Raw genomic sequence first — 54,200 nt, forward strand, 5'->3', positions numbered from 1 at the left:
ATGCCCAATCTATATTGGATTGGAGTTTTTATGAACATCAAGAGCCTTCTTCTCGGCTCCGCTGCGGCCCTCGCAGCAGTATCCGGCGCTCATGCAGCCGACGCTATCGTTGCCGCTGAGCCTGAGCCGCTCGAATATGTTCGCATCTGCGACGCGTACGGTGCTGGCTACTTCTTCATCCCGGGCACCGAAACCTGCCTCAAGATCGGCGGCTATGTCCGCACCGAAGGCAAGTGGTACAATGCTTACAACCCGGCTGACCGTTACGGCACGCTGTGGCACACCCGTGCTCACCTCACGCTCGACACCGCTTCCGACACCGAATACGGCCCGCTGAAGACGGCTACCGTCCTGCGTTGGGACTGGCAGGATGGCGGTTCGACCACCACCAAGCTGATCGCAGCCAACATCAGCCTCGCCGGTTTCACCGTCGGTAAGCTCGACTCGGCCTACAACCTGTACATTGGCTATGCCGGCGGCGTCATCAACGACGACGTGGTCTATGACGGCCCGTACGAACTCAACCAGTTGACCTACAACTACGATGCAGGCAACGGCTTCACGGCTGTGATCTCGCTCGAAGACAGCAACTCGGGCTTCACCACGAACAGCTCTGGCGCCACCGTTCCTGTAACTGGCGTTGACGGCACGAACAGCTCGGATCATTACGCTCCGGACGTTGTCGCCGGTGTTGGCTACAAGGCTGGCAACTTCGGCTTCAAGATCGTTGGCGGTTATGACTCCATCGTTGAAGAAGGCGCTATCAAGGCTCGCGTCGACGGCGACTTCGGCGTCTTCAAGGCCTTCTTGATGGGCGGCTGGAACACCGACGGTGACAAGCTGAACAAGTACGCAAGCTCGAACGGTGCTGGCCCGGCCAAGACCATCGGCTGGGGTGACTGGGCTGTCTGGGGCGGCGTGACCGTTCCGATCAACGACAAGCTGCAGGCAAACGCTCAGGTTGCCTACACCGACTCGAAGATCTTCGCAGCGACCGCGAACGTCAAGTTCAACCCGGTCAAGAACCTGCAGATCACGCCGGAAGTATCCTACACCAACTGGGACTCCATCAATCAGGACCAGTGGGCTGGCGTTCTGCGCTTCCAGCGTACTTTCTAAGACCTCGTTTTTCGAGATCTGATTAGACTTGACCCCTGATCGGATGGGGACTGGTCCTGCTTCCAGCGAAGCGGGGCCAGTCTTTCTGGTCTGGGGTTCGTCTTTTTTCTATGCCGCCAAATTGGGCGCCGGATCGAGCGCCAGTGATCAGTCTTGATGACGATCATTTCCCAGCCATCAACGGCATCGACAATGCATATTTTTTGTCGTAGAGACACTGCATGTCGTTCACCTACGCAAACGCCTCGCGATTTTATTCGTACCGCTGCTCTCAGCGGAGGCGGGCCTGTGCGTAGATAAAACTGACGCAATAAAAGACCCGAACAGCCGCTAGTCTACCTGGCGGCTTTTTTTGTCGCCACGGTATGACCCCAAAAGGAACCGATACCGTGTTGAATTCCACTGATGATCTGCGAATTGTCGAGATTACCGCGCTTACGCCGCCCGCTCGCATTATAAACGAGATCCCGCGAGACACAGCGGTCACATCGACCGTGACGGGCGCACGTAGCGCCGTGCACAACATCCTGCACAACAACGATGATCGATTGATCGTCGTGATAGGCCCCTGCTCCATCCACGACCCTGTCGCGGCGCGAGACTACGCGGCCCGGCTGAAGGAACAGCGCGACCGCTTCGCCGGCGACCTTGAAATCATCATGCGGGTCTATTTCGAAAAGCCGCGCACCACGGTCGGCTGGAAAGGCCTCATCAACGATCCGCATCTTGACGGAAGCTACCGCATCGAAGAGGGATTGCGCCTTGCCAGGCAACTCCTCGCCGACGTCAACGAGATCGGGCTGCCGGCCGGCTGCGAATTCCTCGACACAATCACACCGCAATACATCGCCGACCTCGTGAGTTGGGGTGCGATCGGCGCGAGGACAACCGAGAGCCAGGTGCATCGCGAACTGGCCTCCGGCCTCTCCTGCCCGATCGGCTTCAAGAACGGGACGAACGGCGATACGAGGATCGCACTCGATGCGATTCTGGCGGCATCGCAACCACATCATTTCCCCGCCGTCACCAAGGACGGCCTTGCCGCCATCGCCTCGACACGCGGCAACGACGACGGCCACATCATCCTGCGCGGCGGCAAGCAGCCCAACTATGATGCGGCCAGCGTGCAGGCCGTATCGGAACAGGCGTCCAAGCTTGGGCTCGATCCGCAGATCATCATCGATGCCAGCCACGCCAATAGCAGCAAGAATCCGGAGAACCAGCCGGCTGTGGTCAGCGCCGTTGCCGAACAGGTATCGGCCGGCGACCGCCGCATCAAGGGCATGATGATGGAAAGCAATATCGTCGGCGGCCGCCAGGACCTCGTTCCCGGCAAGGCGCTGGTCTATGGCCAGAGCATCACCGACGGCTGCATCGACTGGCCGACCTCCGTCCGTACGCTGGAGGAATTGGCTCGGGCTGTCCAGGCAAGACGGCGGGTGTCTCGCCAATAGTACGATCATGGATCGTTCACAGGCCAGACCCTGTGAACGATCACACTACTTCTTCCTCGCCTGGATCAGGATTTGCTGCGGCTGACAATCAGCCGCAGCAAATCCTCAAACGCCGGCTGTTTCCGCAGATGACCGTGTTTGGCATCCCAGGTGCCGTCTTTGAGATCGCGGCTGAGATCGGCAACGAAGCGGTCGCCGACGGAGGGATCGACGAAGCTCCAGGCCGAGTTAGCAAGGCGGGCGCCCGGCTCCAGCAGGCGCTCCGGGCGCCCGTAATAGGCCTCGCTGAAACCATCGGTGCAATTCAACGGGATCGGAACGGGAATGACCTCTGCATTGCCGCCCAGCCCATCGCTGATGGCTGCCATCTGCGGATAGCGGCGCGCTTCCACCGTGATCGTCTCAGGCGCATAGTCAACCAGCCAGCACCGGTCCAACTCCTTCGGATCGCAGGTGAGGATCAGCACGGGACCCCGAGTCACCCGCCGCATCTCCGCAAGCCCGCCTGCAAGATCGGACCACTGATGCACGGTGAAGGTCGCCATGCTCGCGTCGAAACTGTCATCCGCGAAAGGCAGCTTTTCGGCTGTAGCGTCGATGGCGACGGGCAGATGCGCCGGCCGTTGTGCCCGCATCGACGCCGATGGCTCGACCGCCGTGATCTCGCGATCAACGGGCTCATAGGAGCCGGCACCCGCGCCGACATTGAGAACGCTGCGGGCATCACCCAATGCAGCGCGGATGAATTCGGCAATCTGCGGGTCGGGCTGACGGTAGCTCGTATAGTTCGTGCCGATCACGCCGTAATTTGCGTCGCCGGCGCTACCGTCTGTGTGTCTCTTGGTCATCGGGGTCTTCATCCTCTTCACCTAGTGGCATGGGGAAGCGTCGTTGCCCGGTTCAGGCACAGCTCTGCCTGCGCTGGAAACGCTCCTGCATCCCACCCTTCATTGTTCCCTCAACGGGAAATCTTCTGTTTGCAGCGGGAGAAAACATCATGGAGTGCAGGAAGAAAATCGATATGATCGAACAAGTACTGTTCGGAAAACTCACATGGCGCGCCGCATCCCTTCCCTCAACGCATTGCGTGCTTTCGAAGCCGCCGGCCGGCACGGGCGGATGACCTTGGCGGCCGATGAGCTGAACGTGACGCACAGCGCCGTCAGTCGCCAGATCCAGCATCTCGAGGATGTGCTGGGCGTGCCGCTGTTCGAAGGACCGAAGAACAGGCTGCGGTTGACGGAGGCGGGCTTGACCCTGCTGTCGGGCCTGACCTCCGCCTTCGATCAGATCGACATGTCGGTGCGCTCGGTCGCCGATGCGGAAGACGGATCGCTCGATGTCTCCTGCCCCGGCACCTTTACCATGCGCTGGCTAATCCCGCGGCTTTATCGCTTCCAGGCGGAATACCCCAATATCGAAGTCCGGCTAACGGCATCTTCCCGCCCGGTCGATTTTACGCGCGATGGCTTCGATGTCGCGATCCGCGTCGGCGCAGCACCCTGGCCGGAGGGTGCGGAGGTGATCGCGCTGTTTCCCGAACAGACAGGTCCGGTTCTCTCCCCTTCGCTCGCAAGAACCGTCGCGAAGAATTTCGCCGGCGTTCCGCAGCTTCATACCAGAACGCGGCTTCGCGCCTGGGGCGACTGGCTGTCGCGGTCAGGCGCACCGGTGGAAGCCGGAGCGCGGGTGGAATACGAACACTTCTATTTCATGCTGGAGGCTGCAAGTGCTGGCCTCGGCGTCTGCGTAGCGCCTTGGCCCTATGTGACCGACGATATCCGTTTCGGTCGTCTGATCGCCCCGCTGGGCTTCCTCGACAGTGGCCATCACTACGTCGCGCTGCGGCGCGCCCGGCGAAACCGGAAATCCACACTGTTCTGCGAATGGCTGCAGAAGGAAGCGCAGGCGTTCTCAACTTCGCATCCGGCCCCGAAAGACTAGACCCGCAGATAATGGGCGAGGCTTACATAATGCTTTCTAGGCCCGCGCACATGCCACATTTCGGCCCAGGCATCCGGTCCGCGAAAGAAAAGGCGGCCCCGATAAAGATCCGGGCCACATTGATGGACAATGCGCTGCGATGCAGCTTTGCCTATATGGATGAATTCGCTGAGGTCAGGGAAATAGACGGTCAGACGCTCCGCCTCCCAGCCTAGCCTGTAGGTGCGGCTGCTTCTGAGCGTTCCATGATCACTCATGGTGTCGCCACGTTCCTCGAACTGGGCAGGCGTCAGCAACGCCTGCCCTTCGAAGGTTATGAGGGTCGCGTTGAGGCGGTCGATGATCCGCCGCTTCACGTCCCATGTGCCGAGATAGCGTTCCAGCCGCTTGGCTGCGGCGGCTTGCATCATTCAGGACGCCGCGCGCTGCGCCGTATCGGCTTGCCTTACCGGAAGCTTCCAGCCCGGCCGGACGAAATGGCAGGTGTAGCCGTTCGGGATACGCTCGAGATAATCCTGATGCTCCGGTTCGGCTTCCCAGAAGTCGCTTGCCGGCACCACTTCGGTGACGACCTTGCCCGGCCAGAGACCGGAAGCGTCGACATCGGCGATCGTGTCGAGGGCGACCCGCTTTTGCTCATCGCTGGTGTAGAAGATCGCCGAACGGTAGCTCGTGCCGACATCGTTGCCCTGGCGGTTGCGCGTGCTCGGATCATGGATCTGGAAGAAGAATTCCAGCAGATCGCGATAGCTGATCTTCTCGGGATCGAAGACAATTTCGATCGCTTCCGCATGGGTGCCGTGGTTGCGATAAGTCGCGTTGCGAACCTCACCGCCGGTATAGCCGACGCGGGTCGAGATGACGCCCTTGTAGCGGCGGATGAGGTCCTGCATGCCCCAGAAACAACCGCCGGCGAGAACTGCATGTTCCGTAGTCATCGGATATCCTCCACTTGGTCGAGATAGGCGCCATAGCCTTCGGCTTCCATGCGATCACGATGCACGAAGCGAAGCGAGGCGGAGTTGATGCAGTAACGCAGGCCGCCGCGATCGCGCGGCCCGTCGGGGAAAACATGGCCCAGATGGCTGTCGCCGTGCAACGAGCGAACTTCAGTGCGCAACATGCCATGCGACAGATCGGTGAGCTCGTTGACGTTGGCGGTCTCGATCGGCTTGGTGAAGCTCGGCCAGCCGCAGCCGGAATCGAACTTGTCGGAAGAGGCAAACAGCGGCTCGCCCGACACGATGTCGACGTAGATGCCCGGCTGCTTGTTGTCGAGATGCTCGCCCGTGAAGGGCCGTTCCGTGCCGCTTTGCTGCGTCACCCGATACTGTTCGGGAGAAAGCTTCGCGACGGCCTCGGAGGTCTTGCTGTAATTTCGCATTCTTGTTCTCCTTGCTCTTGGACGCATACCTCAAGCTTCACCAGCTATTACGGGAGAATGCTGGACATCGTTACAGAGGTTAAGCTCAATAAGCATCGCGGGAGTGGTTGCGACGGAAATATAGGTATGGGGCAGCCGATTTGCCATATCGCACAGGGCGACATGATGCATCGCGCAGCGACAGGCAGTCACTCATCCCAGTCGCAGGCGGCGGTGTAAATTGCCGAGAGCGCCTCGATGCCGGCCTGGTCGTCCTTGTCGAAACGGCCGGGAAGCGGGCTGTCGAGATCGATGACGCCGAAGACAAGACCATCCCGGAACAAGGGCACCACCAGTTCCGAGCGCGAGGCGGCGTCGCAGGCGATGTGGCCTGGGAAAGCGTGCACATCCTCGACCAGGATCGATTGTTCCTTCTCGATCGCCGTGCCGCAGACGCCACGTCCGACAGCGATGCGGACGCAAGCGGGCTTGCCCTGGAACGGGCCGAGCACCAGCTCGTCATCCGACTGCAGGAAATAGAAGCCGGCCCAGTTGAGGTCCGGCAGCATCTGGAAGATCAGCGCCGATGTATTGGCGGCGTTGGCGATCGGATCGGCCTCACCGTCGAGCAAGGCCTGCAACTGGCCGGCGAGCTCACGATAGAATTCGGGCTTGCTGGAGGATTGAATCGTCTGTTGCGCGAACATCAACTATCGCCTTTCGGTTGGGTCATTCCGGACGGATTGCCGTCAATCCTTGTCATCGGGCGGGCATGGCCAGGAACCAGGCGCCCTCAATCCCGGAGGCAGTATGGTCGCCTGGTCGCCGCAGGCCAAATTGACCTGAGTCTGGACCAGACCGGTTGCCGCCGACAGGTCTATCCCCTCGATACGGGTCAGATACAGGAAGGCGCCACCAAAGGTAACTGGCCCCTGGATGGTCACGCCGTTCAAGGTGGCGCGGGAAAGATTGGCGAAGGAGAAATTGACGCCTGTCAGCACCGCCTTGTCGAAATCGGCGCGGCCGAGTTCGGCCTTCTGAAAATCGACATTCGCAAGCTGCGCGCCACTGAATTCAGCCCGCTGCAGCTCGGCATTGGCAAAGGTGGCGCCATTGGCGACGACATTGCTGAAATCCGAGCGATAGGCTTCGATCTTGGCAAAATTCGTCCCCTCGGCGCGCGCGTTCTTCAGCCAGGTACGCACCAGCGTTGCCTTTTCCAGATTGGCCGAGGTGAGATTGGCATTGCTGAGATCGGTGCTGTCAAAATGGGCGCCGGCAAGATTGGCTCCATGCAGATCGCTGCCCGGCAGCATGATGTTGGTCTTGCTGCATGAGCTCCAGTCTATTCCGGGTGCCGCGACCACATTGTCGCAATCGCCGGCGAAGGCGGATTGCCCGGCGCCCGAAGCAAGCAGGAGCGCCGCTGCCGAGATGCCTGCGAAACGACCAAGGGCGGCACCGCTAATATTCCGGCCCTGCCGGATTTCCGCTCCAGCCTGCCAGACCAGTCTTTCAAAAAGGCTGCTCATCTCGTCGCTCCGCTTTCCGCAACCATTGACCCATCCTCGACATCGAGTCGGATGCGCTCATCTTTCCCTTGTATATGGTGCTGCGAGCGACAAAAAGAGCCCATGCGTTAAAAGGATATTGCGAAGCGGATGAACGGTTTGACGCCCGGGGCATGATAGGATGCCGATATGCGTCCAGCAACCGGAAGCGGGTCAAATTTTCGGGAAAAGATCGGAAGTTTAGAGCTGGTCGGAGTGGAGTGATTCGAACACTCGACCCCCACGTCCCGAACGTGGTGCGCTACCAGACTGCGCTACACTCCGTGACCAGCGGCGCTTCTATAGACCAGCCATTTTTGATGTACAAGCACCAAATTCAAAAAAACGGCTCGTTTCTTGACGAAAAGATTACAGAGGCAATTGCCTGGAAAATCGGCAGAAAAAACAGGCAGTGAACCGAGCGAAGTGCATAAGACGCAACACATTCGGCAAAATCCCACTTGTACACGCGGATGGGAATTTTCTTTTGCCGGCTTTGGCGCTAAAGCCCTTAGCGGGACAGGCGGAAATGTCGTGGGACAGCGGCGTTTCCGCAACCGAATGCGAGACAGAAGCTCAAGGACGATACGATGAATATCCGCATGATCACCGCGGCGGGACTGTTGCTGGCGCTGGCCGGCTGCGCCAGCACGACCACGACACCAATTCTCCCGGCGCTTGTAAGCAACCCGGTTCAGGACCGCTGGGAAGGCCAGTCGGCCGGGCGCTTCTTCGCCGCCTACGGCCCGCCGCTCTCCGACCGCGACGACGGCGGCAACCGCGTCTACACCTGGCGGGGCGGCTACAAGACGGTCACCATCGCGACCAAGGACGGGAAAAAGGGCGGCAAGCGCTATCTGAGCTGCAAGGCCGATATCGTCACCAGCCAGAGCTACGTCATCCGCTCGGTCCGCATCCTCGGCGACCAGCCCGGCACCAGCGGCTCCTCCTATTGCGCCGAACTGCTGGCACCGCCGCCTGAAAAGGCGAGCTAAGTCTCGCACACTATCGGGGACCAAGATTTTGCAGGCGGCTCGAAAGGGTCGCCTGTCTTGTTATCGGGACAGGTTCAGCCTTCCGATGTCCATAGGTCGGAACAGGCTTTCGCCGGCCCGGTATCGGCTCCGGGCACGAAAGCCTTGTCGATGGCGTAGAGCTTGGCAAAGCGCGCGTCGGCGGCAAGCCGCAGGCCGGGCGGAATGGTGTCGCCGCCATATTGGTCGGGCATATCGGCGTTGACGACAAGGACGAAGTCGAAGCGCTGCCGCCAATTGGCGAGATAGGGCGCGAGGGCGCTGAACACCTTCAGTTCGGCCGGGCAATTCAGCAGGCCGATGGAAAAGAGATTGCCCTCCGGTACGGCAATATCTTTCCACGGCGCCAGCACGGTCAACGGTTGCTTGCCCGCCGCGGTAAAGATCGTCGGCACGAAGGCATGTGCGTAGGGAACCGCGAGCGTCGGCAGATGCCGGAACGTATCCTCATTCCAAGCATAATAGCGCTGAGCGAGCCCGACCGGCATATGTCTTGGCTTATGGGTCATCGGCAAGATGGCCGAGCCCTCCGGAACGGCGGCAAGGACGGTGCGGACATCGGCGACATCAGCCTGCCCATGCCACCAGTTGACCCCGATCCAGGCCGTCCTGCCGAGCGCCACACCGGCAAGCACGGCGGCCAGGATGAAAGCCTGCCGGCGCGGCAGCCGGGGCAGCGGGCAGACCATGGCCATTGCCGCCAGCGCCGCCATGATCGGGAAGCGCCAGCTGATCCAGCCGGTGCCCAGCATGGCGCGCGGAGAGATGCAGGCGAGGATCAGCAGACCGGCGGCGGTGACGGCAAGGCCGGCATGCAGCTTCAATCGGCCCGTGCGCGCCGCATTGGTGCAGACCAGCACCAGCGGGACCAGCAACAACATGTCCACAAAGCCCGTATAGGTCCAGATCGTCGACATGAGGTTCGCCAGTATCAGGCCCGGCCCGTTGTTCCACATCGCTCCCAGACCGATATCGTTGCCGGCAGGCAGCACCGGCGCGTAGAGAAACAGGCAGATCGCCGACAGCGTGCAGGCGAGCATCGCCACCACCAGCCTGAGGCACAGGCGGATAAAAGCACGCGGAGACTTCAGGGCGGCGGTCGTCGGCGAAAACTCCAGGCCGCAGACGAGCGCCATATAGAAGCCGAGCGAGAAGATGTGCATGACGGTCAGCAACAGGCCGGCGACGGCACGCCAGGCAAACAGCACCGCCCGGCTCTTGCGCTGCAACGCATGATCGACCGTCGCGAAGAACAGCGCCATGCCGAGGCCGATCTGGAAATTGATGAAGCCGCCGATCAGCGTCGCGCACCAGGCGAAATAAAGGATGGCGATCTGCCAATAATAGGAACCGCCGAACAGGCGGCGATGCAGGGCGATGGCGCCGAGGGGTGGCAGCACGATCGCCAGGAACAAGAGGCTCCGCGCCAGGAGCGGCACGCCGACCAACGGCCCTAGCCAATAGGCCGCGAGATCGATGCCGACATTGGTGAAGGTGCGGTTCCAGTCGAGCGCATAGATCCGGTTAAATGGCGGCTCGGCTATGCCGCCGGCGAGCAGCCACATGCGGGCATAGTGGTTCGGAAAGTCCAGGATCGGCGGAAACTGGAAAGCGGCGACGAAGATGGCGACGAGAACGACGAAGGCGGTAATGGCGAAGCCCGGACGCTGCCGGACGATCACGCTATCCGGAACGGCCGCGACTTCGACCGGGATCGCCGGCTCTACCGGAGACAGGTTTGCGGATGAATGCGGCATCAGCGAACCGCCCTCGCCCGGCTGCTATCCGCTTCCGCCTCTCCTTCATCCATGAGGAGACGTTCAAGCTCGCGGCGCTTGCCGGCCGCGTTCAGTTCGGCGAAGTCGCCGGTGATTTCGATGGACCGCCCCCCCTGCGCCAGGCTCTCGATCATGAACATCGGCCGCCGTTTGTTTTCCTGCACCAGCCGGCCGATATATTCGCCGATGATGCCGATGCAGATCAGCTGGATGGCGCTGAAGGCGGTGATCGCGGCCATGATGCTGGACCAGCCGACGATCGTCTCGCCCTCGATCCAGCGCACCACCGTATAGATCAAAAGCAGGATGGCGCAGGCGGCCGAGACCATGCCGAGCCATGTGCTGATGCGCAGCGGCACGGTGGAGAAACTGGTGATGGCGTCGATGGCGAAATTGACCATCTTGCGCAGCGGATATTTGGTCGTGCCGGCAAAGCGGGCGTCGCGCTCATAGGGCAGCGCCACCTGCCGCCCGCCGATCCAGCTCACCATGCCGCGAATGAAGCGGTCGCGCTCCGGCATCGACAACAGGATATCGACGACACGCCGGCGCATCAGGCGAAAGTCCCCGACATCGCGCGGGATCGCCACCGAAGCGAGCCGCGACAGGAGCCGGTAGAAGAGCGACGCGGAGGCAAGCTTGAACCAGCTCTCCCCTTCCCGCCGCACCCGCTGCCCGTAAACCACATCCGCGCCGCGATCCATGATCGGCATCATCATCAGAAGCAGCTCCGGCGGATCCTGCAGATCGGCGTCGATCAGCAGCACACGCTCGCCCCTCGTGGCGGCAAGCCCGGCGGTGGCGGCAAGCTGATGACCATGATTGCGCATCAAGCGAACACCGAGCACCTGCGGCACCTCGCGGCCGAGCGCCGCGATGATCTCCCAGGTCCCATCCGTGGAACCATCATCCACCAGCACGATCTCGAAGGCATCCCCGACAATCCCCCGCGCCGTCGCGACGGCACGCCGGCAAAACTCGCGAAGCCCCTCTTCCTCGTTGTGGCAAGGGGCGACGATGGAAAGGAGTGGTGGGGAGTTGCGGTTCATGGCTGCCTGCATCGGAACGGTGGTGCCGACCAGATTGCAGGAGAAAGGTCAAACAAGGTTTAAGGGTGGTGGGGGAATGTCAGCATAGCGAATGCGGGAGCAAGACATACTGTAGATATGGCGACAATAATGTGGATTCATATCGCGATATTATAATTATTTCATGTTAGACAATCGGCCGCCGGAGATCGACGCATCTACAAATGTACTCCGATACGTTTCGCAATTTCGCTTACTTTTTCCGAACAGGTTACTATAAAATCGAGCGGATTCTGGTCTGTCCCGGCAAGCTCCGCTTCCACAGCAGCAATGAACTCAAATTTTACAGGTTCCTTTTTTCCCGTTTTTTGATTCCATGCATCGCCATCAAAATTTACGACGCCATTGTTGAAGGTGAAGTTGCGTATGTGGAGATCCTGGCCTCTTCCAATGCCAATGCCCCCGCCAATCTTACCCGGTTTGATTTCTGGGAATGAATCATGGCGGATCGACGCCAAATCGTACAATAATTTCCACCAGCCTTTTTCTCCTACGAGATAAGGCTGAATAGATTCTAACTTCTCATGTAATTCCGAATTACTTTTCTCCAGATTTTCAAGCCTGTATTTCTTCATCCGGTTAATAAATTTTTCCTTAGAATAATCGCATGGGAAGTATATATTAGGCTTACTATTCTTGTTTTCGACAAATTTTGTCCAGATTGCATTCATTATTTTGTCCATGGAAAGGACCAAAGAATTTATAATTTCGCCGATTTCGATTTCGCAATCTTGCCGATCAACGGCGTTATGTAGATCAAGCTTACGCTTCTTAAGTTCACGTGACCTACGGACGCAGCCATCGATAGCACGTTGGATTGAAAGCTTGTTTGCCATTTAGATCCACATGCTGCCAAGATGATTCGCTTCCACATTTTAAGCTTCGGCAAATCTCAGACAAATGCTTAATAGGTCCATGCGGATCACCCATGAGACTATGGCTTGAATATTTTGAATCTATTTCACTGATTTTGACAATGGCTGGGGCGCCTGGATTCGAACCAGGGATGGCGGTACCAAAAACCACTGCCTTACCGCTTGGCTACGCCCCACCAGAGTGAGATGGCGACTATTCGCGCCAAATCACCGCCTGATTAGCAAAGGTCGCATCCGCTCACAATCATTAAGTTATAGGTGAGCGCATATTTTTATACGCTTCCCAAGTGGCTATGCTAGGTCTTGTCATCCCCAAATCCCCATCAGGAGATCCAATGAGCCAGTATCGTGCCCGCCCGCCCGCTGTCCCCACCGTGCTTGTCGACGATGATGTCGTGCGGATTACCCGCTGGGATTTCGAGCCGGGCGCCGATACCGGCCACCATGTCCATGGTCTCGGCTATGTCGTGGTGCCGATGACCGACTGCCAGTTCCTGCTCGAGGAGCCGAACGGAGAGAGGCGCGTCGACATTGCCAAGGGCGCGGCCTACCGGCGGGAAGCCGGTGTCGAGCATAATGTGGTCAATGCCGGCTCCGAGCCGATGTCCTTCATAGAGGTCGAATACAAGCAATTATGAGCACACCCGAATTCGAGCTTGCCTTCGAGGCCGCCTATGGCCGCGCCGTGCCCGTCGCGCCCGGCATCGAGCGGATGACGGTTAATAACCCGAGCGCGTTTACCTTCCATGGCACGAACAGCTATATCGTCGGCGGCTCGTCCGTGGCGGTCATCGATCCCGGGCCGGAGAATGACGCGCATTTCGCCGCGCTGCTGGCGGCCCTGAAGGGGCGCGAGGTCACGCATATCTTCCTCAGCCACACCCATCGCGACCACTCGCCGCTCGCCAGGCGACTGAAGGAGGCGACGGGCGCGCTGACGGTCGGCCAGGGGCCGCATCAGGCTGCACGGCCGCTGCATGAGGGCGAGGTCAATCCTTTTGCTGAGAGTTCGGACATGGATTTCCGGCCGGATATCGCGCTTGGTGACGGCGAAAGCGTCTCGGGGGACGGTTGGCAGCTGACCGCGATTCTGACGCCCGGCCACACGGCCAACCACGCCTGTTTCGCACTGGAGGGCAGCGGCATCGTCTTTTCCGCCGACCATGTCATGGCCTGGGCAACAACGATCGTAGCACCACCCGATGGCTCCATGGCCGACTACATGGCCTCGCTCGAGCGGCTGCTTGCCCGCGACGACCGCCTGTTTTTCCCCGGCCATGGCGGCCCGGTGAAGGAGCCCGCCTCCTTCATGCGTGGGCTCAGGACCCACAGGCGCATGCGCGAGCGCGCAGTGCTCGAGCGCATCAAGGCCGGCGACCGGCTAATCCCCGACATGGTGAAGGCCATCTACCGCGACACGGACCCGCGCCTGCATGGCGCGGCCGCCCTATCGGTGCTGGCGCATCTGGAGGATCTGGTGGAAAAGGGCCAGGTGCTGACGGAGGGGCCGCCGACGCTGCTCGGGGCTTACAGGCCCGCCTAAATCAGGTCAGCTTCCGGCTATCCCCAGGAGCTCGGCGTCCAGCGCCTTCAAATAGCTTTCGGCGATATCGGCGCTGATGCCGAGATCATCCTGACCGTAGCGCGATGCGACGCGGATATCGACCAGCGTCGTCTCCGCCTCCTCGCGCAGGCGGATCAGCACATCGAAAGGCAGGCCGAAAATGCGAGTGCGGGTCTGCCCCTGCAGGATGACATCGGTGTTCTGGCGGATGAGATCCGCCACGCCGTCGCGATAGGGGCGCGGCGTCGGCACCGGAATGATATCGGGCATATCCGTGACGGCGCTGTCATCCGCCGTTGGGCTCGGGCGTTGCCGGGGCGTGCGGCGGCGCGGTCTTTGATCGCCGTTCGGATCGACCAAATCGGTGCCTTCAACCTTGACGATGGTGATGTGATTATCACCAGCGACCTTGCGCACGGCTTCGAGCACACGGTCGGAGGCCCCCTCGTAGCGGCGGCTGGTGAGCGCCGGATAGGCGTCATTCTGCGCCTCGCGATCCCCCGACGTCACAAGCCGCCTTGCCGGCAGCCAGAGTTGCTTTGCCTCCGGCGTCGCCAGCCATTCCGGAGCGTCGGTGACATCGGTGGATACGTCATAGATCGCCGGCCGGCTCCAATAGCGCTCGACGCCGACGCCGACGATCGCCAGCGGCAGCGCCGCATAGATCAGCGCTTTGACGGCCGAAACGCCGCCGAGCGCCGCAATCCGCCAGAGCTGCGTGAGGCCGACGACCGCAAGCAGCACGGCAAGAGCCGCGAAACCCGCCGAAACCAGCAGCAGCAGGACGAAATAGGGTGTTTCCAGCGGCCCAAACCGATGGCCGATCAAGATTACCCCGCACAGCACCAGCGCAAAGGAAGCAATCAGGTGCGCGGCGCGGGCGGCATGCGAAACGGGACGGTCGAAACGAATGGTCATCAAGGGCTCGTCGGCGCGTCAGATCGGAAAGCGGGTGAACCGAATCCCTGGGGCTTACCCATGTTTAGAGCAAGAAATGGCGAAAATAAATCGAATGTCGCGGCACGGATAAACAAGCCTCGACGGCAAGCCGATTGGGTGTCGCCTAGCACAAAAGCGTGAGTACTTGCTTAAATTCCGAAAAAAGGCCATGATTTTCGTGTTTTACCGTGGCTATGAAAGGACTTGAGGAGATGGGAACGAAGAAATCGCCCGACATCGCCGCCAAGCCATCGCCTGCATCGACCGGCGCGGCCGCTGATGCCAGCGAGCCTGCCCTGCCGCTCGAACTGCTGGAACTTGAGCTTTCGCTCGATGGTTTTTCCGGTGGGGAAGCGGGATTTTGCGAAGCGGTGCGAACCGCCGCCAGAGCTGTGGGCGGCGAACTCCTGTTCGACCTTCCGGCCACCGGATTGATATCGGAATACCGCCGGCTCGCCGTTCTGTGGATCCCGGAGGGCGGAGAGAAGATGCGTATCATCTTCGCGGCGCTCGACCTGGACGGTGCGGAAATTCGCGTGCTGGAGCCCGATGAGGAAACCGAGCATCTGCTCAGCTTCACCGACGCCTTCGTCGATCTGCTGCAACGCCTGCCGCAAAGGCTGGACGACGCGGCCTGAACGGCCTATCTCTTTGTTTTTACGCAATTCCGGACGGAAAACCGCAGCACACTTTTCCTGGAATTGCTTTCGCCGGGCGACGGGCCTTTCGCACCCTGCCGAGCGGCATTATGATCTCAGCCTGCATATATCAATCCAGGACATCAGGCCATGCGTATTTCTCCGGCACTCCTCCTCATCGCCACAGGCTTACTCCTGTCCGGTTGCCAGACGGCGGAAGAGATCCGAGCGGCGGACCAGTCGAGATGCAGCGGCTACGGCTTCAGGCCCGGCACGCAGAATTACGCGAATTGCCTGATGAACCAGGATCTCAGCCGCCGCGCCGACCAGCGCGCCTTCATGGAAAGCAACGACGATTTCTTCTGGGGGCCGCCCTACGTCATCGGGCCGCGCTATTATCATCATCGCGGCTACTGGCGGCGCTAATCGTCGCGCCGCCTATGGCATAAGCGTCAAGCCCTTGCCCTGATGGCCGCCTGCGCCGCCGCGAGCCTGGCGATCGGCACGCGGAAGGGCGAGCAGGACACATAATCCAGCCCGATCTCCTCACAGAAATGGATCGATGCGGGATCGCCGCCGTGCTCGCCGCAGATGCCGAGCTTCATGTCGTTGCGGGTGCGGCGGCCGCGCTCGGTGGCAATGCGGATCAGCTCTCCCACGCCATCGAAATCCAGCGAGATGAAGGGATCATGCTCGATGATGCCCTTGCGCTGATAGGTCGGGATGAAAGCGGCGGCATCGTCGCGCGACATGCCGAAGGTGGTCTGCGTCAGGTCGTTGGTGCCGAAGGAGAAGAATTCGGCGGCTTCAGCGATGATATGCGCGCGAAGGGCGGCGCGCGGCAGTTCGATCATCGTGCCGACGAGATAATCGATCTTCATCCGGGCTTCGGTCATGACAGCGCCGGCCACCTCATCGATCCGCGCCTTGACGTAATCGAGCTCGGAGCGCAGGCCGACCAGCGGCACCATGATCTCCGGAACAACCGCCGCCCCCGTCTCCTTCGCGGCGGAGACCGCCGCCTCGAAGATGGCACGGGCCTGCATCTCGACGATTTCGGGATAGGAAATCGCCAACCGGCAACCGCGATGGCCGAGCATGGGGTTGAACTCATGCAGCGCATCGACCCGCTGGCGCAGGATGGCCGGCTCCATGCCCATGATACCGGCGACCTCGGCGATCTCCTCATCCGTCTTCGGCAGGAACTCGTGTAGCGGCGGATCGAGCAGGCGGATGGTGACCGGCAGGCCGTGCATGATGGTGAACAGGGCGGTGAAATCAAGCCGCTGCATCGGTAGCAGCTTGGCAAGCGCGGCGCGGCGGCCCTCCTCGCCTTCCGCGAGGATCATCTCGCGCATCACATGAATGCGGTCGCCTTCGAAGAACATATGCTCCGTGCGGCAAAGGCCGATGCCCTCGGCACCGAAGGCACGGGCGGCGCGAGCATCGGCCGGCGTATCGGCATTGGTGCGCACCGTCATGCGGCGCGAACGGTCAGCCCACTCCATGATGCGGCCAAAATCCCCAGAGAGTTCCGGCTGGATCATCGGCACTTCGCCCTTCAGCACCTGGCCGGCGGAACCGTCGATGGTGATGATGTCACCCTTCTTCAGGGTAATGCCAATGCCGATCAGCTTTTCGTTGCGCAGGTCGAGGCGCATGGTGCCGGCGCCGACGACGCAGGGCAGACCCATGCCGCGGGCGACGACCGCCGCATGGCTGGTCATACCGCCGCGCGTGGTGAGGATCCCCTCGGCGGCATGCATGCCGTGAATATCCTCCGGACTGGTCTCGATACGCACGAGGATGACCTTGCGGCCCTCCTCCTCGGCAACGATCGCTTCCTCTGCGGTAAAGACGATTTCGCCGGTAGCAGCCCCTGGAGACGCCGGAAGGCCGGAGCCGATGACCTCGCGATGAACGCGCGGATCGATGGTCGGGTGCAGAAGCTGGTCGAGGGTCGAGGGCTCGATGCGCGAGACGGCTTCGTCCTCGGTGATCACGCCCTCGTCAACCATGTCGACCGCCACCTTCATCGCCGCCTTGGTGGTGCGCTTGCCGGCGCGGGTCTGCAACATCCAGAGCTTGCCGCGCTCGATGGTGAACTCCAGATCCTGCATGTCGCGGTAATGCGTTTCAAGCTGGGTACAGATGCGGCGGAATTCGGCAAAAGCCTCCGGCATCAGCTTTTCCATCGACGGCCGGTCATAGCCGGAGGCGATGCGGGCGGCCTCGGTGATGCTCTGCGGCGTGCGAATGCCGGCGACGACATCCTCGCCTTGCGCATTGACGAGGAATTCGCCGTAAAGTTCCTTCTCGCCGGTCGAGGGATTGCGGGTGAAGGCGACGCCGGTCGCCGACGAATTGCCGAGATTGCCAAAGACCATGGCCTGGATATTGACCGCGGTGCCCCAGGCTTCGGGAATATTGTGCAGATGGCGATAGGTGACGGCGCGCGGGTTCATCCAGCTGGAAAAGACAGCGCTGACCGCACCCCAAAGCTGCACTTCCGGCTCCTGCGGGAAGGCCTCGCCAAGCTCCTCTTCGATGACGGTCTTGTAGAGCGAGACCACATGCTGCCATTCGACGGCGGAAAGATCGGTATCGAATTCATGGCCGAGGCGAGCCTTCTCGTCCTCCAGGATCTCCTCGAAAACCTCGTTGTCGAGACCCATGACGACATCGGCATACATCTGGATGAAGCGGCGGTAGCTGTCCCAAGCAAAGCGGGCATCGCCGGCATCGTGTCCGAGCGCCTGCACCGTGGCGTCGTTGAGGCCGAGATTGAGGACGGTATCCATCATGCCAGGCATGGAGGCGCGTCCGCCGGAGCGCACGGAAACGAGCAGCGGCTGCGCGGTGTCGCCGAACTTGCGCCCGGTGATCGCTTCCATCTGCTTCAGCCCCTGCATGACCTGCGGCTTCAGATCATCCGAAACGCTGCGGCCGTTCTTGTAATAGAAAGCGCAAGCCTCGCTGACGATCGTCAGGCCGGGCGGAACCGGCAGGCCAAGACTGCACATTTCGGCAAGATTGGCACCCTTCCCCCCGAGCCGCTCATAATCCTTAGCGCGACCCTCGGCCTTGCCATCGCCGAATGTATAAACCCACTTGGTCATTTTCCCCCGCCCAACTCCTAAAGTTGAACTTAATTCATTGAGACGGAAAAGAAAATCGACAAATGCGGCAAATTGTTGCGCTGCACAATAAATATGGGTTGCAGGCTGTTTTATTCGCACTTCCTCAAGGATCCGATAGGATTAAATCCTACTCTGTGCTAGAAAAACGCGATAAGGAGTTCGCTATGAGAACGACCCAAGCCCTTAGCATCACACTTCCGTTGGAAATGGCGCAGATGGTGAAAAGCAAGGTTTCGTCCGGCGAATATGCCAGCGAAAGCGAAGTGATCCGTGATGGTCTGCGTGCGCTCGCCGCGCGCGACGCCGCTGTCGAAAAATGGCTGCGCGAAGAGGTCGTGCCAACCATCCAGGCACATGACGCCGACCCCGGTCGCGGCCTCTCCGTCGAGGAGACCCGGAAACAGCTCCATGCACATATGGATGCGCGAAGCGGACAAAAGACCTCTCGCGCATGAAATATACGGTCGTTTTCGACGTCGATGCACGGGTCGATCTGGCTGAACTTTATGAATATCTGCTGCCCGAAGCGGGCGAACGCATCGCCCGCGACTATATCGATCGCCTGATTGACTACTGCGCCGCGTTCGAGACTTTTCCGGAGCGCGGCATGCGCCATGAGGACATCAGCCCTGGCCTTCGCACGGTGGGATATCGCCATAGGGCGACCATCGCCTTTCGAATCAAGGACGATACCGTCACCATCATGCGAATATTCCACGGCGGAAGAGAGATACGATTGACCACCGAGGAGTAGGTTTCAAAGCCGCTAAGCCCCCGGCTCCCGCCGCGCCAATATCTTGTCGATCCGCATGCCGTCGAGATCGATGATCTCGAAATGCCAGCCGTCGAACGTGAAGCTTTCGCCCACGTCCGGCAGATGGCCCAGATGATAGAGCGCGAAACCGGCAAGCGTGTGGAAGTTGCTGTCTTCCGAGCGATCGCGCAGGCCTAGTCGCTCGAAAGCGTCGTAGGCCGGCATCATGCCTTCCATCAGCAGCGAACCATCGGCACGCTCGACGACATCCGGGCTCTCGTTTTCCATGTCCGGCAGGTCGCCGGCAATGGCTTCCAAGAGGTCTGTCTGGGTGACGATCCCCTCCAGGCTGCCATATTCATCGATGACCATGGCAAGGCGCACGGGTGCGCGCTTGAAGCTTTCCAGCACCTTGAAGACAGCCGTTGCTTCATGGACGATCAGCGGCTGGCGAATGACCGCCATCGGATCGAGCGGCTTGCCGTTCAGAAGCTGATCGAGGAGATCCTTCTTCAACACCATGCCGATCGGCTCGTCGATCGATCCGCGACTGACGAGAAGCTGTTCGAAACGGCTTTCCCGGATGGTTTTTTGTATCTCCTCGGGCGTGTCGTCAGCATCGATCCAATCGATTTCCAGCCGCGGCGTCATGATATCGGAAACGTCCCGGTCGCCGATGTTGAAAACGCGCTCGACCAGTTCCTGCTGCGCCTGCTCCAACAGGCCGGCCTCTTGGCTTTGGGCAACCAGAAGCTTGATTTCCGCCGGCGAATGCAGCGAGCCTTCGCCGGTGCCCGGCCGCAGGCCGAAAAGCCGCAGAACTAGATTACCGAGGCCGTTCAGCACAGTGATCGCCGGGCGAAGCAGGAAGAGGAAGAGGCCGAGCGGCCGCACGACACTCAAGGCCGTGCCTTCGCTGCGCTGCAATGCCAGGCTCTTCGGCGCAAGCTCACCCAGCACGATATGCAGGGCGGTGATGATGATGAAGGAAATCGCAACCGCGACGGCATGCGATCCGGCAGCGGCCCAGGAGCCGGGCAGAAAAGCGAGAAGCGGCTCGAGGAGATGGGCGAGTGCGGGTTCACCGACCCAGCCAAGCGCAAGCGAGGAGATGGTGATGCCAAGCTGCGTGGCCGCGAGATTGGCGTCGAGATTGTCGACCGCCTTTTGCAGCGCCTTGGAGTTCATCCGCCCTTCGGCGACAAGCTCTGTCACGCGGCTACGTCGCACGGAGACGAGAGAAAACTCGGCGGCGACGAAAAATCCATTGGCTGCCACAAGAAACAATACAGCGAGTATTCCGAGGAAATCGAAAATACTGCCATCAGACCCAGACATGCTTCCCTTCCGGGCGGTTCAGCGCCACGTATTATTGATCGAAAACAAAACTATCACGCTTTGTAGCTGTACGGCAGCCGAAGCGGCAATTTCTTGTCGATATGGAAACAGTTTTCTCTCTTTCCAGTCGGGAGAATGCGCTCAGGCTATTTCTCGCAGCCGCTCGGCGGTCTGCAGGTCGACGGAGACAAGCTGGGAAACGCCCTGCTCGGCCATGGTGACGCCGAAAAGGCGATCCATGCGCGCCATGGTGATGGGATTGTGGGTGATGACCACAAAGCGCGTCTCGGTCGAGGCGGACATCTCATCCATCAGATTGCAATAGCGCTCGACATTGTGGTCGTCGAGCGGCGCGTCCACTTCGTCCAACACGCAGATCGGCGCGGGATTGGTGAGGAAGACGGCGAAGATCAGCGCCATGGCCGTCAACGCCTGCTCGCCGCCGGAGAGCAGCGTCATGGTCTGAGGCTTCTTACCCGGTGGGCGGGCTAGGATTTCGAGGCCTGCTTCCAGCGGATCGTCAGATTCGATCAGTTGCAGTTCGGCCGTGCCGCCGCCGAAAAGATGGGTGAACAGCCGCTGGAATTGTGCGTTGACGACATCGAAAGCAGCGATCAGCCGTTCGCGGCCCTCGCGGTTGAGGCTCTGGATCGCGCCGCGCAACTTTCGGATGGCGTCGATGACGTCATCGCGCTCTTTGATCAGGGCCTGCAGCCGCTCGGTCAGCTCCTTGCTTTCCTCCTCGGCCCGCAGGTTGACGGCGCCCAGGCGCTCGCGCTCGATCCTGAACCGCTCCAGCTCACGCTCGACCTCGCGAGGATCGGGAATAGCCTGCATCACCGCCAGCCCGGCGAGCCGCAACGCCTCGTGCGGCTCGACATTGAGCGCCTGGCGGATACGCAGTTCGCTCTCCTGCCGGCGCTCGCGAGCCGACACCAGCCGCTCCTCGACACGCCCACGCTTTTCACGGCTTTCCGCCAGTTCGGACAGGGCTGTCGTGGCTTGCCGGTCGGCGTCGCGCTGCACGATTTCCGCTTCAGCCAGACGGTCGGCCGCGACACGACGGGCCTCCTCGGCCTTTTGCAGCTCATTCATCAGCGTGCGGCGCTTGTCGTCGAATTCATCCGGGGCAAGGTCAAGCTCGGCTGCTTCCTCGCGCGCCTCTTCCTCGCGATCACGCAAGGTCTGGATATGCTCCTCGGCACTGGCGGCACGCTGGTGCCAGCCGTCGCGCTCCTGCTGGATCGCCAGGATGCGGCGCTGCCGGGCCTCGTTTTCCCGGTTCAATCCCTCATGACGGGCGCGGGCCTCGGCGAGCACACCGCGATCGGTGGCAACCTCTGCCTGCTGGTCGCGTAATTTGATGTCGATCGTCGTCAAATCCGGCGCATCTTCCAACTCGATGCGGGCATTTTCATCCTGCACCATCACCTCTTCCATCTGCGCCTGCAGCTGGCTGACAGCCTCGGTGATGATATCCCGGCGCCGGATCAGATCGCCGGAGGCGCGTTCAGCCGCAACCAGCGCCTCACGGGCTTCCGCGAGATGGCGGGCCGCGAGACGACTGGCATCACGAGCGACGGCCAGGCGGCCTTCCTCTGTGCGGATAGCCTCGCCGGCCACTGCCAGACGCTCTTCGGCCTCAAGCAGGACATCGCGTGCGAGTTCGGCCTCGGCCTCAAGCTCGGCAAGGCGATTTTTCTGCGCCAGCCGCAGGGCGGCGGCACTTGGCGCATCCGCCCCGGTCACATGGCCGTCCCAGCGATAGACGGCCCCTTCCCTGGTCACGAGCCGCTGTCCCGGCTTCAACGCCGGCATGAGACGTAGGGCATCTCCGGCGGCGACAAGGCCGATCTGGCGCAAACGACGCGTCAGGGCAGCCGGCGCGCCCACATGGGAAATCAGCGGCTTCACGCCTTCCGGCAAGGCGGGATCGGCAGTGCCGCTGCCATTGTCCGACCAATACGCGGGTGCCTGCGGATCCAGTGGCGATTCCAGATCGTCACCGAGCGCTGCGCCAATCGCGGTCTCAAAGCCGCGATCGACACGCAGCTCCTCGGCAACCGGCGCGAAGGTGCCGGAGGCGGCGCCCGCTGCCAGCATTTTGGAGATCGTGCGCGCTTCCGTTTCCAGGGCATTCAGCCGCGAGCGGGCCTGATCGGCCGGTGCGCGCGACAAAGCTTCAGTCTCGCGGGCCTTGGCAAGGGCCGTCTCGACGAGCTGGATTGCCGCCTCGGCGTCGGCAACGACACCTTCGGCGGTTTCGACCATATCGCGCTTTTCGCCGGGATCCGGCAGGACGGCCATCTTCTCATCGATGGCGGAAAGCTCGCGGTTCGCCTCGTCCATCTGACGCTCCAGGCGCATCTTGCGATCGGCAAGATCGCGAATGGCACGCTCGAGCTGGTTGCGTGCGGCAGCGGCCTCGGCGCGTTCCGCCGTCAGCGCGGTGAAGATGCTCTCGCTATCGGCAAGCTTGGAAGCGGCCTCCTCGAAAGCCTCGCGCGTCTCCTCGGCAAGCCGGCCGGAATCGGCGAGGATCTCGGCAATATCAGCCTCCTCGGCGTCGAGCTTGGCCAAAATCGCAGCGTTATCGGCAACAAGACGCTCTTCGCGACGGATATCCTCGGCGAGTTGCGCCAGCCGGCGGGTCAACTCGTCGCGACGGCGCAGGATACGGTTGGCATCCTCTTCCAATTGGTTGCGGGCAAACTGCAGTCGTTGCAGGGCGGCGGCGGCTTTCGCCTCGTCGTCACGCAGTTCCGGCAGCTTAAAGCTGGCAATGCCCTGCGCCTTCGCCGCTTCCATCTGCAACTGTGCCTTTTCGGCGACCAGGACGGTTGCCTGGTTGAGGCCGCTGTCAGCCTCCGCTTCCGCCTCCTTGGCCTGCACCCAATGGATATGCAGGAGCATGGCCTCGCGGGCGCGGATGTCGGCGGACAGCATCTTGAAACGGTTGGCCTGACGGGCCTGACGCTTCAGGCTCTCTATCTGGCTTTCGAGCTGCGAGGTCACATCATCAAGACGCTCAAGATTACCTTCTGCAGCGCGCAGGCGCAGCTCGGCCTCGTGACGACGCGAATGCAGGCCGGAAATGCCGGCCGCCTCTTCCAGAAGCTGGCGACGGGCCTGGGGCTTGGCCTGGATCAACTCGCCGATACGCCCCTGGCCGACCATGGACGGCGAACGCGCGCCGGTCGAGGCATCGGCAAACAGCAGCTGCACATCCTTGGCACGAGCTTCCTTGCCGTTGATGCGATAGAGCGAGCCCTGCTCGCGCTCGATGCGGCGGGTGACCTGGATTTCGTCGCTGTCGTTGAAGGCGGCGGGTGCCGTGCGATCGCTATTGTCGAGATAGAGGCCGACTTCCGCGGTGTTGCGTGCCGGCCGGTTGCCCGAACCGGAGAAGATGACGTCATCCATGCCGGAGGCGCGCATGTTCTTGTAGGAATTCTCGCCCATCACCCAGCGTAGCGCTTCGACAAGGTTCGACTTGCCACAGCCGTTCGGGCCGACGACGCCGGTCAAGCCGCGCTCGATGACGAATTCCGCTGGTTCCACGAAGGATTTGAAGCCGACGAGACGAAGCCTGTTGAACTTCATGGGCTGATCTCCACCCACCCCTTGAGGGGGAGGGTCGGACCAAAGGTCCGGGGTGGGGTGATCATTTGCTCACCCCAAAAATCACCCCCGCCCGCGCGTATCGCGCGACCTCCCCCATCAAGGGGGAGGTAATAAAAAGCGGGCGCGCAGGTTTCCCCGCCGCCCGCCATTTGCAAAATGCGCGGATCAGAGAAGGCTGTCGATAAGCTTCGACATGGCACCAACCGACATGTCTCCTGCGTAACGCTTGCCATTGATCAGGAAGGTCGGCGTCGCGTTGACGCCGAAGTCCTTGGCTGCACGTTCCCTAACTGAGTTGACATCATCCAGAAGCTTCTGGTTCGTCAAGCACTTCGTAAAGCTATCCTCAGTAAAACCTGCAAGTTTCGACATTTGCAGCAGTGCGGCACGGCCATCGACGTCAGGCGAGGCCCAGGCGATCTGCTGCTTGAACAGCATTTCGACCATCGGCATGTACTGTTCCTGCGGCGCGCAACGGGCCAGCATAAAGGCGGCAGCGGCGCGCGGATCGAACGGGAATTCGCGGATGATGAAGCGTACCTTGCCGGTATCGACGTATTTCTGCTTGATCGTCTCGAAGGTGTTGACGGCGAAATGCGCGCAGTGCGGGCAGGTCAGCGACATGTATTCGACGATCTTGACCGGGGCGTCTTCCTTGCCGAGCGCGATTTCCGGCAGCGAGCCGGGCTTCAGCACTTCATTCATGTCGACACTGCCATCGGCCGACGGAATTGCGTCTTCCGGCGAGGAGCCCGCAGCAGTGGTCTCCTGCGCGCCACCGACCGTCGTGGCGTTGGCGGCGGATGCCGTGTCGGCAATGGCAGCGAAGGCCACGGAGAGGGCTGCAACGGCGCTGCCGCCCAGCAGGTGGCGTTTGGTCAAGAGCATGTCGGACATCGGCATAGAGTCACCTGTCGTTAAGGAGGTCTGTGAATGGTCCATTGCGATATAACGGCTGATTGCCGCTAACAAGGCACGGTTGACCAACTTTCTTCAAAGAATTGTGACCTGGAGAAGACGAAGAGGTTAAATTATCGTCAGAATTGCATGGGGATGGGCGGTTGGAGCGGTTTATCTTCCCCGCTTCCAAACCATGGCCGTGCCCAGCCTCTGGATTGCAGCCCGCAGCTTGTCGTCCTCGATACCGTCCATCATCCCTTCCAGCTTGCGGGCCGCCTCGCCCTTCAGCGGTGGCGGGGTGCGGGAGCGCCGTGAGGCGACCGAGACGGGCTTCTGGACGATGCGGATCTGGCTGACGGCGTGGAAGCCGAAGAAGCCGTTGATGCGCTGGATGAGTTCGCCCTGGGCATGGGTCAGGAACAAGGCGCGGGCGCCCTCGCAGGCAATGGTCAGCACGCCGGGCTGATAGCGGCCATCCTCGCCCGACCCTACGCGCTTGGCCCAGGCGATCTTTTCCGGCCGTGTGCATTCAGCGAAATCCTCGCCGGCGATCTCGTCCCAGGATCCGAGCAGCGCCGTATTGATGCCCGCACGCTTTGCCAGCACCGGATCGATGATGCCGTTGGTCAACTCGGAAATCTGCTTTTCGCGTTTTCGGGGATAACTCATATGAATAGCGGTCCGGAACCTCGTTTGACCGTCCGGGACCTTGATCGCCCGGCGCAGCTTGGCCAAGTATAGAGCACTTCCCCTCGATGCGGCAAATCATGACGATGACATCTCAATTCCCGACGGCCGCATCCCTGCTTGCCTGGTACGACCGCCATCACCGCGACCTACCCTGGCGGATCTCGCCGCCGATGGCTGCGCGGGGGATCCGGCCCGATCCCTATCATATCTGGCTGTCGGAGGTGATGCTGCAGCAGACCACCGTGCCGGCGGTCAAAGCCTATTTCGCCAAATTCCTTGAGCGCTGGCCGACGGTCGGCGATCTCGCGGCGGCACCGACTGATGACGTTATGGCCGCCTGGGCGGGCCTTGGCTATTACGCCCGCGCCCGCAACCTGAAAAAATGCGCGGAAGCCGTGGCGGCGGAGCATGGCGGGCGCTTTCCCGACACAGAGGACGGGCTGCGCGCCTTGCCGGGGATCGGCGATTACACAGCCGCCGCGGTTGCGGCCATCGCTTTCAATCGGCAAGCGGCCGTCATGGACGGCAATGTCGAGCGGGTCATCTCCAGGCTCCATGCCATCTCGACGCCGTTGCCTGCCGGTAAACCGGCGATGAAGCAAAAGGTGGCACTGCTGACGCCTGCCGACCGCCCCGGCGATTTCGCGCAGGCGATGATGGATCTCGGCGCCACGATCTGTACGCCGAAGCGACCGGCCTGTGCACTCTGTCCTTTCAACAATGCCTGCGAGGCGCTGGCCTCGCATGATCCGGAGCATTTTCCGGTGAAGGCGGCGAAGAAGGATAAGCCGGTGCGGCAGGGCTCTGCTTTCGTCGCGGTGAATGCCGACGGCGAAATCTATCTGCGCCGGCGCATTGCAAGCGGCCTGCTCGGCGGCATGACCGAAGTTCCGACCACCGGGTGGACGGCGCGGATCGACGGCGAAACCGGCACCGCTGCCGCCCCCTTCCCGGCCGATTGGCAGGCTGCGGGGACCGTGACGCATGTCTTCACCCACTTCGAACTGCGGCTGTCCATCTATCGCGCTCAAGTGGCATCGAGCAGCAACCGCAATGACGGATGGTGGGAACCGGTTACAAATCTTGAAGCGCAGGCCTTGCCCACAGTCATGAAAAAAGCAATCACCCAGGCTATTCCCAATGCCTTCACAAAAGTTGGGGCATTCATCAAAGCCAGCGCCTAACCATCAGGGAATCATTCATGACGACGGAAATCCGGCACATTGTCTTCGATATCGGCAAGGTTCTCATTCATTACGATCCAAGCATTCCCTATAGCCGCATCATTCCCGACGAGGCCGAGCGCGACTGGTTCCTGGCCAATGTCTGCACGCATGAATGGAACATCGAGCAAGATCGCGGCCGGACCTGGGAAGAGGCAGAGGCGCTGCTGATTGCCGAGCATCCGGAGCGCGAAGAACAGATCCGCGCCTTCCGCAGGCATTGGCACGAGATGGTGCCGCATGCCTATGACGACAGCATCGCCATCTTCGAAGGACTGATCGCCGAGGGCCGTGACGTCACCATGCTGACCAACTTCGCCTCCGACACGTTTCGCGAGGCACAGGCGCGCTTCGATTTCCTCAACAAGCCACGCGGCGTCACCGTGTCCGGCGATATCGGCCTGATCAAGCCGGATGTCGCGATCTATGAAACCCATGTGAAGAGCTTCGGGCTCGACCCTGCGTCGACCATCTTCATTGACGATTCCATCGCCAACGTCGAAGGCGCGAAGGCAGCCGGCTGGCATGCAGTTCATTTCACCGGCGCCGAGAAGCTGCGCAGCGATCTCGCCGCCTACGGCATTAAGGTTTGAGCCCATGATTTTCGACCCGGCAGAACGCATCACCCTGTTTCACGACGCCATCAACAGGCTCGACTACGAGACGATCGAGAATTTCTTCGCGGAAAACGCCACCTATGTCTCGAACGGCGTCGGCAGCCTTGCCGGCCGCGAAGCGATCATGGAGGCCTTCCGCGGCTATTTCGACACCTATCCCGATCAGACAGCCTCCAATTCATTGGTGGAAACGCTGACGCCGCTGTCTGGCCGTTCCGTCTGGTCCGTACGGGCGACAAACAGCAAGACCGGCAAGCCGCTCATCCGCGAGGGGGAGGAGACGATCACCTTCGACGAGGATGGCCATGTCGTCCGGGTCGATGTGACGGATTATCAGGAATTCTAGGCCACGAAGCCCAAAAGATGACGCCCAGGGTTTTGGCCCTGGGCGTTTCGCCTTCCTCCCTAACTGGAGGTACAAGACAGAGAAAGGCGAGTGTGCGGGATGGGTAGCCGTGCGATCCCTGGAACCGTGGGGCGGTTTTGCAGCGGGATCGCGGCCGTCAGTTGAGTGAAATTACCCCACCTTCCCCATATCATTGCGGATGATCGCCCGGAGATCGTCGATCGGGCGCAGGGACTGCCCGTCGTCGAAGTGCCAGAATGTCCATCCGTTGCATGCATCAAGGCCCTGGACTTTCGCGCCAAGGCGATGAATGGAGCCGGCCTCGCCGCCGGCAGCGACTGTGCCGTCGGCGCGAACGATGGCGCTATGGCGGCGCCGTGCATCCGTCAGCACCTGGCCGGGCTTGATCAGACCGCTTTCGACGAGCACGTTGAAGGCAACGCGAGCCTCGGCCTTCTTGCCGGTCATCACCGTCAGCTCCGCCTTGCCGAGCGGCTCGACGGAGGCAATGCGGGCGCTGGCCGCATCGATATAGTCCTGCTCGCGTTCGATACCGACGAAGTGGCGGCCGAGACGCTTGGCGACGGCACCGGTGGTACCGGAGCCGAAGAAGGGATCGAGAATGATGTCGCCGGGCTTGGACGAGGCCATGATGACGCGTGCCAGCAGGGCTTCCGGCTTCTGTGTCGGATGCACCTTCTTGCCGTCGTCGCCCTTCAGACGCTCGCCGCCATTGCAGATCGGGAACAGCCAGTCCGAGCGCATCTGCACATCGTCATTGGCGGCCTTCATGGCGTCGTAGTTGAAGGTGTAGCCCTTTACCTTGGCGCTGGGGCTCGCCCAGATCATCGTCTCATGGGCGTTCTGGAAACGACGGCCCTTGAAATTCGGCATCGGGTTGGTCTTGCGCCAGACGATGTCGTTGAGGATCCAGAAGTTCAGATCCTGCATCGTCGCGCCGACGCGGAAGATGTTGTGATAGGAGCCGATGACCCAGATGGTGCCGGTCGGCTTCAGTACGCGGCGGCAGGCAAGCAGCCATGCGCGGGTGAAGGCATCATAGGCTTCGAAGGAAGCGAACTGATCCCACTCGTCATCGACAGCGTCGACCAGCGACTGGTCGGGGCGGTGCAATGTGCCGCCAAGCTGGAGATTGTAGGGCGGATCGGCGAAGATAACATCGACGGAATGCGTGGGCAGTGCTTCAAGAGCCGCCACGCAATCGCCCTTGATGATCGTGTCGACCCAAGAGCCCGGCGTTGCGGAAGTTCTAAGGTCGGCAAGCGGGAAAACTGACGCCATGTGATACTCGCTGTTACACTGAATCGTTACGCTTAACTGAGTGTTATGGTTACCTAACTTGGTTACCAAAGGCTAAAGCGGGTCTCACATTTCACGATTTCCCGGAAATAAGTCCGTCTTCAGTCGTCACCAGGCTCCCTCGTCCCGGATCCATCATGCACCTCCCGGCTGTCGGCCGGCGCCTCGTCCCGTTCGTTCATCCCGTAGTCACGCACCACATGCGCGATCCGCAGGCGATAGTCGGCGAAGACCGTCCCTCGCCCAGCCTTTTGCGCGGCGCGATGAGCCTCGCGATTGCGCCACTCCTTCACGGCCGCCTCGTCGCGCCAGAAGGACAGAGACAGGATCTTGCCGCGCGAACTGAGGCTCTCGAAGCGTTCGATCGAGATGAAACCGTCGATCGTCTCAAGTTCGGCGCGCAACTTGCCGGCAAGATCGAGATAATGATCGCGTTCGTCGGGATAGGGTACGACTTCGAAAATGACGGCGATCATGGTGTCACCTTCGGACCATGCGGCAGCGATACGTTTTTCAGGAAGATGCGGTCTTCCCTGACGAAAAGACGTTCGCGGCGGGCGAAATCGAAATTCGCCTGGCCGAGCGGGTCGGCGGCGAGACGCGTGCGATAGGCTTCATAGGCGGCCAGGCTCTCGATGTTGTAGACGCCATAAGCCGTCGTCGCCGAGCCCTCTTGCGGGGCGAAGTAGCCGATGAGATCGACGCCGTTGCGCGGGATGACCTGGCCCCAGGCCCTGGCATATTCGGCGAAGGCGTCCTTCTTGAACGGGTCGATCTCGTAGCGGATGAAACAGGTGATCATGATTTTCTCCTTTGCTGACGGAGATGTTTTCGCACATTGCCTGTCGTCGATGCTTCGGTTACGATCGAAGTATGAAGGAAGGTCCTGACATCGCGCAGATCGGTGCGCTGATCGGCGATCCGGCGCGGGCGAACATGCTGACCGCGCTGATGGACGGCCGTGCGCTGACGGCAACGGAGCTCGCGGCGGCCGGCGGCATTACGGTGCAGACAGCGAGCACGCATCTGTCGAAACTCGAAGCCGGCGGGCTGCTGGCGCAGCGCAAGCAGGGCCGGCACCGCTATTTCACGCTGGCCGACGACACCGTCGGCAAGCTTCTTGAGAATATCATGGGCTTTGCCGCCACGCGAGGGCACCTGCGCCATCGCCCCGGCCCGAAGGAACCGGCGCTACGCAAGGCGCGCATCTGCTACGACCACCTCGCCGGCGATTACGGCGTCCGCATGCTCGACAGCCTGATTGCGGCCGGCGCGATCTCGGCAGTCGATGACAGCTTGAGGCTGACGGAACATGGCGAAACGCATCTCGCCGCGATCGGCATAGACGTGACTGGGCTACGCTCGACACGCCGTCCGCTCTGCCGCTCCTGCCTCGACTGGAGCGAACGGCGCGCCCATCTGGCCGGCAGCCTCGGCAAGGCGCTGCTATCCAGCTTCTTCGACAAGGGCTGGGCACGACGAATGGAAGACAGCCGCTCGATCCTGTTTACCTCGGAGGGCGAGCGCCGCTTCCTGGCGCTGTTTCCGCTTGAGACCGGGCGCAACGCCAGGGAACTGGAAAGCGCGGATTAAAACTAGCGGCAATCCGCCCGGCACTAGCGAGTGAACATACCAAAATCGTGAATGATTGAGAGCCGACATTTGGCCGGCTTCGGGTTCCACGGTGCAAAGCACCAGTGTATCATCCCCTCGCTCGAAGGGAGAGATCGATGGACAGGCTCGCCGGCAAGATTGATGCGGTCTTTGCCGATATGGACGTGCCGCAGCATCCGGGCGCAGCACTCCTCGTTATCGATCATGGCGAGATCAGCTACAGCAAGTGTTATGGCCTTGCCGATCTGGAAACCCAACGGCCGATTACGACGGACACGTCGTTTTATCTGGGCTCGATCTCCAAACAGTTTACCGCCATGGCGATCATGCTGCTGGCTGAGGATGGAAGACTAAGCTACGAAGATCGCCTGCCAGCCTATTTCCCGCAACTTCCCTCATGGAGCGCGGACATTTCCGTTCGCCATTTGCTGCATCACACGGCGGGGCTGCCGGGATATATGGAGTTCTTCAGCTCCAACGCAGGGATCCCCGAATGGACCCGCGATGTCACCGGCGTCACCAACGAGGCCGTGCTCGAACGAACCATCGCCCTAGAAGGACTGGAGTTCCCCGTCGGCACGCAGTACGCCTATAGCGGCGTGGGCTATACGCTGCTGGCGATGATCGTGGCGATTGCCTCCGGTCAATCCTTCGCCGAGTTCCTGCAAGCCAAGGTTTTCGATCCGCTCGGCATGAAGCGTACCGTCGTCTACGATGCGTCCCGTCCCACGCGTCACAAGCTGGCGCATGGTTATTGGAAAGACGAGGGTCAATTCCAGCGGTGGGACTACCCGCTGCTGACGGCAGGCGACGGTGGTCTCTTCTCCACGCTCGATGATCTGTTTCTCTGGGATCAGGCTTTGAATACCGAACGCCCCGTCCCGAAATCTGCGTTGGAACAAGCCTTTACCTCTGGCGCAACCAGCGACGGTACATCGGTTGGCTATGGTTTCGGCTGGATCACGAATGTCTTTCCCTACTGCAACGCGACCGAGCGCGAACAGCTGCTCGCGCTCGGAGGCGCTGATTTTCGCCACGCCGCGCATGGTGGCAGCTGCGTCGCCTATAACAACTACATGATCCGTTTTCTTGATACCCAGCGCACGATCATCCTCCTGACCAACCACATGGGTGTTCCAGGCCCACGCATCCGGGCGCACAGGGTCGCGGAAATCCTCTTCAGCGATTGAGAAAGAAACGCCCGTAGGGCTTATCGCTTCATGTAGTTTGGCCCACCAGCACGCCCTTGAAATTGTCCGTGGCGATACGGCTGCAAAGCCCCGTCCATTCGCAGCCGAGACAGGCATGGCGAATATCTCCGCTGGCGAAATTCCGGCGCAGCTTGGCGAGAAGGCTGGCATCGGGAATGATGACCGAGCCGGGCTTGAGTTCCTCGCCCAGCAGCGCGACCACATCCGCCAGGGCAGCAGCGTCGCGTTCGATCACGGAATCCTTGAAACAATGCGGCTCCTTCTCGTCGAGAAGCGGCGCGCAGATGTCGTCGGGGCCGGAGACGAGCTTGATCTCCTCTCCGGCTGTCAGACGCTCGGCTATGCGGCGATAATTGGCGGTGAAGGCCGACGTGTAGCCTTCACCGACGAAAGTCAGCATGCAGAGCAGATGGTGGGCACGAAGCCGGATGGTCAATTCAGGCGCGCCTTGCCGCCATAGATCTTCACGCCCTTGAGCACGGCGGCAGCAAGCGCCGACTTCAGGACAGCGCCGAGGATGAAGGGGGCAACACCGAAGAGCCAGCCCTTTTCCGCCCCGATCAACATGGCAAGCCAGGCGCCACCGATCGCCAGGCCAAGGGCGTTGCCGGCAAGATGCGCTCCGAAGCTGCGCACGACGCGATCGCCGCTCCAGCCACGCTCGGCCAGCCAGCCGACCAACACGCCCATGATCGGGAAGGAGACGAGATAGCCGGCCGTCGGCCCCATGAAGGGCGCAATGCCGCCAGCGCCGCCAGCCAGAACCGGGAAACCGATCATCGCTTCGCCCAGCCAGGCAAGAATGGTGAGCGTGCCAAGACGCCAGCCATAAAGCGCGCCGATCATCGTGACGGCAAAAGTCTGCATGGTGATCGGCACCGGCACCATCGGCACCGAGATCCACGAGGCGAGCGTCAGCACCAGCGTGCCCGCGAGAACGAACATCGCCTTGACGACCAGCGACCGCCCGCCGAGGCGCAACGGATCAAAGGTGGCCTCTTCATGATGATGCAACAGGGACATATAGCTCTCCTTTTTAAATTATAGATAATTTGTGAGTCTCATCTATTTTTATGAAGGAGATTGAGAAAGGAGGCAAGAGGCAGACGCGCGTAATCCTCCTTTCCGCTGCGAGGACAGGCGAGAGGCCATTGCTGAAATTATCTATAATTTATGCGCGGAGCTATCCGACAATCGCAAATGCTTCGCGCGTCACCCCGGAAGGGGTTCGCACCGGCGCCCGGCCAATCCACTGCACATGCTTCTGCAGGATGGACGCAGCTTCCTCCACCCGCCCCTGGCGCAGGGCGGAAAGGATGGCGCGATGGTCGTGGTCGGTGCGCTTTTCCCAGCCCGATTGCCAGGCGGAAAAGAGGAAACGGGCGCTGGCGGCATGCAGGTCGTCGATCGAGGCGAGCAATCGCGCCATGCCGCAGGGGGCAAGGATCAGGCGGTGGAAACGGCGGTTCGCCTCTTCCCAGGCCCAGACATCGGCAGCGGCGTCCCCTTCCCGCGTCGCCTCCTCGGCGGCATCGAGAATGGCCGGCGTCAGGTGCTGCGCCGCGTGCTTCAGCGCCAGGCTTTCGAGCGCCGCCCGCATTTCGGCGACTTCACGCACTTCCTTGAGATCGAAGGAGGCGACGCGAACGCCGCGGCGGGGCTCGCTGATCGCCAGCCCCTGCGCTTCCAGCCGCCGGAAGGCCTCACGCACCGGCACATGGCTGGCGCCGAACTCCTCGGCAATGTGATCCTGCCGCAGCCGCGCATCGGGCGCGATCTCGCCGCGGATGATGCGGTCGGCAAGCACCCGGCTGATACGGCTGGCAATCGTGTCGTCGCGCTCTTTGGCCATGGCTGATCCTTAAAGGCGGGATTGCCGATTGTCGAGCGCCCAAGGACCCTTTCCGCCAGCGCAGCCCAGCCATGCCCGCCGAACGGTTGAGCTTTGCCGGCGCATCGTGTAAAGCCGCACGATCCCATTTCAGAGCATGCCCCGAAGGCCGTGAGAGGGTTTTCGGACAAGGCGATGCCCCATCCAGCGCCCTCTTCAAAGGCAGAATATCCTCATGAGCAATGGCTTCGACCTCATCATCTTCGACTGCGACGGCGTTCTGGTCGATTCGGAAATCATCGCGGCGGAGGTCGAATCCAAGCTGCTGACGGATGCCGGCTATCCGATCAGCACCGAGGAAATGGGCGAGCGCTTTGCCGGCATGACCTGGCAGAACATTCTGTTCCAGGTCGAGCGCGAGGCGAGCATCCCGCTCTCCGCATCGCTCCTCGACAAGTCCGAGAAGCTGCTCGACCTCAGGCTCGCCAGCGACGTCAAGGCCATCCCAGGCGTACCCCTTGCCCTGTCGCGTCTGCCGATGCCGCGTTGCATCTGCTCGAATTCCAGCTCCGCGCGCCTCGACATGATGCTCACCAAGGTGGGCTACAAGGAGCTGTTCGCGCCGCATATCTATTCCGCCAAGGATCTCGGCGCCGACCGCGTCAAGCCGAAGCCGGATATCTTCCTGCACGGCGCCAAGCAGATGAACGTCTCGCCGGCCAACACCATCGTGGTCGAAGATTCCGTTCACGGCGTCCAGGCGGCACGGGCCGCCGGCATGCGCGTCATCGGCTTCACCGGCGCCTCGCACACCTACCCGTCGCATGCCGACAAGCTGACGGATGCGGGCGCGGAAACGGTCATCGCCCGGATGGTCGACCTTCCGGGCGTCGTGATGGCTTTGGCGGAATGGGAAGGCGTTTTGTAGGAGGCCGCAGGCAATAGTTTCAACCTATTGCCTGCGGCCTATACCTCAGTTTGTCGCTGCGTGCTTCCTGCGAGCCGGCTTCTCGGCCTTTGCAGGCTTCTGCGGACCTTGATCGAAGCTGAGCTGGACAATGGTGAAGCCGCCGGAACCGCCGGCCACCTTGATGTCGTTCGCGGTGAAGAGAAACTGCGTGGTTGTCTCGTCCGGCGGGATTTCAGCGACGAAGTTGATGGTCTTGTCGTAGAGCGCCGTGTTGTTGTCCATGACGGCGACATGCACCGGCAGGGTGACCGTGCCGGAACTACCCATCGGGCCGGCGACAAGGCGCCCCTGCGCGGCGATGTTGATGCCGAGGCTGGTGCCGTCGCTCGTGCACTGGCGCGTCGCCTGGGCGAGCGATGCCTGATAGGTCAACTGGTTCGGATCGTCCTTGGCGCCCTTGGCGTAGGTGCGATAGGTGGATGCCTCGTCGCGGATCACCACTTGCGGGCATTTGCCGGCAATATAGGCCTGACCGCCGGTAACCGGCTGAGCAGAGCCGACGGCTCCCGCCGCAGGGGCCACCGTCACATCCGTCGCGGGCTGCTTGTCGCCGCCACCGCCGAAACCGAGAGAACTGCAACCAGCCAGCAATGCCAGAAGCGAAGCGGAGAAAAGACGACGCGAAACCCTGCCAAACACTATATTTCCACCCTCTGCATATAATTTACATTATCGGCCTGCAGCCTGTTCGACGGGCCTTTTATGACACTTGGCGATGGTCTATACCAGCGACGCAGCGAAAAATCGATTGGGTAGACACCGTTTTGGCTCACTTTTCGACGTCGACAGATTGGCGAAAGCCGCCGCCCGCCGGAAGCGACCGGACGGACATTGCGCAAACGCGAAAACCACGCGGCTGATCCGACGCAAAAAGACGGACGGCCATCGCTTCGTTCTTCTACTCTCTCAACCCATCACTCAGGCAATTTTACGACCAAAGGAATTCTATACCGTGGACTATATCTCAACGCGGGGAGAAGCCCCTGCCCTTGGCTTCTGCGACGCCCTTCTGGCCGGCCTTGCTCGTGATGGCGGGCTCTATGTCCCCCGGCAATGGCCGACCCTGACGAAGAAAGAGATTCGCGCCTTCCGCGGCAAGAGCTATCAGGAGGTCGCCTTCGCGGTGCTGTCGCCCTTCACCAACGGCGAAATTCCCGATGACATCTTCCGGGGCATGATCGACGAAGCCTATGCCACCTTCCGGCACCCGGCCGTGGCCCCGCTGGTGCAGACCGGGCCGAACAGCTTCGTCATGGAGCTGTTCCACGGCACGACGCTCGCCTTCAAGGATGTCGCCATGCAGCTGCTCGCGCGGCTGATGGACTATGCGCTGGAAAAGCGCGGGCAAAGGGCGACCATCGTCGGCGCGACCTCGGGCGATACGGGCGGCGCTGCGATCGACGCCTTTGCCGGACGCGATCGCACGGACATCTTCATCCTCTTCCCCAACGGCAAGGTCTCGCCGGTGCAGCAGCGGCAAATGACGACCTCGACGGCCGCCAATGTGCATGCGCTCGCAATCAACGGCAATTTCGACGATTGCCAGAACCTCGTTAAAGCCATGTTCAACGACACGACCTTCCGCGACGGTGTCAGGCTATCCGGCGTCAATTCGATCAACTGGGCGCGCATCATGGCGCAGGTGGTCTATTACTTCACCACCGCCGTCGCGCTCGGCGGGCCGGACCGGAAGATTTCCTTCACCGTTCCCACCGGTAATTTCGGCGATATTTTCGCCGGCTACGTCGCCAAGCGCATGGGCCTGCCGATCGACCGGCTGGTGATCGCCACCAATGAGAACGACATCCTCGCCCGCATGCTGAAGACCGGTCGCTACGAAATGCGCGCCGTCAAGGCGACCACGGCGCCCTCGATGGACATTCAGATCTCCTCCAATTTCGAACGTCTGCTGTTCGAGGCATATGGCCGTGATGCGTCGAAGGTGCGCGCCGCGATGGAAAGCCTGAAACAATCGAACGGTTTCTCGATCGGCGAAGACGCGCTGAAGGCGATCAAAAAAGACTTCCGCGCCGGCCGCGCCAGCGAAAAGCAGGTGGCCGCGACGATCCGCAAAACGCTCGGCGACACCGGCTATCTCATCGATCCGCACACAGCGATCGGCGTCTTCGTGGCGGAAAAGAATGAGAAACCAACGAGTCCCATGGTGACGCTTGCAACCGCGCACCCGGCAAAATTCCCCGCCGCAGTAAAATCGGCATGTGGTATTGACCCGGCGCTTCCGACGTGGCTTGCTGGACTGATGAACAGGGAGGAGCGTTTCGATGTCCTCGATCCGGAGCTGAAAGCCGTAGAAACTTTCATCGGCAAGCATACCCGGGCCGGGGAATGACAAACGCAGAAAGACAGGCGATGACAGTGGAGTGCACCCGGCTTGCGTCTGGGTTGACAGTAGCGACCCAAACGATGCCACATCTGGAAAGCGTGGCGCTCGGCGTTTGGATCAAATCGGGTTCGCGTAATGAAACCGAGGCGGAGCACGGCATCGCCCATCTGCTCGAACACATGGCGTTCAAGGGCACGGCCCGCCGCTCCGCGCGGCAGATCGCCGAGGAAATCGAGAATGTCGGCGGCGAAGTCAACGCCGCCACCTCTACCGAAACGACCTCCTATTACGCCCGCGTGCTACGGGACGACGTGCCGCTCGCCGTCGATATCCTTGCCGATATCCTGACCGAGTCCGCCTTCGACGAAGAGGAACTGGCCCGCGAAAAGCAGGTCATCCTGCAGGAGATCAACGCGGCCAACGACACGCCCGACGACGTGGTCTTCGACAAGTTTTCCGAAGTCGCCTATCGCGGCCAGACGCTCGGACGCGCCATCCTTGGCACGCCGGAGACCGTCGTCTCCTTCTCGCCCGCACAGATTCGCGGCTATCTCGACCGCAACTACACGACCGACCGCATGTTCGTGGTGGCCGCCGGTGCCGTGGACCACGACAGCTTCGTGCGCCAGGTCGAAGAGCGCTTTTCCAGCCTGCCGACCAAGCCGTCGGCGCCGCCCGTCATCGAGCCGGCCCGCTATATCGGCGGCAACATCCGCGAGACGCGCGACCTGATGGACGCGCAGATCCTGCTCGGCTTTGAGGGCCGAGCCTATCACACACGCGACTTCTACTGTTCGCAGATCCTCGCCAATGTGCTTGGCGGCGGCATGTCCTCGCGGCTGTTCCAGGAAGTGCGCGAGCTCCGCGGCCTCTGCTATTCCGTCTATGCCTTCCATTGGGGCTTTTCCGACACCGGCATCTTCGGCATCCATGCCGCAACCGGCGGCGAGAACCTGCCGGAACTGGTGCCTGTTATCGTCGATGAACTGCACAAAGCCTCCCACAAGATCGAGCAGCAGGAAATCGAGCGCGCCCGCGCCCAGATCCGCGCGCAGTTGCTGATGGGTCAGGAAAGTCCGGCAGCACGCGCCGGCCAGGTTGCCCGGCAGATGATGCTCTATGGCCGCCCGATCCCGAACCAGGAGATGCAGGAGCGGCTGCAGGGCATCACCATCGAACGCCTGACGGACCTTGCCGGCCGCCTGTTCTTCGATACTGTGCCGACGCTATCGGCAATCGGACCGCTGGAGCAGCTGGCGCCGATGGAAGACATCGTCACGTCGCTGTCTTCATCGACCCCCGCCTCCAAAAGCGCAAGCGGCTAAAACCCGCTTCGCGCGCCGATCGGATCAATTCTCGGGGGAGTGTTGGGCGGAATGCAAAAATCGGTCTTTCGGTTTCTGTCACGTCATCCGGACGCGGTTGAACTTGAAGACGCGACCTATGTGCTGCGCCTGCCGCGTTATTCCGATTTTAACCAATGGCACAGGCTGAGAGCCGAGAGCCGCCGTTTTCTGGAGCCCTGGGAGCCGACCTGGCGCCATGATGAGCTGACGGAAGGTGCTTATCGGGCCAGAGTCATCCGGGGAAAACAGGAATATAGCTCCGGCCAGGCCATTCCGCTTTTCGTTTTCCTCAAGGAAAACAATACATTGCTTGGCGGCATCACAATCGGCTATATTCGCCGGGGCGCCGCGCAAAGCTGCATGATCGGATATTGGATGGGCGAACGGCATTCCGGTCAGGGCCATATGTTCGCCGCACTTCGGTTGGTTATACCCTATATCTTTTCCGGACTTGAGTTGCACCGTATTGAAGCAGCCTGTATTCCGGATAACGAGCGTAGCATACGGCTTTTAGAAAAGGCCGGTTTCCAACGGGAAGGTCATTTGCGCGGTTATCTTAAAATCAACGGTCAGTGGCGTGATCACGTGATGTTTTCCCGGTTGGTGTCCGACACCGACTTGAACGGAAACTCCAACAAGCGATGACCACCGCGCTCAAGCCATCCCTGCCGGTGACGAAATGGCCGTCCGCGATCCTCGCGGCCCTTGCGGCTACTATTCTGTTTTTCCTGGCCGGCATGGCGCAGGCAGCCGAGCCTGTGAAGATTTCGCGCGACGACACCGCGCTGGATCTCACCGCGACGACGGAGATCTACACCAACCAGGGCGAGGCCTTTCAGGTCTCCACCGCCGCCGGCGCCGACGGTATTCGTCGCCGAATCGAGGTACGTTCCTCCTCGCCCAATCATCAGGGCGACTGGGCCGTCTTCGCGCTCGCCAATGTCTCGGAAGAGCAGCTTGAGCGTGTCATCGTCGCCCCCCACTTCCGCCTGGTGAATTCGAAGATGTTCTGGCCGGACCTCGGCTCGCAGCGTATCGTCGCGATCACCCCGAGCGAAGGCTTTGCGCTGGACCGGCAGCCGAGCGACGAGGCCGATGTCTTCCGCATCACGCTAAACCCGGGCGCTGTCGTCACCTTCGTCGCCGAGCTTTCCTCGCCGAACCTGCCGCAGCTCTATCTCTGGGAGCCGAACGCCTACAAGGATACGGTCAACGCTTTCACACTCTATCGCGGCATCGTGCTCGGCATTGCCGGCCTGCTGGCGGTGTTCCTGACCATTCTCTTCGTCGTCAAGGGCACCTCGATGCTGCCGGCGACGGCCGCACTCGCCTGGGCGGTGCTCGGCTATATCTGCGTCGACTTCGGCTTCCTCGGCAAGCTCATCAGCATTACCTCCAGCGATCAGCGAATATGGCGCGCCTGTGCGGAGGTGGCGCTCGCGTCGAGCCTGGTGATCTTCCTGTTCACCTATCTGAACCTCAATCGCTGGCATGCCCATCTCGGCTACGTGACGCTCGCCTGGATTCTCGGTCTCGCCTTGCTCTTCGGTGTGGCGATCTACGATCCGTCGATCGCGTCGGGCATTGCGCGCCTGTCGCTGGCGCTGACAGCGACGGCGGGCCTGCTGCTGATCATCTATCTCGGCTTCAGCCGTTACGACCGCGCCATTCTGTTGGTGCCCGCCTGGGCTCTGATCCTGGTCTGGCTGTTCGGCGGCTGGATGACGATCACCGGCAAGCTCGACAACGACATCATCCAGCCGGCGCTCGGCGGCGGCCTAGTGCTCATCGTGCTCCTGATTGGCTTCACGGTGATGCAGCATGCCTTTGCCGGCGGCGCCTTCCAGCAGGGCCTGTTCTCCGATCTCGAGCGACAATCACTTGCGCTGACCGGCTCCGGCGACACCGTCTGGGACTGGGACGTGGCGCGCGACCGCGTCGTGACGACCCCGGATATTTCGACGAAGCTCGGCCTGTCGCCCGGCACCATGCATGGCGCGGCGCGCAACTGGCTTCCAAGGCTGCATCCCGACGATCGCGACCGTTTCCGTGCGACGCTCGACGTGCTTCTCGAACACCGCCGCGGCCGGCTGAACCATGAATTCCGCATTCGCGCCGAAGACGGGCATTTCCATTGGCTGTCGATTCGCGCCCGGCCGGTGCTCGGCTCGAATGGCGAGATCATCCGCTGCGTCGGCACCATCGTTGATGTCACCGAGCAGAAGAATTCGATCGAGCGGCTGCTGCACGATGCGCTGCACGACAATCTGACAGGCTTGCCGAACCGCCAGGTCTTCCTCGACCGCCTGCAGGCCGTTCTCACTTTGGCGCCGGAAGGCAATCAGCTTCGCCCGACGGTGATGGTGATCGACATCGACCGCTATAAGCTGGTCAACGATACGCTCGGCGTTGCGGCGGGCGACAATATCCTGATTGCGCTGACCCGGCGCCTGCGCCGCCTGATGAAGCCGCAGGATACGCTGGCGCGGCTCTCCGGCGACCAGTTCGGCCTGATTCTGGTGTCCGAGCGCGATCCGGCCAAGGTTGCCGATTTCGCCGATGCGATCAGCAAGGCAATCATGGTGCCGATCAATTTCGCCAATCGCGAGATCATTCTGACGGCATCGATCGGCCTGACATCCTGGGTCGACCAGCAGGAAAACGCCTCCGGCCTGTTGAGCGACGCGGAGCTTGCCATGTACCGCGCCAAGCGCGCCGGCGGCAATCGCGTCGAGCCCTTCCAGCCCGCCTTCCGCAGCTTCGGCACCGACCGCCTGCAGCTTGAAACGGACCTGCGCCGCGCCGTCGAGCGCAAGGAACTGTCGCTGGTCTATCAGCCGATTGTTCGACTGGAAGACGCCGAGGTCGCAGGTTTCGAAGCACTGATGCGTTGGGAACATCCAAAGCGCGGCAATATTCCGCCGTCCGAATTCATCCCGATCGCCGAAGCCTCCGATATTATCGGCCCGCTCGGCATGTTTGCGCTGGAGCAAGCGACAAACGACCTGATGGCCTGGCAGCGCCAGACGGGCGACCTGCCGCTCTTCGTCTCCATCAATCTGTCCAGCGTGCAGCTCCTCAACAACGAGCTCTACGACGATATCCGTGCCCTGCTCGCCAAGACCCATTGCGAGCCGCACCGCATCAAGCTCGAATTGACGGAATCGCAGGTGATGGAAAACCCGGAACAGGCCCGCCTCGTGCTCGGCAAGCTGCGGGACGCCGGCATCGGCCTGGCGCTCGACGATTTCGGCACCGGCTATTCCTCCCTCTCCTACCTCACCCGCTTCCCCTTCGACACGATCAAGCTCGACAAGACGATGGTCTGCGACGAAAGCGACAAGAAGGCCATACTTCTACGCTCCGTCATCTCCATGGCGCGCGAACTCAACATGGGCGTCGTCGCCGAAGGCATCGAATCGGAAGAGGATGCGCTCGAACTCGCCAAGATGGGCTGCGCCTACGGCCAGAGCTTCATCTTCGGACCGCCGATGGGCACGGACTCGGTGTTGCGGTTGCTCAAGGAACGCTTTCCGCTGACGAAGCGGGCTTGATCTATTGTTCACCTCTCCCTCAAGGGGAGGGTGAAAATTACGCCCCGCCAATCACTTGCCGAATATATTCCAGCTTCGCCACCACTGGCGGCGACAGGATGAAGGGGTAGGCGTCCGGCTGGCCCATGCTGCGCTGGATGGCGTTGATGGCGACGCTTAAGGGGATCCAGGCGCTGACCAGCTGTGCGGCGCTTTCGGCCCTATAGGGGTTGAAATCTACCTCGGCCGCCATCTCGTGATAGCCGAAGGGATCAACTGCCAGGCCGAAGGAGCGGGCGGTCTCCAGCGTATCGACGATGTGGAGATAGTGCGCGAAACATTCGGCGAAATCTTCCCAGGGGTGGGCGCTGGCATAGGCGCTGATGAAATTGTCCTGCCAGTTCGGTGGTGGGCCGTTGTCGTAATGCTGCTGCAGGGCCACGCCGTAATCCGCCCGCTCGTCGCCGAAGACAGCGCGGAAGGTATCGAACTGGTTGCGGTCGCGGATCAGCTTGTTCCAGATGAAATGGCCGGTCTCGTGGCGGAAATGGCCGAGCAGCGTGCGGTAAGGCTCGTTCATCGAGGCGCGCGCCTGTTCGCGCGTCACATCGTCGGCCTCGGCGGCGCGGATGGCAATCAGCCCTTCCTCATGGCCGGTCCTGGCCGGCACGACATAGCCAGCCTGCACCTTATCCTCAAGGAAGTCGAAGACCAGCCCGCCCCGCGGATCCTGCTTACGATCGGGATGCGGCAGGTTCCAGCGCAACAACGAATAGAACAGATGCCGCTCCGCCTGGCCGATCCGCCGCCAACGGTCCACGCCCTGTTGCGTATCGGTGTTCGGTACCAAACGGTTATGCCGGCAGGCCAGGCAGAAAGGTTCCGGATCCGCCGCATCCACCAGCCAGTTGCAAATATCAAGCTCGGCATTAGCACAGAAACGCACGGTGCGGTCCGGCGCGGCGACCACGCGCCAGTTCTGTCCATCGCCGGCCTCGAGCGCGTAGATCGCAAGAAGCTCCGGGACAAAACCGAGCTGATGGCCGCAGCGTATGCACTGCCTGTTATCGAAATGCACCGGCTGGCCGCAATGGTCACAAGCAAATAGCCGCATGGAAAATCCCCGCAATTAAGCCATGACGGACATAAAAGAGCCTGCCGCAACGTCGTGACAGGCTCTTTGCTTTGCCGCATATGCAGCAGTCTAACAAATAGCGCGGCGATTCATAAGCTAATGCTTAATCGCCAGCGAAATCACATCCGGTCAACCGCGCCCTTGACCTTATCCTTAGCCTTGCCAACGGTCGACTGCACCTTGCCCTTGGTTTCCTGGGCTGCCCCTTCGGCGCGCATCCGCTTGTTATCCGTAGCCTTGCCGACGGCCTGCTTGGCCTTGCCGGCGACTTCGTTGACCTTGCCGGAAATCTTGTCGCTCATGCTACCCATGTCGAGTACCTCCTCATTCGGCGCCGGCGGGTTGCCGGTGCTGTCAGAAGGAAACGTCACGGGCAGTGTTTCGTTCCGCGCGGATAGATTACGCGTGCCCCGCATGCGGCGACAGCATGGCGGCGTTGATGCCCATCAGAGCCAGAGCACGCTCATATTTGTCGTCAAGGCTGCGGTCGAAAATCAGCTCTTCATTGGCTGGGCAGTTCAGCCAACCATTGCTGCCGATCTCCGCCTCTAGCTGACCAGCGCCCCAGCCGGCATAGCCGAGCAGCATGGTGGCCCGCTTTGGCCCGCTTCCCCTGGAAATGGCGCGCACGATATCCAGCGTCGCCGTCAGGCTGATGTCGTCACTGACAGGGATGCTGCCGTCGCTCAGATAGTCGTCGGAATGCAGGACGAAGCCCCGGCCGCTTTCGACCGGCCCGCCGGTCTGGATCGGGAAATCCCGCGCGACCGGTGGCAGGACGATGGCATCGTCGTCCTTGATCATATCCAGGTGCAGCAGCACATCGGTAAAGGTCAGGTTCTGTGCGCGGTTGATGACGAAACCCATGGCGCCGGCATCGGAATGAGCACAGATATAGATCACCGTACGGTTGAAATTCCGGTCTTCCATGCCGGGCATGGCAATCAGGAACTGGCCGTCGAGCAAACCTCTTTCGCGTCTATTCTTCAACGTCGATAGGGACATCGTGCCTCCTGACTGCAGTCCGTAACTGCGCCCCGGAGAAGAAAGATGGGGCAATGTCATAAATCAATCAACTGAAAATGATCATTTCTTTTTCCGGCAGTTCTGGCACAGCAAGACACCATCCGGTAAACCCTTGCTCCATGTTGGAAAAACTCTCTTTCGCTGGCCTGTTGAGAATGCCGACGGGCGTGCTCGCGGCGGTAATGCTGGCCTCTTCCCCGGTCCATGCGGCCATGAGTGATTGGGCGGATAATCAGGGCGGCCGTATGCGGCTAGTAGCGCTGGCACCGGACGCCCAAGGTCATATCCGCGCTGCGTTGCAGATCGAGCCGGCGCCCGGCTGGATCACCTACTGGCGCGAGCCCGGCGAGAGTGGAATTCCACCGCAGGTCAGTCCGGTACCGGACAGTGGCGTGACGCTTACGAAGATGGGGTTTCCCGTGCCCAAGCCGATCACCGTCGGCGCGATCCAGGAGGTCGGCTATGACGCGCCGGTGACATTGCCGCTGGATTTCCGTGTCGAGGGCAAACAACCGGCGAAGCTTGAGCTTACGGCCTTCATCGGCCTCTGCAAGGATATCTGCATTCCATTCCAGGCCGCGCTTTCGCTACCGCTGTCGGCCGCCGCTCAGTCAGCCCCACATGAACAGGCCTTGCTCGACGCCGCCGACGCGGCGCTGCCGCAACCCCCCGCCCCGGACTTTGTCGTCGAAAGCCATAGTCTTTCGGCCGATGCGAAGACGCTGTCGCTGCGCCTGACGCTGCCGGAGGCCACCGGAGAGGCGCCACTGATCTATGTGACCGGACCAGTCGGTTACGTGTTTTTCAAACAGGTAACCGGCAAGCGCGACGGCAAGACCTTTGCCACCGATATCGCCATCGGCAAGCTGCCGAAAAATTACGACATCAAGGGCAAGAGCTGGGGCATTCTCGTCATCGACGGCGAGCGTGCCATGGAAACCACGCTTGCGTTCGAATAGGCCGGATCTATAGTTCCGCCCAATCCTTTTCACACAAGGGAACGGCCCAGCCGCCCTCAATCGCGACCCAAGGAGAGAGCCATGACCATCGCTATCGGCGACAAGCTGCCTGCCGCCACCTTCAAGGAAAAGACCGCTGACGGCCCGGTGGAGATCACCACCGAGCAGCTTTTCGCCGGCAAGCGCGTCGTGCTGTTCGCCGTTCCCGGCGCCTTCACGCCCACCTGCTCGCTGAACCACCTGCCGGGCTACCTGGAAAACCGCGACGCCATCCTCGCCAAGGGTGTCGACGACATCGCCGTGATCTCCGTCAATGACTGGCATGTCATGGGCGCCTGGGCGCAATCCTCCGGTGGTCTCGGCAAGATCCACTTCCTCGCCGACTGGGACGGCTCGTTTGCCAAGGCCGTCGGCCTCGACATCGACCTCTCCGCCGGCGGCCTCGGGGTTCGCTCCAAGCGCTATTCCATGCTGGTGGAAGACGGCGTGGTGAAGACGCTCAACATCGAGGAAAGCCCCGGCCAGGCCACGGTTTCGGCGGCAGCTGCGATGATCGAGCAGCTTTGAGATCTAGATAAAGTAGCGAACCACGGGGCCAACCCTCGTGGTTCGAGGCCCCGCTGCCTTTCCTTCGCTGCGGCCGCAGTGCACCTCACCATGAGGGTCGGGGCGAATGCGCAGAGGTGGCGACCATTCGACACGCCGGCCTTGCAGCACCCCCTAACTTTTGATCCTGTCAAACACTCAATCCACACCCCGCCTCTTTTTCGCCGCATTCCCTCGGCTACTACACGTAACGTTATTACATTAAGAGAACACGCATGCCCTTCAGCAATGATCCCTTCGCCGCCTCCCTGATCGGGCGTTCCGTGTTGACGCGTCTGATTTTTGTCGCGGTCGGCATTGCGGTGCTCTGGGCGGCCATCGGCTGGGCGGTGGCCTTGGCATGAGCGCTCTGATCCGCCTCGACAACCTCACTGTCACCTATGAGCGCCATCCGGCCGTGCATCATGTCTCCGGCGCGTTCCAGGCCGGCAGCCTGACGGCGATTGCCGGGCCGAACGGAGCGGGCAAGTCGACGCTTCTGAAGGCGATCATCGGCGAACTCCGGGTCGCCGAGGGCTCGATCGATCGCGGCCAGCTGACGCGCAACGATTTCGGCTATTTGCCGCAGGCGGCCGATATCAACCGCCGCTTTCCGATCTCGGTTGCCGATACGATCATGCTCGGTGCCTGGAAGAATTCCGGCGCCTTCGGCCGTTTTTCGCGCGAGGATGCCGAGCGGGCGCGCGATGCGTTGGCGGCCGTTGGCCTTTCCGGCTTCGAGCGCCGGCATATCGGCTCGCTCTCGGCCGGGCAGTTCCAGCGTGTGCTGTTTGCCCGGCTGCTGCTGCAGGACGCCCGCGTCATCCTGCTCGATGAACCCTTTACCGCCATCGACCAGCGCACGACGCGCGATCTGCTCGATATCGTGCTGCGATGGCATGGCGACGGACGTACCGTAATCGCCGTGCTGCATGACTTCGATCAGGTGCGGGCGCATTTCCCCGAGACGCTGCTGATTGCGCGCGAGCTGGTCGGCTGGGGCCGGACACAGGATGTGATGAGCCCCGCCAACCTCATCAAAGCGCGAGCCATGGCCGAAAGCTGGGACGAGAATGCCGAACACTGCTCACCCGAGCCGGATCATGCCAGCCATCAACTGGCGAAGCGGGAGCCGGCCGAATGACGGCCTATGATATCTTCCTCGCGCCTTTTGTCGATTACGGCTTCATGCGGCGCGCGCTCATCGCCTGTCTTTGCCTTGGCCTTGGCTCTGGCCCGATCGGTGTCTTCCTGATGCTGCGGCGCATGAGCCTGATGGGCGACGCCATGAGCCATGCCGTGCTGCCGGGGGCGGCGATCGGTTATCTGATTGCCGGCTCGCTGTCGCTGACGGCCATGGGGCTTGGCGGGCTGGTGGCGGGGCTCTCGGTGGCGCTGCTTTCCGGGCTCGTCAGCCGCATGACAGTGCTGCAGGAGGATGCGAGCTTCGCCAGCTTCTACCTGACCTCGCTGGCGCTCGGCGTGCTGATCGTCTCGCTGCGCGGCTCCAATATCGATCTGCTGCATGTGCTGTTCGGCACGATCCTCGCCATCGACGCCCCTGCCCTCTACCAGATCGGCGCGATCACCACGGTGACGCTGCTGATGCTCGCGGTCATCTACCGGCCACTGGTGATGGAGTGCTTCGATCCCGGGTTCCTGCGCGCCGTCGGCGGGCGCGGGCCGGTCTATCATTTCCTCTTCCTGCTGCTCGTCGTGCTCAATCTCGTCGCCAGCTTCCAGGCGCTCGGCACGCTGATGGCCGTGGGGTTGATGATGTTGCCGGCGGCGATTGCGCAGCTCTGGTCACGCAGCCTGCCGGCGATGATGGCGATCGCGACGGTAACGGCGGCAGCTTCGGGCTATATCGGCCTCATCGCCTCCTACCATCTCGAATTCGCCTCCGGCCCGACGATCATCATCACGGCGAGCATCATCTACGGCTTTTCCATTCTCTTCGCACCCTCGGGCATCGCCCGCCGGTTCATCCCCCGTCCCCATCTCAGGGGCTAATCTTCATCAAGGAGACATTCATGAGCAAACACAGACTGCTTCTCTCCACTGCGGCGGCGGCCTTCGTCGCCTTCGGTGTTGCGGCCCCGGCATCCGCAGAGACGCTGAACGTCGTCGCTTCCTTCACCGTGCTTGCCGACGTCGTCAAGCAGGTCGGCGGCGACCATGTGAAGGTGTCGAGCCTCGTCGGCCCGAACGGCGACCCCCACGAATTCGAGCCCTCGCCGGCCGACGCCAAGAAGCTGAACGCCGCGAAGGTCACCTTCGTCAGCGGCGAGGGCCTGGAAGGCTGGATGGACCGGCTGATCAGCGCCTCGGGCTACAAGGGCACGCCGGTCGTCGCCTCCGAAGGCATCGACACCCGCACCATGGTCGACGACGGCAAGACGGTCACCGATCCGCATGTGTGGAACAGCCCGGTCAACGTGAAGATCTGGGTCGCCAATATCGAAAAGGCGCTATCCGCCGCCGATCCGGCCGACGCCGCCGACTTCAAGGCCAATGCCGAGCGCTACACCAAGGTGCTGACCGAGCTTGACGCCTATGCCCACGGCAAGTTCGACAAGATCGCGGACGACCGCCGCAAGGTGCTGACCAGCCACGACGCTTTCGGCTATTTCGGCCGCGAATATAAGGTCAGCTTCCTCGCCCCGCTCGGCTTTTCGACGGAAACAGAAGCCTCGGCCGCCAAGGTCGCCCAGTTGATCGAGCAGATCAAAACCGAGCATGTGAAGACCTATTTCTTCGAAAACTCCAACGATCCGCGCCTGGTCAGCCAAGTCGCCAAGGCCACCGGCGCCGCGCCCGGCGGCGAGCTCTATGTCGAAGCCCTCTCCAAGGCCAATGGCCCGGCTCCGACATATGAAAAAATGTTCCGTTATAACGTTGATCAGCTCGCCGCCGCGATGGCGAAATCGAGCTGAGAGGGCCGGGCAGAGATATGGCCGCAGGCACCCGCCTGCGGCCTTTTTTTATTTAAAGATTGAGATCGAAGACCAGCAGCCCGGCAAGCCCGCCATCGGTCGACGAGACGATGCGCTCGCCAACGGCGACATGCTCCGGATGCACCAGATAGGCATCCCGCGCCTCGACACTTTCAAACGTCACCGCAAACCCATCGACAAAGCCGCCATGCAGCCCCTCCGGCGAGACATTCGGCCCGTATTTGATATCGACGATGCCGGGAATGACCTGCTGCAACGCGGCCACGGATTCGAAAAGCGCCTTCTTCTCATCCTGTGTCGTGGCGGATTTCAGCCGCAGGAAAACGCAATGCAGGATCATGGATACAGCCTCCCTGGATGTTGGGGGCAGCATAGAGGGAAAGGGGGATGGGGCAAGGTGGGGTGGTGATGTTTGGGCTTTTTCGGAGGCACGGTGGCTTTTGGTCTATGGCCGACGCCTCGATGATCTGATGCACTAACTCCAACAGGTGCCAGCTATCACACTTAACGTTGCCAGACTGCACCTTGCCCCCAACGAGCGCTTGAGCGAAGTTCTCATCCGAAGCCTTGAAGAACTGGTATTAAACTGAGGGCAAAGATGGAACTTGAGAACTCAACCGCTCATTGGTCTTCGAAAGGGATTCGGGATTCGGCTAATCTGAATGCCACCATATGGCTTTCAGATTCTGACGGCCGGTATCAGCTTGTATTGTCCAGCAACATTGGGACAGCTAACCAAGCAAGAAATATTACTGCTAACATTCATCCTGACGACTTCACTGCAATCGCAATACTGATGTTTCAAGCTGACCGGGAAGCCATGTTGCAGGCGTTTGCGAAAGCAATCATTACCTTCCCGTAGTCCGAAACGACTTCCTAATATACTGGGCCAGTGCTCCGCGAATTTGCTAGAGGTTTGCACCCTCGTACTCTCTCGAGAAAACTATGCTTGCGCGCTCGACCACCATAAGAAGCGTCAAGAAGAAAGTTCTGAACAGAATTTCTGTGTTTCCACTAGATTATGATTTAACGAACTGAGTCACCCTCTTGTATCGACAGAAATAATGAAGTGATACTTACGGCTCAATCTAGGAAATGTGGGCCACATGTCTGTTCTGGATGTTCCTCTCCGAAAAGTGCTGCAGTTGTTCTATGCACCACCCCCGCTACGGCGATCAATTTTGAAAAAGGATATTCATCTTGATCGCAAGAAGGACGCCGGCGGCAACCGAAGTCAACGTGGAGATTTCCATGTGCCTTTTTGGTCAGATGTGAAGAAGCACATCTCCGGTGATGGTGATCTAGCACGGCTAACCGATGACCGCATAAAGTCAAACAGAAGCTTCAAGCGACTGTACCCGCTACTGAAAGACGGTGTTCTCGAACTGCTCAGTGCAAAGTTGCGTTGGTCAAACGAGCCGATTGAGATCATCCCCCAAAGCGTGCACGGCAGCCTACGAATTGAAGATTTTGGCGGCACAATCCGAATACGAGGTGCCCTACACGCACGAGTCAGGGGCGAATACACCCGTGTTGTGTATCCTTACTTTAGCGAGGAACCTGCCCTCTCCGAGGAGGGTGGACGATTGGGCCTGTGGGTGATGCAAAATGCGCTCATAAAACTTGAAGCGGATGACATGCGTATCATCGACCCACTTCGCAAGACCTTCTTTTCCCCGCAAACCACACCGTTGCAGGGCGATGAAGAGACGGTGTTTCGTGAAAGGTACCGATCACTGATCGACGAATGGGAGCGCTTGAAACGCGAGTAAGATAGGTGTGGGTTACCGAAACATTTAAAGCCTTCTACCGTTCTTCAGCACATCGAGAAACGTCCGCTTTTCGGATATGTCGCGGCCAGCCGAATTGTCCGAAAAGAAGGCGAAAGCGAACACCCAAACATCACACCCCAACCCACCCCCTACTTCCGCTTAAACGGCTCCATCCCCTTGCGCGCCAGCTCATCGGCGCGCTCGTTCTCCGGATGCCCGGCATGGCCCTTGACCCAGTGCAGGGTCACCTGATGGCGGTTGCGGGCTTCTTCGAGCGCCTGCCAGAGTTCGGCGTTTTTCACCGGCTTCTTGTCGGCGGTTTTCCAGCCGTTTTTCTTCCAGCCGAAAATCCACTTGGAGATGCCGTCCATCACATATTTGGAATCGGTATAGAGGTTGACCTCGCAGGGGCTCTTCAGGGCGTTGAGCGACGAGATCGCCGCCATCAGCTCCATGCGGTTGTTGGTCGTTTCGGCTTCGCCGCCGAACAGTTCCTTTTCCGTCTCGCCATAGCGCAGCACCGCACCCCAGCCGCCCGGGCCGGGATTGCCGGAGCAAGCGCCGTCGGTGAAGATATCGACCTGTTTCATGCCTTCAGCCCGTATTCGGCGCTGGAGGCGATCTGGCGGTGGAAGCGCAGCTTGCGCAGATATTCGAGCGGGTCCTTCTTGGTGACCATGGCGCCGGCCGGCGTCGTCAGCCAGTCGTAGAGGCGGGTCAGGAAGAAGCGCAGCGCCGAGCCGCGCGCAAGCGTCGGCAAAGCGGCGATTTCGGCGTCGCTCAGCGGCCGCACACTCTGATAGCCCTCCAGCAGCGCCATGCCCTTGGTGATGTTGTAGGCGCCATCCTTCTCGAAGCACCAGGCGTTGAGGCAGATCGAGACGTCGTAGGCGAGCTGATCGTTGCAGGCGAAATAGAAGTCGATCAGGCCGGAAAGCTCGTCGCCGAGGAAGAAGACGTTGTCCGGGAAGAGATCGGCATGGATGACGCCATCCGGCAGGTCCTTCGGCCAATGGCGGCCCAGAAATTCGAGCTCGCCACGGATCTCGTCCTGCAGGCCGGGCTCGACCTCATCGGCGCGCGCCTCGGACTTTTCCCAGAGCCCCTGCCAGCCGGCCAGCGACAACGCGTTCGGCCGCTTGATGTCAAAGCCTTCGCCTGCGACATGCATGGCGGCCAGCGCCTTGCCGACCTCGCGGCAATGCTTCGCCTCGGGCTTCCTCAGCCACATGCCTTCGAGAAAGGAGATCAGTGCCGCCGGGCGGCCGGAGAGATGGCCGAGCAGCTCGCCATCGTTGCGCGGCAACGGCAGCGGGCAGGAAAGGCCACGGCTCGCCAGATGCTGCATCAGGCCGAGGAAAAACGGCAGATCGTTCTTTTCCACGCGCTTTTCATAGAGTGTCAGGATCAGCGGATCGCGCGAGGTGTGCAGCAGGAAATTGGAGTTTTCGACACCCTCGGCAATGCCCTTGTAGGAGAGCAAGGTGCCGACATCATATTCCGTCAGGAACCACTTCAGATCGTCTTCGGTAATATCGGTATAAACGGCCACGAATTATTCCTGGAAAAGGCTTTATGGGGATTTGATTATTCGCCGTTGACGAAAGCCATGTCGGCCGTTGTCAGCTCGATGTTGCGCAGCTCGCGATTGACGAGGAAATTCTCGGTTTCCTTGACCGTCTCGGCCAGCTCCACCACCGCATTGTAGCGGGCGCGGAAGGCTTCGATGATCTCGTTGACGATGACCTCTGGCGCAGATGCGCCAGCCGACAGGCCGACGGTCTTGATGTCGCCGATATCATCCCAATCAATCTCGGCGGCGCGCTGCACGAGCACGGATTTCGTCGCCCCTGCCCTCAGCGCCACTTCGACCAGACGCTTGGAATTGGACGAATTCGGCGCGCCGACGACGATGAAGAGATCGCAGCCGGGGGCCGCCTGCTTCACCACTTCCTGGCGGTTGGTGGTGGCGTAACAGATCGAATCGGCTGAAGGAGCCGTGAGATTCGGAAACCGCTCCTGCAGCCGCGCGATAACGCCGGCGGTGTCGTCGACCGAAAGCGTCGTTTGGGTGACATAGCCGAGATTGTCGGGATCAGCGGGCTCATAGACATCGACATCCTCGACGGTCTCGATCAGCGACACCGTGCCCTCGGGAAGCTGGCCCATGGTGCCGATCACTTCCGGGTGGCCGGCATGGCCGATGAGGACGACGTGGCGGCCGAGGCGATTGTGGCGCATGGCCTGCTTGTGCACCTTGGAAACCAGCGGGCAAGTGGCATCGAGATAGAAGAGATTGCGGGCGTCCGCATCTTCCGGCACGGCCTTCGGCACGCCATGGGCGGAGAAAACTACCGGCTGGGCGCGATGTTCCGCTGGGATTTCGTCCAGCTCCTCGACGAAGATGGCGCCCTTGGCTTCCAGCCCTTCGACCACATAGCGATTGTGCACGATCTCGTGGCGGACATAGACCGGCGCGCCATAGGATTTCAGCGCCAGCACGACGATCTGGATGGCGCGGTCGACGCCGGCGCAAAAGCCCCGCGGGCCGCAGAGCCGAATGGTCAGGTCAGGTTTGGAAACTGCTATGTTCATGTCTCTTCCGAAATCCGGGACGGTGGCAAAGCCATAGATAGGTTCGCCTTGCCGCTTATCCCACTCGTCCGCATGATCTTATCCAAAAACCGCTGCGTACTTTTGGGATCATGCTCTAGCCCAATATCCGATCGAAATGAAGCTATTCTATTGCATGCCTCTATTGCTGAGGCGCGCTCGGATGGCGCTTGCGCCACCAGGAAATGGCGACAATGACCACCAGCGCCGCCGCCAGGCCATACCATGTCACGGCATATTGCAGATGGCTGTTGGGCAGGTCGACGATGGTAACGCCGCCGATCGGCAGGCCGCCGGGGTTCGGAGCCTTGCCGGCATCGACGAAGAAGGGCAGCACCTGATCTTTCGCCAACCCGTCGCTCGCCGCCATGGCGTCAAGATCCTTCCAGTAGAAGATATCCTTGGCGAGATCATTGTCCGGTATGCCGGAGGGCTGGCTAGTGAGTTTGGCGCGGGCAAGGCCGGTGACGGTCTGCTCGCCCGTCAGCTGCCCCTGCATGCGCTTTTCCGGCGCCTTGTCGACATCGGGAACGAAGCCCCGGTTGACGAAGAGGTAGCGCCCGTCGGCAAGCTGCAAGGGCGTATAGACATGATAGCCGGCATCGCCTTCGTAGGTGGTGAAGAAATGCCGCTCCTTGTCGTTGAGGTAATGGCCTGATGCCGTGACGACGCGATATTCGATATCGCCGCCGGACGCGGCCATGGCCTCGATCGCCGACAGCGGCACGGCAGGCGCGGACTGACGCTCGGCGATGTCGGCAAGCAGGCCTTCCTTCCAGTGCAGCCGCTCGACCTGCCAGGTGCCGAGCGCCAGCAGGATGCCGAGCGCTACGAGCAGGATCAGCACCTTGCCGACCTGCCAAAACGGGTTGGCGCGGCGAGCGGGGGCAACGACATCAGTCACGGTCAAGGCGTCCTTCGCTGGCTTTGTTGCGATATTGCAGGGCGATCAGGATGCCCTTGCACCAGCGCAACGACAGAAGCGACAGGATGATGGTCAGCGGCG

The 54,200-nt window shown here is 61.1% G+C and carries 59 protein-coding genes and 2 tRNA genes (1 of these 61 running past the window's edge); 28 read left to right on the forward strand and 33 right to left on the reverse strand.

Annotated features, from left to right (window positions below; genetic code table 11):
• Nucleotides 1-30: 30 nt before the first annotated feature.
• Entirely contained in the window at nt 31-1,119 is a 1,089-nt protein-coding gene (locus tag AC1RO0_RS27860) for a porin (protein ID WP_498595799.1), read from the forward strand.
• Between the two features lie 365 nt (nt 1,120-1,484).
• Nucleotides 1,485-2,573, forward strand: a complete 1,089-nt coding sequence (locus AC1RO0_RS27865) for a 3-deoxy-7-phosphoheptulonate synthase (RefSeq protein ID WP_498595800.1) — start codon at nt 1,485-1,487, stop codon at nt 2,571-2,573.
• Between the two features lie 65 nt (nt 2,574-2,638).
• On the opposite strand, the gene AC1RO0_RS27870 is transcribed toward AC1RO0_RS27865, so the two are convergent.
• Entirely contained in the window at nt 2,639-3,421 is a 783-nt protein-coding gene (locus AC1RO0_RS27870) for a class I SAM-dependent methyltransferase (RefSeq protein WP_498595801.1), read from the reverse strand.
• Between the two features lie 205 nt (nt 3,422-3,626).
• Here AC1RO0_RS27870 and AC1RO0_RS27875 point away from each other — a divergent pair, with 205 nt between their 5' ends.
• A complete protein-coding gene (locus AC1RO0_RS27875; RefSeq protein ID WP_498595802.1) occupies nt 3,627-4,517 on the forward strand; it encodes a LysR family transcriptional regulator in 891 nt (296 codons plus the stop codon).
• On the opposite strand, the gene AC1RO0_RS27880 is transcribed toward AC1RO0_RS27875, so the two are convergent.
• From AC1RO0_RS27880 to AC1RO0_RS27905, 6 genes are all read right to left on the reverse strand, one after another.
• On the reverse strand, nt 4,514-4,927 hold the full coding sequence (locus tag AC1RO0_RS27880; protein WP_498595803.1) for a DUF6314 family protein: 414 nt from the start codon (nt 4,925-4,927) through the stop codon (nt 4,514-4,516). The two genes, AC1RO0_RS27875 and AC1RO0_RS27880, sit on opposite strands and share 4 nt — an antisense overlap.
• The gene (msrA, locus tag AC1RO0_RS27885) at nt 4,928-5,455 is read right to left on the reverse strand and encodes a peptide-methionine (S)-S-oxide reductase MsrA (RefSeq protein ID WP_498595804.1); all 528 of its coding nucleotides are present in this window, start codon (nt 5,453-5,455) and stop codon (nt 4,928-4,930) included.
• Nucleotides 5,452-5,901, reverse strand: coding sequence for a peptide-methionine (R)-S-oxide reductase MsrB (gene msrB, locus AC1RO0_RS27890; RefSeq protein ID WP_498595805.1), 450 nt, complete (start codon nt 5,899-5,901; stop codon nt 5,452-5,454). Before msrB ends, msrA begins: the two co-directional genes overlap by 4 nt.
• A 188-nt stretch (nt 5,902-6,089) precedes the next feature.
• Nucleotides 6,090-6,587 carry a free L-methionine (R)-S-oxide reductase MsrC gene (locus tag AC1RO0_RS27895; protein ID WP_007694916.1) on the reverse strand — a complete coding sequence of 166 codons (498 nt, stop codon included), beginning with the start codon at nt 6,585-6,587 and terminating at the stop codon, nt 6,090-6,092.
• A 42-nt stretch (nt 6,588-6,629) separates the two neighbouring features.
• Nucleotides 6,630-7,412 (reverse strand): pentapeptide repeat-containing protein, encoded by a 783-nt coding sequence (locus AC1RO0_RS27900; RefSeq protein WP_498595806.1) that lies wholly within the window; start codon nt 7,410-7,412, stop codon nt 6,630-6,632.
• Between the two features lie 226 nt (nt 7,413-7,638).
• Nucleotides 7,639-7,715 (reverse strand) — tRNA-Pro (locus tag AC1RO0_RS27905).
• A 305-nt stretch (nt 7,716-8,020) separates the two neighbouring features.
• Here AC1RO0_RS27905 and AC1RO0_RS27910 point away from each other — a divergent pair.
• Nucleotides 8,021-8,425 carry a hypothetical protein gene (locus AC1RO0_RS27910; RefSeq protein ID WP_498595807.1) on the forward strand — a complete coding sequence of 135 codons (405 nt, stop codon included), beginning with the start codon at nt 8,021-8,023 and terminating at the stop codon, nt 8,423-8,425.
• A gap of 74 nt (nt 8,426-8,499) precedes the next feature.
• On the opposite strand, the gene AC1RO0_RS27915 is transcribed toward AC1RO0_RS27910, so the two are convergent.
• The 4 genes from AC1RO0_RS27915 to AC1RO0_RS27930 all read right to left on the reverse strand — a co-directional run bounded on the left by AC1RO0_RS27915 (nt 8,500) and on the right by AC1RO0_RS27930 (nt 12,381).
• Nucleotides 8,500-10,221, reverse strand: coding sequence for a hypothetical protein (locus AC1RO0_RS27915; RefSeq protein WP_498595808.1), 1,722 nt, complete (start codon nt 10,219-10,221; stop codon nt 8,500-8,502).
• A complete protein-coding gene (locus AC1RO0_RS27920; protein WP_498595809.1) occupies nt 10,221-11,291 on the reverse strand; it encodes a glycosyltransferase family 2 protein in 1,071 nt (356 codons plus the stop codon). The genes AC1RO0_RS27915 and AC1RO0_RS27920 overlap by 1 nt, the downstream gene beginning before the upstream one ends.
• 197 nt (nt 11,292-11,488) lie before the next feature.
• Nucleotides 11,489-12,166, reverse strand: coding sequence for a hypothetical protein (locus AC1RO0_RS27925; RefSeq protein WP_498595810.1), 678 nt, complete (start codon nt 12,164-12,166; stop codon nt 11,489-11,491).
• 141 nt (nt 12,167-12,307) lie between these two features.
• Nucleotides 12,308-12,381 (reverse strand) — tRNA-Gln (locus tag AC1RO0_RS27930).
• Nucleotides 12,382-12,540: 159 nt separating this feature from the next.
• Between AC1RO0_RS27930 and AC1RO0_RS27935 the strand changes: the two genes are divergently transcribed.
• Both AC1RO0_RS27935 and AC1RO0_RS27940 read left to right on the forward strand, forming a co-directional pair.
• Nucleotides 12,541-12,843, forward strand: coding sequence for a cupin domain-containing protein (locus tag AC1RO0_RS27935; protein ID WP_498595811.1), 303 nt, complete (start codon nt 12,541-12,543; stop codon nt 12,841-12,843).
• Complete coding sequence (locus AC1RO0_RS27940; RefSeq protein ID WP_498595812.1) at nt 12,840-13,748, forward strand: MBL fold metallo-hydrolase; 909 nt, start codon at nt 12,840-12,842, stop codon at nt 13,746-13,748. Before AC1RO0_RS27935 ends, AC1RO0_RS27940 begins: the two co-directional genes overlap by 4 nt.
• A 6-nt stretch (nt 13,749-13,754) precedes the next feature.
• Here AC1RO0_RS27940 and AC1RO0_RS27945 read toward each other — a convergent pair whose 3' ends face one another.
• Nucleotides 13,755-14,687, reverse strand: a complete 933-nt coding sequence (locus AC1RO0_RS27945) for a DUF1499 domain-containing protein (RefSeq protein ID WP_498595813.1) — start codon at nt 14,685-14,687, stop codon at nt 13,755-13,757.
• 233 nt (nt 14,688-14,920) lie between these two features.
• Between AC1RO0_RS27945 and AC1RO0_RS27950 the strand changes: the two genes are divergently transcribed.
• Nucleotides 14,921-15,346 carry a hypothetical protein gene (locus AC1RO0_RS27950; protein WP_498595814.1) on the forward strand — a complete coding sequence of 142 codons (426 nt, stop codon included), beginning with the start codon at nt 14,921-14,923 and terminating at the stop codon, nt 15,344-15,346.
• Between the two features lie 150 nt (nt 15,347-15,496).
• Nucleotides 15,497-15,772 (forward strand): hypothetical protein, encoded by a 276-nt coding sequence (locus AC1RO0_RS27955; RefSeq protein WP_498595815.1) that lies wholly within the window; start codon nt 15,497-15,499, stop codon nt 15,770-15,772.
• A 26-nt stretch (nt 15,773-15,798) separates the two neighbouring features.
• Here the strand turns inward: AC1RO0_RS27955 and ppdK are convergent, their stop codons facing one another.
• On the reverse strand, nt 15,799-18,465 hold the full coding sequence (ppdK, locus tag AC1RO0_RS27960) for a pyruvate, phosphate dikinase (protein WP_498595816.1): 2,667 nt from the start codon (nt 18,463-18,465) through the stop codon (nt 15,799-15,801).
• A gap of 185 nt (nt 18,466-18,650) precedes the next feature.
• Between ppdK and AC1RO0_RS27965 the strand changes: the two genes are divergently transcribed.
• Complete coding sequence (locus AC1RO0_RS27965; RefSeq protein WP_498595817.1) at nt 18,651-18,941, forward strand: type II toxin-antitoxin system ParD family antitoxin; 291 nt, start codon at nt 18,651-18,653, stop codon at nt 18,939-18,941.
• Entirely contained in the window at nt 18,938-19,240 is a 303-nt protein-coding gene (locus AC1RO0_RS27970) for a type II toxin-antitoxin system RelE/ParE family toxin (protein WP_498595818.1), read from the forward strand. Before AC1RO0_RS27965 ends, AC1RO0_RS27970 begins: the two co-directional genes overlap by 4 nt.
• 12 nt (nt 19,241-19,252) lie before the next feature.
• Here the strand turns inward: AC1RO0_RS27970 and AC1RO0_RS27975 are convergent, their stop codons facing one another.
• The 4 genes from AC1RO0_RS27975 to AC1RO0_RS27990 all read right to left on the reverse strand — a co-directional run bounded on the left by AC1RO0_RS27975 (nt 19,253) and on the right by AC1RO0_RS27990 (nt 25,771).
• Nucleotides 19,253-20,578, reverse strand: a complete 1,326-nt coding sequence (locus AC1RO0_RS27975) for a hemolysin family protein (protein ID WP_498595819.1) — start codon at nt 20,576-20,578, stop codon at nt 19,253-19,255.
• Between the two features lie 141 nt (nt 20,579-20,719).
• Complete coding sequence (locus AC1RO0_RS27980) at nt 20,720-24,181, reverse strand: chromosome segregation SMC family protein (RefSeq protein ID WP_498595820.1); 3,462 nt, start codon at nt 24,179-24,181, stop codon at nt 20,720-20,722.
• A gap of 186 nt (nt 24,182-24,367) precedes the next feature.
• Nucleotides 24,368-25,105, reverse strand: coding sequence for a DsbA family protein (locus tag AC1RO0_RS27985; protein WP_498595821.1), 738 nt, complete (start codon nt 25,103-25,105; stop codon nt 24,368-24,370).
• Between the two features lie 168 nt (nt 25,106-25,273).
• Nucleotides 25,274-25,771, reverse strand: coding sequence for a DUF721 domain-containing protein (locus AC1RO0_RS27990; RefSeq protein ID WP_498595822.1), 498 nt, complete (start codon nt 25,769-25,771; stop codon nt 25,274-25,276).
• Between the two features lie 98 nt (nt 25,772-25,869).
• Between AC1RO0_RS27990 and mutY the strand changes: the two genes are divergently transcribed.
• From mutY to AC1RO0_RS28005, 3 genes are read left to right on the forward strand one after another with little or no spacing between them, the layout of a single operon-like run.
• Nucleotides 25,870-26,976, forward strand: coding sequence for an A/G-specific adenine glycosylase (gene mutY, locus AC1RO0_RS27995; RefSeq protein WP_498595823.1), 1,107 nt, complete (start codon nt 25,870-25,872; stop codon nt 26,974-26,976).
• A 17-nt stretch (nt 26,977-26,993) separates the two neighbouring features.
• Nucleotides 26,994-27,608, forward strand: coding sequence for an HAD family hydrolase (locus tag AC1RO0_RS28000; RefSeq protein WP_498595824.1), 615 nt, complete (start codon nt 26,994-26,996; stop codon nt 27,606-27,608).
• A gap of 4 nt (nt 27,609-27,612) precedes the next feature.
• Nucleotides 27,613-27,978, forward strand: coding sequence for a nuclear transport factor 2 family protein (locus AC1RO0_RS28005; protein ID WP_498595825.1), 366 nt, complete (start codon nt 27,613-27,615; stop codon nt 27,976-27,978).
• 171 nt (nt 27,979-28,149) lie between these two features.
• Here the strand turns inward: AC1RO0_RS28005 and AC1RO0_RS28010 are convergent, their stop codons facing one another.
• From AC1RO0_RS28010 to AC1RO0_RS28020, 3 genes are all read right to left on the reverse strand, one after another.
• Nucleotides 28,150-29,280 (reverse strand): site-specific DNA-methyltransferase, encoded by a 1,131-nt coding sequence (locus tag AC1RO0_RS28010; RefSeq protein ID WP_498595826.1) that lies wholly within the window; start codon nt 29,278-29,280, stop codon nt 28,150-28,152.
• A 119-nt stretch (nt 29,281-29,399) separates the two neighbouring features.
• Nucleotides 29,400-29,774 carry an antibiotic biosynthesis monooxygenase family protein gene (locus tag AC1RO0_RS28015; RefSeq protein ID WP_498595827.1) on the reverse strand — a complete coding sequence of 125 codons (375 nt, stop codon included), beginning with the start codon at nt 29,772-29,774 and terminating at the stop codon, nt 29,400-29,402.
• Nucleotides 29,771-30,100 carry an NIPSNAP family protein gene (locus AC1RO0_RS28020; RefSeq protein ID WP_498595828.1) on the reverse strand — a complete coding sequence of 110 codons (330 nt, stop codon included), beginning with the start codon at nt 30,098-30,100 and terminating at the stop codon, nt 29,771-29,773. The genes AC1RO0_RS28015 and AC1RO0_RS28020 overlap by 4 nt, the downstream gene beginning before the upstream one ends.
• A gap of 71 nt (nt 30,101-30,171) precedes the next feature.
• On the opposite strand from AC1RO0_RS28020, the gene AC1RO0_RS28025 reads away from it, so the two are divergent.
• Both AC1RO0_RS28025 and AC1RO0_RS28030 read left to right on the forward strand, forming a co-directional pair.
• Nucleotides 30,172-30,891 (forward strand): ArsR/SmtB family transcription factor, encoded by a 720-nt coding sequence (locus AC1RO0_RS28025; RefSeq protein WP_498595829.1) that lies wholly within the window; start codon nt 30,172-30,174, stop codon nt 30,889-30,891.
• A gap of 137 nt (nt 30,892-31,028) precedes the next feature.
• Nucleotides 31,029-32,102, forward strand: coding sequence for a serine hydrolase domain-containing protein (locus tag AC1RO0_RS28030; RefSeq protein WP_498595830.1), 1,074 nt, complete (start codon nt 31,029-31,031; stop codon nt 32,100-32,102).
• Nucleotides 32,103-32,130: 28 nt separating this feature from the next.
• Here the strand turns inward: AC1RO0_RS28030 and AC1RO0_RS28035 are convergent, their stop codons facing one another.
• The 3 genes from AC1RO0_RS28035 to AC1RO0_RS28045 form a co-directional block, all read right to left on the reverse strand.
• Nucleotides 32,131-32,559 (reverse strand): DUF1284 domain-containing protein, encoded by a 429-nt coding sequence (locus AC1RO0_RS28035; RefSeq protein ID WP_498595831.1) that lies wholly within the window; start codon nt 32,557-32,559, stop codon nt 32,131-32,133.
• Entirely contained in the window at nt 32,556-33,146 is a 591-nt protein-coding gene (locus AC1RO0_RS28040; RefSeq protein WP_498595832.1) for a biotin transporter BioY, read from the reverse strand. Before AC1RO0_RS28040 ends, AC1RO0_RS28035 begins: the two co-directional genes overlap by 4 nt.
• Nucleotides 33,147-33,306: 160 nt before the next feature.
• A complete protein-coding gene (locus AC1RO0_RS28045; RefSeq protein WP_498595833.1) occupies nt 33,307-33,975 on the reverse strand; it encodes a GntR family transcriptional regulator in 669 nt (222 codons plus the stop codon).
• A gap of 214 nt (nt 33,976-34,189) precedes the next feature.
• Here AC1RO0_RS28045 and AC1RO0_RS28050 point away from each other — a divergent pair, with 214 nt between their 5' ends.
• On the forward strand, nt 34,190-34,882 hold the full coding sequence (locus AC1RO0_RS28050) for an HAD family hydrolase (protein WP_498595834.1): 693 nt from the start codon (nt 34,190-34,192) through the stop codon (nt 34,880-34,882).
• Between the two features lie 45 nt (nt 34,883-34,927).
• Here AC1RO0_RS28050 and AC1RO0_RS28055 read toward each other — a convergent pair whose 3' ends face one another.
• A complete protein-coding gene (locus tag AC1RO0_RS28055; RefSeq protein WP_498595835.1) occupies nt 34,928-35,563 on the reverse strand; it encodes a hypothetical protein in 636 nt (211 codons plus the stop codon).
• A 313-nt stretch (nt 35,564-35,876) separates the two neighbouring features.
• On the opposite strand from AC1RO0_RS28055, the gene thrC reads away from it, so the two are divergent.
• Genes thrC through AC1RO0_RS28075 form a run of 4 tightly spaced genes read left to right on the forward strand, consistent with a single transcriptional unit; the run spans nt 35,877 to nt 42,168 of the window.
• Entirely contained in the window at nt 35,877-37,274 is a 1,398-nt protein-coding gene (gene thrC / locus AC1RO0_RS28060) for a threonine synthase (RefSeq protein ID WP_498595836.1), read from the forward strand.
• A gap of 20 nt (nt 37,275-37,294) precedes the next feature.
• Complete coding sequence (locus tag AC1RO0_RS28065; protein ID WP_498595867.1) at nt 37,295-38,593, forward strand: M16 family metallopeptidase; 1,299 nt, start codon at nt 37,295-37,297, stop codon at nt 38,591-38,593.
• Between the two features lie 51 nt (nt 38,594-38,644).
• Nucleotides 38,645-39,259 (forward strand): GNAT family N-acetyltransferase, encoded by a 615-nt coding sequence (locus tag AC1RO0_RS28070; RefSeq protein WP_498595837.1) that lies wholly within the window; start codon nt 38,645-38,647, stop codon nt 39,257-39,259.
• Nucleotides 39,256-42,168: an EAL domain-containing protein gene (locus tag AC1RO0_RS28075; RefSeq protein WP_498595838.1), complete on the forward strand. Its 2,913-nt coding sequence runs from the start codon at nt 39,256-39,258 to the stop codon at nt 42,166-42,168. The genes AC1RO0_RS28070 and AC1RO0_RS28075 overlap by 4 nt, the downstream gene beginning before the upstream one ends.
• A 37-nt stretch (nt 42,169-42,205) precedes the next feature.
• On the opposite strand, the gene AC1RO0_RS28080 is transcribed toward AC1RO0_RS28075, so the two are convergent.
• The 3 genes from AC1RO0_RS28080 to AC1RO0_RS28090 form a co-directional block, all read right to left on the reverse strand.
• Nucleotides 42,206-43,261: a zinc-binding metallopeptidase family protein gene (locus AC1RO0_RS28080; protein ID WP_498595839.1), complete on the reverse strand. Its 1,056-nt coding sequence runs from the start codon at nt 43,259-43,261 to the stop codon at nt 42,206-42,208.
• Between the two features lie 140 nt (nt 43,262-43,401).
• The gene (locus tag AC1RO0_RS28085; protein ID WP_153366431.1) at nt 43,402-43,593 is read right to left on the reverse strand and encodes a CsbD family protein; all 192 of its coding nucleotides are present in this window, start codon (nt 43,591-43,593) and stop codon (nt 43,402-43,404) included.
• Between the two features lie 88 nt (nt 43,594-43,681).
• Nucleotides 43,682-44,287: a YqgE/AlgH family protein gene (locus AC1RO0_RS28090; protein WP_007693879.1), complete on the reverse strand. Its 606-nt coding sequence runs from the start codon at nt 44,285-44,287 to the stop codon at nt 43,682-43,684.
• A 140-nt stretch (nt 44,288-44,427) separates the two neighbouring features.
• On the opposite strand from AC1RO0_RS28090, the gene AC1RO0_RS28095 reads away from it, so the two are divergent.
• The 6 genes from AC1RO0_RS28095 (at nt 44,428) to AC1RO0_RS28120 (ending at nt 48,788) form a co-directional block, all read left to right on the forward strand.
• Nucleotides 44,428-45,267, forward strand: a complete 840-nt coding sequence (locus AC1RO0_RS28095) for a protein-disulfide reductase DsbD domain-containing protein (protein WP_498595840.1) — start codon at nt 44,428-44,430, stop codon at nt 45,265-45,267.
• An 81-nt stretch (nt 45,268-45,348) separates the two neighbouring features.
• Nucleotides 45,349-45,834, forward strand: a complete 486-nt coding sequence (locus AC1RO0_RS28100; protein ID WP_498595841.1) for a peroxiredoxin — start codon at nt 45,349-45,351, stop codon at nt 45,832-45,834.
• Between the two features lie 254 nt (nt 45,835-46,088).
• Nucleotides 46,089-46,217, forward strand: a complete 129-nt coding sequence (locus AC1RO0_RS28105) for a hypothetical protein (RefSeq protein ID WP_436026975.1) — start codon at nt 46,089-46,091, stop codon at nt 46,215-46,217.
• Nucleotides 46,214-46,996: a metal ABC transporter ATP-binding protein gene (locus tag AC1RO0_RS28110; protein ID WP_498595842.1), complete on the forward strand. Its 783-nt coding sequence runs from the start codon at nt 46,214-46,216 to the stop codon at nt 46,994-46,996. The genes AC1RO0_RS28105 and AC1RO0_RS28110 overlap by 4 nt, the downstream gene beginning before the upstream one ends.
• Entirely contained in the window at nt 46,993-47,865 is an 873-nt protein-coding gene (locus AC1RO0_RS28115) for a metal ABC transporter permease (protein ID WP_498595843.1), read from the forward strand. Before AC1RO0_RS28110 ends, AC1RO0_RS28115 begins: the two co-directional genes overlap by 4 nt.
• Before the next feature lie 20 nt (nt 47,866-47,885).
• The gene (locus AC1RO0_RS28120) at nt 47,886-48,788 is read left to right on the forward strand and encodes a metal ABC transporter solute-binding protein, Zn/Mn family (protein WP_498595844.1); all 903 of its coding nucleotides are present in this window, start codon (nt 47,886-47,888) and stop codon (nt 48,786-48,788) included.
• A 52-nt stretch (nt 48,789-48,840) separates the two neighbouring features.
• Here AC1RO0_RS28120 and AC1RO0_RS28125 read toward each other — a convergent pair whose 3' ends face one another.
• Nucleotides 48,841-49,149, reverse strand: coding sequence for a Dabb family protein (locus AC1RO0_RS28125; protein ID WP_498595845.1), 309 nt, complete (start codon nt 49,147-49,149; stop codon nt 48,841-48,843).
• 258 nt (nt 49,150-49,407) lie between these two features.
• Here AC1RO0_RS28125 and AC1RO0_RS28130 point away from each other — a divergent pair, with 258 nt between their 5' ends.
• Entirely contained in the window at nt 49,408-49,671 is a 264-nt protein-coding gene (locus tag AC1RO0_RS28130) for a hypothetical protein (RefSeq protein ID WP_498595846.1), read from the forward strand.
• Nucleotides 49,672-49,915: 244 nt separating this feature from the next.
• Nucleotides 49,916-50,581, forward strand: a complete 666-nt coding sequence (locus AC1RO0_RS28135) for a hypothetical protein (RefSeq protein WP_498595847.1) — start codon at nt 49,916-49,918, stop codon at nt 50,579-50,581.
• Nucleotides 50,582-50,730: 149 nt separating this feature from the next.
• Here the strand turns inward: AC1RO0_RS28135 and rnhA are convergent, their stop codons facing one another.
• The 5 genes from rnhA to AC1RO0_RS28160 all read right to left on the reverse strand — a co-directional run.
• Nucleotides 50,731-51,171, reverse strand: a complete 441-nt coding sequence (gene rnhA / locus AC1RO0_RS28140; protein ID WP_498595848.1) for a ribonuclease HI — start codon at nt 51,169-51,171, stop codon at nt 50,731-50,733.
• Complete coding sequence (locus AC1RO0_RS28145) at nt 51,168-52,133, reverse strand: homoserine kinase (protein ID WP_498595849.1); 966 nt, start codon at nt 52,131-52,133, stop codon at nt 51,168-51,170. Before AC1RO0_RS28145 ends, rnhA begins: the two co-directional genes overlap by 4 nt.
• Nucleotides 52,134-52,168: 35 nt before the next feature.
• Nucleotides 52,169-53,176 (reverse strand): 4-hydroxy-3-methylbut-2-enyl diphosphate reductase, encoded by a 1,008-nt coding sequence (gene ispH / locus AC1RO0_RS28150; RefSeq protein WP_368511006.1) that lies wholly within the window; start codon nt 53,174-53,176, stop codon nt 52,169-52,171.
• Between the two features lie 160 nt (nt 53,177-53,336).
• Nucleotides 53,337-54,098, reverse strand: coding sequence for an SURF1 family protein (locus AC1RO0_RS28155; RefSeq protein WP_498595850.1), 762 nt, complete (start codon nt 54,096-54,098; stop codon nt 53,337-53,339).
• Nucleotides 54,091-54,200, reverse strand: partial view of a DUF983 domain-containing protein gene (locus AC1RO0_RS28160; protein ID WP_498595851.1) — the end only. 307 nt of this gene lie beyond the right edge of the window; the window shows 110 of its 417 coding nt (coding positions 308-417); its start codon lies off the right edge, out of view — the gene reads right to left on this strand; it ends in the stop codon at nt 54,091-54,093. The genes AC1RO0_RS28155 and AC1RO0_RS28160 overlap by 8 nt, the downstream gene beginning before the upstream one ends.

The organism is Rhizobium sp. GW821-FHT14E12 (genome assembly GCF_058803745.1).

Bases quoted from the DNA above. Each gene is read 5' to 3' on its own strand.
- AC1RO0_RS27900 (WP_498595806.1), bottom strand. From the start codon at position 7,412: ATGAGCAGCCTTTTTGAAAGACTGGTCTGGCAGGCTGGAGCGGAAATC.
- AC1RO0_RS27945 (WP_498595813.1), bottom strand. From the start codon at position 14,687: ATGACCATTCGTTTCGACCGTCCCGTTTCGCATGCCGCCCGCGCCGCG.
- mutY (WP_498595823.1), top strand. From the start codon at position 25,870: ATGACGATGACATCTCAATTCCCGACGGCCGCATCCCTGCTTGCCTGG.
- AC1RO0_RS27870 (WP_498595801.1), bottom strand. From the start codon at position 3,421: ATGACCAAGAGACACACAGACGGTAGCGCCGGCGACGCAAATTACGGC.
- AC1RO0_RS27955 (WP_498595815.1), top strand. From the start codon at position 15,497: ATGCGTATTTCTCCGGCACTCCTCCTCATCGCCACAGGCTTACTCCTG.
- AC1RO0_RS28090 (WP_007693879.1), bottom strand. From the start codon at position 44,287: ATGTCCCTATCGACGTTGAAGAATAGACGCGAAAGAGGTTTGCTCGAC.
- AC1RO0_RS27925 (WP_498595810.1), bottom strand. From the start codon at position 12,166: ATGGCAAACAAGCTTTCAATCCAACGTGCTATCGATGGCTGCGTCCGT.
- AC1RO0_RS28045 (WP_498595833.1), bottom strand. From the start codon at position 33,975: ATGGCCAAAGAGCGCGACGACACGATTGCCAGCCGTATCAGCCGGGTG.
- AC1RO0_RS27980 (WP_498595820.1), bottom strand. From the start codon at position 24,181: ATGAAGTTCAACAGGCTTCGTCTCGTCGGCTTCAAATCCTTCGTGGAA.
- AC1RO0_RS28105 (WP_436026975.1), top strand. From the start codon at position 46,089: ATGCCCTTCAGCAATGATCCCTTCGCCGCCTCCCTGATCGGGCGTTCC.
- AC1RO0_RS28040 (WP_498595832.1), bottom strand. From the start codon at position 33,146: ATGTCCCTGTTGCATCATCATGAAGAGGCCACCTTTGATCCGTTGCGC.
- AC1RO0_RS28125 (WP_498595845.1), bottom strand. From the start codon at position 49,149: ATGATCCTGCATTGCGTTTTCCTGCGGCTGAAATCCGCCACGACACAG.
- AC1RO0_RS28025 (WP_498595829.1), top strand. From the start codon at position 30,172: ATGAAGGAAGGTCCTGACATCGCGCAGATCGGTGCGCTGATCGGCGAT.
- msrB (WP_498595805.1), bottom strand. From the start codon at position 5,901: ATGCGAAATTACAGCAAGACCTCCGAGGCCGTCGCGAAGCTTTCTCCC.
- ppdK (WP_498595816.1), bottom strand. From the start codon at position 18,465: ATGACCAAGTGGGTTTATACATTCGGCGATGGCAAGGCCGAGGGTCGC.
- AC1RO0_RS28120 (WP_498595844.1), top strand. From the start codon at position 47,886: ATGAGCAAACACAGACTGCTTCTCTCCACTGCGGCGGCGGCCTTCGTC.
- AC1RO0_RS28070 (WP_498595837.1), top strand. From the start codon at position 38,645: ATGCAAAAATCGGTCTTTCGGTTTCTGTCACGTCATCCGGACGCGGTT.
- AC1RO0_RS28015 (WP_498595827.1), bottom strand. From the start codon at position 29,774: ATGATCGCCGTCATTTTCGAAGTCGTACCCTATCCCGACGAACGCGAT.
- AC1RO0_RS27915 (WP_498595808.1), bottom strand. From the start codon at position 10,221: ATGCCGCATTCATCCGCAAACCTGTCTCCGGTAGAGCCGGCGATCCCG.
- msrA (WP_498595804.1), bottom strand. From the start codon at position 5,455: ATGACTACGGAACATGCAGTTCTCGCCGGCGGTTGTTTCTGGGGCATG.
- AC1RO0_RS28005 (WP_498595825.1), top strand. From the start codon at position 27,613: ATGATTTTCGACCCGGCAGAACGCATCACCCTGTTTCACGACGCCATC.
- AC1RO0_RS27965 (WP_498595817.1), top strand. From the start codon at position 18,651: ATGAGAACGACCCAAGCCCTTAGCATCACACTTCCGTTGGAAATGGCG.
- AC1RO0_RS28100 (WP_498595841.1), top strand. From the start codon at position 45,349: ATGACCATCGCTATCGGCGACAAGCTGCCTGCCGCCACCTTCAAGGAA.
- AC1RO0_RS27975 (WP_498595819.1), bottom strand. From the start codon at position 20,578: ATGTCTGGGTCTGATGGCAGTATTTTCGATTTCCTCGGAATACTCGCT.
- AC1RO0_RS27970 (WP_498595818.1), top strand. From the start codon at position 18,938: ATGAAATATACGGTCGTTTTCGACGTCGATGCACGGGTCGATCTGGCT.
- AC1RO0_RS28130 (WP_498595846.1), top strand. From the start codon at position 49,408: ATGGAACTTGAGAACTCAACCGCTCATTGGTCTTCGAAAGGGATTCGG.
- AC1RO0_RS28050 (WP_498595834.1), top strand. From the start codon at position 34,190: ATGAGCAATGGCTTCGACCTCATCATCTTCGACTGCGACGGCGTTCTG.
- AC1RO0_RS27935 (WP_498595811.1), top strand. From the start codon at position 12,541: ATGAGCCAGTATCGTGCCCGCCCGCCCGCTGTCCCCACCGTGCTTGTC.
- AC1RO0_RS28065 (WP_498595867.1), top strand. From the start codon at position 37,295: ATGACAGTGGAGTGCACCCGGCTTGCGTCTGGGTTGACAGTAGCGACC.
- AC1RO0_RS28080 (WP_498595839.1), bottom strand. From the start codon at position 43,261: ATGCGGCTATTTGCTTGTGACCATTGCGGCCAGCCGGTGCATTTCGAT.
- AC1RO0_RS27875 (WP_498595802.1), top strand. From the start codon at position 3,627: ATGGCGCGCCGCATCCCTTCCCTCAACGCATTGCGTGCTTTCGAAGCC.
- AC1RO0_RS27880 (WP_498595803.1), bottom strand. From the start codon at position 4,927: ATGATGCAAGCCGCCGCAGCCAAGCGGCTGGAACGCTATCTCGGCACA.
- AC1RO0_RS27910 (WP_498595807.1), top strand. From the start codon at position 8,021: ATGAATATCCGCATGATCACCGCGGCGGGACTGTTGCTGGCGCTGGCC.
- AC1RO0_RS27990 (WP_498595822.1), bottom strand. From the start codon at position 25,771: ATGAGTTATCCCCGAAAACGCGAAAAGCAGATTTCCGAGTTGACCAAC.
- AC1RO0_RS28110 (WP_498595842.1), top strand. From the start codon at position 46,214: ATGAGCGCTCTGATCCGCCTCGACAACCTCACTGTCACCTATGAGCGC.
- AC1RO0_RS28075 (WP_498595838.1), top strand. From the start codon at position 39,256: ATGACCACCGCGCTCAAGCCATCCCTGCCGGTGACGAAATGGCCGTCC.
- AC1RO0_RS27895 (WP_007694916.1), bottom strand. From the start codon at position 6,587: ATGTTCGCGCAACAGACGATTCAATCCTCCAGCAAGCCCGAATTCTAT.
- AC1RO0_RS28115 (WP_498595843.1), top strand. From the start codon at position 46,993: ATGACGGCCTATGATATCTTCCTCGCGCCTTTTGTCGATTACGGCTTC.
- AC1RO0_RS27865 (WP_498595800.1), top strand. From the start codon at position 1,485: ATGACCCCAAAAGGAACCGATACCGTGTTGAATTCCACTGATGATCTG.
- AC1RO0_RS28135 (WP_498595847.1), top strand. From the start codon at position 49,916: ATGTCTGTTCTGGATGTTCCTCTCCGAAAAGTGCTGCAGTTGTTCTAT.
- AC1RO0_RS28020 (WP_498595828.1), bottom strand. From the start codon at position 30,100: ATGATCACCTGTTTCATCCGCTACGAGATCGACCCGTTCAAGAAGGAC.
- AC1RO0_RS27950 (WP_498595814.1), top strand. From the start codon at position 14,921: ATGGGAACGAAGAAATCGCCCGACATCGCCGCCAAGCCATCGCCTGCA.
- AC1RO0_RS27920 (WP_498595809.1), bottom strand. From the start codon at position 11,291: ATGAACCGCAACTCCCCACCACTCCTTTCCATCGTCGCCCCTTGCCAC.
- AC1RO0_RS28030 (WP_498595830.1), top strand. From the start codon at position 31,029: ATGGACAGGCTCGCCGGCAAGATTGATGCGGTCTTTGCCGATATGGAC.
- AC1RO0_RS28000 (WP_498595824.1), top strand. From the start codon at position 26,994: ATGACGACGGAAATCCGGCACATTGTCTTCGATATCGGCAAGGTTCTC.
- AC1RO0_RS27940 (WP_498595812.1), top strand. From the start codon at position 12,840: ATGAGCACACCCGAATTCGAGCTTGCCTTCGAGGCCGCCTATGGCCGC.
- AC1RO0_RS27860 (WP_498595799.1), top strand. From the start codon at position 31: ATGAACATCAAGAGCCTTCTTCTCGGCTCCGCTGCGGCCCTCGCAGCA.
- AC1RO0_RS28085 (WP_153366431.1), bottom strand. From the start codon at position 43,593: ATGGGTAGCATGAGCGACAAGATTTCCGGCAAGGTCAACGAAGTCGCC.
- rnhA (WP_498595848.1), bottom strand. From the start codon at position 51,171: ATGAAACAGGTCGATATCTTCACCGACGGCGCTTGCTCCGGCAATCCC.
- AC1RO0_RS28010 (WP_498595826.1), bottom strand. From the start codon at position 29,280: ATGGCGTCAGTTTTCCCGCTTGCCGACCTTAGAACTTCCGCAACGCCG.
- AC1RO0_RS28095 (WP_498595840.1), top strand. From the start codon at position 44,428: ATGTTGGAAAAACTCTCTTTCGCTGGCCTGTTGAGAATGCCGACGGGC.
- AC1RO0_RS27985 (WP_498595821.1), bottom strand. From the start codon at position 25,105: ATGCCGATGTCCGACATGCTCTTGACCAAACGCCACCTGCTGGGCGGC.
- ispH (WP_368511006.1), bottom strand. From the start codon at position 53,176: ATGAACATAGCAGTTTCCAAACCTGACCTGACCATTCGGCTCTGCGGC.